The 56,751-nt window shown below is 62.8% G+C and carries 53 protein-coding genes; 20 read left to right on the top strand and 33 right to left on the bottom strand.

Translation table 11 applies throughout. The annotated features are described in order from the left end of the window. Window positions 1-122: 122 nt before the first annotated feature. Window positions 123-1,163 carry an NADP(H)-dependent aldo-keto reductase gene (locus tag AC788_RS10565; RefSeq protein ID WP_049860603.1) on the top strand — a complete coding sequence of 347 codons (1,041 nt, stop codon included), beginning with the start codon at window positions 123-125 and terminating at the stop codon, window positions 1,161-1,163. Between the two features lie 290 nt (window positions 1,164-1,453). After that, window positions 1,454-2,350 (top strand): GlxA family transcriptional regulator, encoded by an 897-nt coding sequence (locus AC788_RS10560; protein WP_177327963.1) that lies wholly within the window; start codon window positions 1,454-1,456, stop codon window positions 2,348-2,350. Window positions 2,351-2,476: 126 nt separating this feature from the next. Here AC788_RS10560 and zapE read toward each other — a convergent pair whose 3' ends face one another. The 3 genes from zapE to AC788_RS10545 form a co-directional block, all read right to left on the bottom strand. Further along, window positions 2,477-3,571, bottom strand: coding sequence for a cell division protein ZapE (zapE, locus tag AC788_RS10555; RefSeq protein WP_049860601.1), 1,095 nt, complete (start codon window positions 3,569-3,571; stop codon window positions 2,477-2,479). Window positions 3,572-3,656: 85 nt separating this feature from the next. Next, the gene (locus tag AC788_RS10550; RefSeq protein WP_049860600.1) at window positions 3,657-5,006 is read right to left on the bottom strand and encodes a tryptophan--tRNA ligase; all 1,350 of its coding nucleotides are present in this window, start codon (window positions 5,004-5,006) and stop codon (window positions 3,657-3,659) included. A 34-nt stretch (window positions 5,007-5,040) separates the two neighbouring features. Beyond that, window positions 5,041-5,670, bottom strand: a complete 630-nt coding sequence (locus AC788_RS10545) for an alpha/beta hydrolase (RefSeq protein WP_049860599.1) — start codon at window positions 5,668-5,670, stop codon at window positions 5,041-5,043. A gap of 139 nt (window positions 5,671-5,809) precedes the next feature. Here AC788_RS10545 and AC788_RS10540 point away from each other — a divergent pair, with 139 nt between their 5' ends. After that, window positions 5,810-6,247 carry a YhcB family protein gene (locus AC788_RS10540; protein WP_049860598.1) on the top strand — a complete coding sequence of 146 codons (438 nt, stop codon included), beginning with the start codon at window positions 5,810-5,812 and terminating at the stop codon, window positions 6,245-6,247. Window positions 6,248-6,356: 109 nt separating this feature from the next. Here the strand turns inward: AC788_RS10540 and AC788_RS10535 are convergent, their stop codons facing one another. The 4 genes from AC788_RS10535 to AC788_RS10520 form a co-directional block, all read right to left on the bottom strand. After that, on the bottom strand, window positions 6,357-10,961 hold the full coding sequence (locus AC788_RS10535) for a hypothetical protein (protein WP_049860597.1): 4,605 nt from the start codon (window positions 10,959-10,961) through the stop codon (window positions 6,357-6,359). Between the two features lie 130 nt (window positions 10,962-11,091). Continuing rightward, entirely contained in the window at window positions 11,092-12,990 is a 1,899-nt protein-coding gene (gene cysN, locus AC788_RS10530) for a sulfate adenylyltransferase subunit CysN (RefSeq protein ID WP_049860596.1), read from the bottom strand. Between the two features lie 14 nt (window positions 12,991-13,004). Continuing rightward, on the bottom strand, window positions 13,005-13,922 hold the full coding sequence (gene cysD, locus AC788_RS10525) for a sulfate adenylyltransferase subunit CysD (protein ID WP_049860595.1): 918 nt from the start codon (window positions 13,920-13,922) through the stop codon (window positions 13,005-13,007). 215 nt (window positions 13,923-14,137) lie between these two features. After that, a complete protein-coding gene (locus tag AC788_RS10520; RefSeq protein WP_049860594.1) occupies window positions 14,138-14,896 on the bottom strand; it encodes a Nif3-like dinuclear metal center hexameric protein in 759 nt (252 codons plus the stop codon). A gap of 114 nt (window positions 14,897-15,010) precedes the next feature. On the opposite strand from AC788_RS10520, the gene algW reads away from it, so the two are divergent. Continuing rightward, entirely contained in the window at window positions 15,011-16,174 is a 1,164-nt protein-coding gene (gene algW, locus AC788_RS10515; RefSeq protein ID WP_049860593.1) for a Do family serine endopeptidase AlgW, read from the top strand. Between the two features lie 74 nt (window positions 16,175-16,248). Here the strand turns inward: algW and hisC are convergent, their stop codons facing one another. From hisC to AC788_RS10465, 10 genes are all read right to left on the bottom strand, one after another. Then, on the bottom strand, window positions 16,249-17,292 hold the full coding sequence (hisC, locus tag AC788_RS10510) for a histidinol-phosphate transaminase (protein WP_049860592.1): 1,044 nt from the start codon (window positions 17,290-17,292) through the stop codon (window positions 16,249-16,251). Between the two features lie 2 nt (window positions 17,293-17,294). Then, window positions 17,295-18,623 carry a histidinol dehydrogenase gene (hisD, locus tag AC788_RS10505; protein WP_049860591.1) on the bottom strand — a complete coding sequence of 443 codons (1,329 nt, stop codon included), beginning with the start codon at window positions 18,621-18,623 and terminating at the stop codon, window positions 17,295-17,297. Window positions 18,624-18,748: 125 nt separating this feature from the next. Next, window positions 18,749-19,384 carry an ATP phosphoribosyltransferase gene (hisG, locus tag AC788_RS10500; protein ID WP_043186752.1) on the bottom strand — a complete coding sequence of 212 codons (636 nt, stop codon included), beginning with the start codon at window positions 19,382-19,384 and terminating at the stop codon, window positions 18,749-18,751. 69 nt (window positions 19,385-19,453) lie between these two features. Then, a complete protein-coding gene (gene murA, locus AC788_RS10495; protein ID WP_043186747.1) occupies window positions 19,454-20,719 on the bottom strand; it encodes a UDP-N-acetylglucosamine 1-carboxyvinyltransferase in 1,266 nt (421 codons plus the stop codon). Between the two features lie 22 nt (window positions 20,720-20,741). Beyond that, window positions 20,742-20,981 carry a BolA family protein gene (locus tag AC788_RS10490; protein WP_043186744.1) on the bottom strand — a complete coding sequence of 80 codons (240 nt, stop codon included), beginning with the start codon at window positions 20,979-20,981 and terminating at the stop codon, window positions 20,742-20,744. Window positions 20,982-21,094: 113 nt separating this feature from the next. After that, complete coding sequence (locus AC788_RS10485) at window positions 21,095-21,397, bottom strand: STAS domain-containing protein (protein ID WP_049860590.1); 303 nt, start codon at window positions 21,395-21,397, stop codon at window positions 21,095-21,097. Further along, window positions 21,397-22,050 carry an MlaC/ttg2D family ABC transporter substrate-binding protein gene (locus AC788_RS10480; RefSeq protein WP_049860589.1) on the bottom strand — a complete coding sequence of 218 codons (654 nt, stop codon included), beginning with the start codon at window positions 22,048-22,050 and terminating at the stop codon, window positions 21,397-21,399. The genes AC788_RS10485 and AC788_RS10480 overlap by 1 nt, the downstream gene beginning before the upstream one ends. 10 nt (window positions 22,051-22,060) lie before the next feature. Next, a complete protein-coding gene (gene mlaD, locus AC788_RS10475) occupies window positions 22,061-22,528 on the bottom strand; it encodes an outer membrane lipid asymmetry maintenance protein MlaD (RefSeq protein ID WP_049860588.1) in 468 nt (155 codons plus the stop codon). Further along, window positions 22,528-23,325: a lipid asymmetry maintenance ABC transporter permease subunit MlaE gene (gene mlaE, locus AC788_RS10470; RefSeq protein WP_049860587.1), complete on the bottom strand. Its 798-nt coding sequence runs from the start codon at window positions 23,323-23,325 to the stop codon at window positions 22,528-22,530. The genes mlaD and mlaE overlap by 1 nt, the downstream gene beginning before the upstream one ends. Next, window positions 23,325-24,134: an ATP-binding cassette domain-containing protein gene (locus AC788_RS10465; protein ID WP_049860586.1), complete on the bottom strand. Its 810-nt coding sequence runs from the start codon at window positions 24,132-24,134 to the stop codon at window positions 23,325-23,327. Before AC788_RS10465 ends, mlaE begins: the two co-directional genes overlap by 1 nt. 234 nt (window positions 24,135-24,368) lie before the next feature. On the opposite strand from AC788_RS10465, the gene AC788_RS10460 reads away from it, so the two are divergent. From AC788_RS10460 to AC788_RS10415, 10 genes are all read left to right on the top strand, one after another. Further along, window positions 24,369-25,343: a KpsF/GutQ family sugar-phosphate isomerase gene (locus tag AC788_RS10460; protein WP_049860585.1), complete on the top strand. Its 975-nt coding sequence runs from the start codon at window positions 24,369-24,371 to the stop codon at window positions 25,341-25,343. 17 nt (window positions 25,344-25,360) lie between these two features. Continuing rightward, on the top strand, window positions 25,361-25,897 hold the full coding sequence (locus AC788_RS10455) for a KdsC family phosphatase (protein ID WP_049860584.1): 537 nt from the start codon (window positions 25,361-25,363) through the stop codon (window positions 25,895-25,897). Between the two features lie 8 nt (window positions 25,898-25,905). Further along, a complete protein-coding gene (lptC, locus tag AC788_RS10450) occupies window positions 25,906-26,478 on the top strand; it encodes an LPS export ABC transporter periplasmic protein LptC (RefSeq protein ID WP_049860583.1) in 573 nt (190 codons plus the stop codon). Next, window positions 26,465-27,010, top strand: a complete 546-nt coding sequence (gene lptA, locus AC788_RS10445) for a lipopolysaccharide transport periplasmic protein LptA (protein ID WP_049860582.1) — start codon at window positions 26,465-26,467, stop codon at window positions 27,008-27,010. Before lptC ends, lptA begins: the two co-directional genes overlap by 14 nt. Beyond that, a complete protein-coding gene (gene lptB / locus AC788_RS10440) occupies window positions 27,010-27,735 on the top strand; it encodes an LPS export ABC transporter ATP-binding protein (protein ID WP_049860581.1) in 726 nt (241 codons plus the stop codon). Before lptA ends, lptB begins: the two co-directional genes overlap by 1 nt. 163 nt (window positions 27,736-27,898) lie before the next feature. Continuing rightward, window positions 27,899-29,392 carry an RNA polymerase factor sigma-54 gene (locus AC788_RS10435; protein ID WP_049860580.1) on the top strand — a complete coding sequence of 498 codons (1,494 nt, stop codon included), beginning with the start codon at window positions 27,899-27,901 and terminating at the stop codon, window positions 29,390-29,392. 78 nt (window positions 29,393-29,470) lie between these two features. Next, window positions 29,471-29,779 (top strand): ribosome hibernation-promoting factor, HPF/YfiA family, encoded by a 309-nt coding sequence (gene hpf, locus AC788_RS10430; protein ID WP_049860579.1) that lies wholly within the window; start codon window positions 29,471-29,473, stop codon window positions 29,777-29,779. Between the two features lie 12 nt (window positions 29,780-29,791). After that, complete coding sequence (ptsN, locus tag AC788_RS10425; RefSeq protein WP_049860578.1) at window positions 29,792-30,256, top strand: PTS IIA-like nitrogen regulatory protein PtsN; 465 nt, start codon at window positions 29,792-29,794, stop codon at window positions 30,254-30,256. 2 nt (window positions 30,257-30,258) lie between these two features. Continuing rightward, entirely contained in the window at window positions 30,259-31,116 is an 858-nt protein-coding gene (gene rapZ / locus AC788_RS10420; RefSeq protein WP_049860577.1) for an RNase adapter RapZ, read from the top strand. Window positions 31,117-31,132: 16 nt separating this feature from the next. After that, complete coding sequence (locus AC788_RS10415) at window positions 31,133-31,405, top strand: HPr family phosphocarrier protein (protein ID WP_049860576.1); 273 nt, start codon at window positions 31,133-31,135, stop codon at window positions 31,403-31,405. 70 nt (window positions 31,406-31,475) lie between these two features. On the opposite strand, the gene AC788_RS10410 is transcribed toward AC788_RS10415, so the two are convergent. The 6 genes from AC788_RS10410 to pmbA all read right to left on the bottom strand — a co-directional run bounded on the left by AC788_RS10410 (window position 31,476) and on the right by pmbA (window position 36,704). Then, the gene (locus AC788_RS10410) at window positions 31,476-32,369 is read right to left on the bottom strand and encodes a ZIP family metal transporter (RefSeq protein ID WP_049860575.1); all 894 of its coding nucleotides are present in this window, start codon (window positions 32,367-32,369) and stop codon (window positions 31,476-31,478) included. Window positions 32,370-32,377: 8 nt separating this feature from the next. Then, window positions 32,378-32,989, bottom strand: a complete 612-nt coding sequence (locus AC788_RS10405) for a superoxide dismutase (protein ID WP_049860574.1) — start codon at window positions 32,987-32,989, stop codon at window positions 32,378-32,380. Window positions 32,990-32,991: 2 nt separating this feature from the next. After that, window positions 32,992-33,444 (bottom strand): hypothetical protein, encoded by a 453-nt coding sequence (locus AC788_RS10400; RefSeq protein ID WP_049860573.1) that lies wholly within the window; start codon window positions 33,442-33,444, stop codon window positions 32,992-32,994. Between the two features lie 30 nt (window positions 33,445-33,474). Next, a complete protein-coding gene (locus AC788_RS10395; RefSeq protein ID WP_049860572.1) occupies window positions 33,475-34,851 on the bottom strand; it encodes a class II fumarate hydratase in 1,377 nt (458 codons plus the stop codon). Further along, window positions 34,844-35,239, bottom strand: a complete 396-nt coding sequence (locus AC788_RS10390) for a hypothetical protein (protein ID WP_049860571.1) — start codon at window positions 35,237-35,239, stop codon at window positions 34,844-34,846. The genes AC788_RS10395 and AC788_RS10390 overlap by 8 nt, the downstream gene beginning before the upstream one ends. Window positions 35,240-35,357: 118 nt before the next feature. After that, window positions 35,358-36,704, bottom strand: coding sequence for a metalloprotease PmbA (pmbA, locus tag AC788_RS10385; RefSeq protein ID WP_049860570.1), 1,347 nt, complete (start codon window positions 36,702-36,704; stop codon window positions 35,358-35,360). Window positions 36,705-36,812: 108 nt separating this feature from the next. Here pmbA and yjgA point away from each other — a divergent pair, with 108 nt between their 5' ends. Next, window positions 36,813-37,334, top strand: coding sequence for a ribosome biogenesis factor YjgA (gene yjgA / locus AC788_RS10380; RefSeq protein WP_049860569.1), 522 nt, complete (start codon window positions 36,813-36,815; stop codon window positions 37,332-37,334). Window positions 37,335-37,375: 41 nt separating this feature from the next. Here the strand turns inward: yjgA and tldD are convergent, their stop codons facing one another. The 7 genes from tldD to mreB form a co-directional block, all read right to left on the bottom strand. After that, entirely contained in the window at window positions 37,376-38,818 is a 1,443-nt protein-coding gene (tldD, locus tag AC788_RS10375; RefSeq protein ID WP_049860568.1) for a metalloprotease TldD, read from the bottom strand. A 254-nt stretch (window positions 38,819-39,072) separates the two neighbouring features. Next, window positions 39,073-42,888 (bottom strand): YhdP family protein, encoded by a 3,816-nt coding sequence (locus AC788_RS10370; RefSeq protein WP_049860567.1) that lies wholly within the window; start codon window positions 42,886-42,888, stop codon window positions 39,073-39,075. Between the two features lie 64 nt (window positions 42,889-42,952). After that, complete coding sequence (rng, locus tag AC788_RS10365; RefSeq protein ID WP_049860566.1) at window positions 42,953-44,410, bottom strand: ribonuclease G; 1,458 nt, start codon at window positions 44,408-44,410, stop codon at window positions 42,953-42,955. Window positions 44,411-44,471: 61 nt separating this feature from the next. Beyond that, window positions 44,472-45,059, bottom strand: a complete 588-nt coding sequence (locus AC788_RS10360) for a Maf family protein (protein WP_049860565.1) — start codon at window positions 45,057-45,059, stop codon at window positions 44,472-44,474. 36 nt (window positions 45,060-45,095) lie between these two features. Beyond that, window positions 45,096-45,584 (bottom strand): rod shape-determining protein MreD, encoded by a 489-nt coding sequence (gene mreD, locus AC788_RS10355; RefSeq protein WP_049860564.1) that lies wholly within the window; start codon window positions 45,582-45,584, stop codon window positions 45,096-45,098. After that, window positions 45,584-46,633, bottom strand: coding sequence for a rod shape-determining protein MreC (gene mreC, locus AC788_RS10350; RefSeq protein ID WP_082223639.1), 1,050 nt, complete (start codon window positions 46,631-46,633; stop codon window positions 45,584-45,586). The genes mreD and mreC overlap by 1 nt, the downstream gene beginning before the upstream one ends. Window positions 46,634-46,769: 136 nt before the next feature. Next, the gene (gene mreB, locus AC788_RS10345) at window positions 46,770-47,807 is read right to left on the bottom strand and encodes a rod shape-determining protein MreB (RefSeq protein WP_008371426.1); all 1,038 of its coding nucleotides are present in this window, start codon (window positions 47,805-47,807) and stop codon (window positions 46,770-46,772) included. A 205-nt stretch (window positions 47,808-48,012) separates the two neighbouring features. On the opposite strand from mreB, the gene gatC reads away from it, so the two are divergent. From gatC to AC788_RS10320, 5 genes are all read left to right on the top strand, one after another. Further along, window positions 48,013-48,300, top strand: coding sequence for an Asp-tRNA(Asn)/Glu-tRNA(Gln) amidotransferase subunit GatC (gatC, locus tag AC788_RS10340; RefSeq protein WP_043186652.1), 288 nt, complete (start codon window positions 48,013-48,015; stop codon window positions 48,298-48,300). Between the two features lie 17 nt (window positions 48,301-48,317). Continuing rightward, window positions 48,318-49,769 carry an Asp-tRNA(Asn)/Glu-tRNA(Gln) amidotransferase subunit GatA gene (gene gatA / locus AC788_RS10335; protein WP_049860562.1) on the top strand — a complete coding sequence of 484 codons (1,452 nt, stop codon included), beginning with the start codon at window positions 48,318-48,320 and terminating at the stop codon, window positions 49,767-49,769. An 11-nt stretch (window positions 49,770-49,780) separates the two neighbouring features. Then, entirely contained in the window at window positions 49,781-51,226 is a 1,446-nt protein-coding gene (gene gatB / locus AC788_RS10330) for an Asp-tRNA(Asn)/Glu-tRNA(Gln) amidotransferase subunit GatB (RefSeq protein WP_049860561.1), read from the top strand. 98 nt (window positions 51,227-51,324) lie between these two features. After that, window positions 51,325-51,723, top strand: coding sequence for a septal ring lytic transglycosylase RlpA family protein (locus AC788_RS10325; protein WP_244636424.1), 399 nt, complete (start codon window positions 51,325-51,327; stop codon window positions 51,721-51,723). 57 nt (window positions 51,724-51,780) lie between these two features. Further along, window positions 51,781-52,806, top strand: a complete 1,026-nt coding sequence (locus AC788_RS10320) for a calcium/sodium antiporter (protein ID WP_442965540.1) — start codon at window positions 51,781-51,783, stop codon at window positions 52,804-52,806. 10 nt (window positions 52,807-52,816) lie between these two features. Here AC788_RS10320 and AC788_RS10315 read toward each other — a convergent pair whose 3' ends face one another. From AC788_RS10315 to kdgD, 3 genes are all read right to left on the bottom strand, one after another. Further along, window positions 52,817-54,169 (bottom strand): amino acid permease, encoded by a 1,353-nt coding sequence (locus AC788_RS10315; protein ID WP_049860559.1) that lies wholly within the window; start codon window positions 54,167-54,169, stop codon window positions 52,817-52,819. Window positions 54,170-54,214: 45 nt separating this feature from the next. Then, a complete protein-coding gene (locus AC788_RS10310) occupies window positions 54,215-55,156 on the bottom strand; it encodes an AEC family transporter (RefSeq protein WP_049860558.1) in 942 nt (313 codons plus the stop codon). Window positions 55,157-55,353: 197 nt separating this feature from the next. Then, the gene (gene kdgD, locus AC788_RS10305; protein WP_049860557.1) at window positions 55,354-56,265 is read right to left on the bottom strand and encodes a 5-dehydro-4-deoxyglucarate dehydratase; all 912 of its coding nucleotides are present in this window, start codon (window positions 56,263-56,265) and stop codon (window positions 55,354-55,356) included. Window positions 56,266-56,751 lie beyond the last annotated feature (486 nt).

The raw sequence follows: 56,751 nt of genomic DNA, 5'->3' as shown, positions 1-56,751 counted from the left end.
CACGGCAAAATTCTTCCGGGAGGGGGGCATCACTTCCACTTCACAGAGAGGGGCCGAATTATCCAGATTGCGAAAAAAATATCAACCTGCTTTTATGATTCCTTTGCCAAGAGGAGTCACCGATGCACTATCGCAAGCTGGGACGTACCGATCTGAACGTGAGCGCGCTGTGCCTGGGCACCATGACCTGGGGCGAGCAGAACACCGAGGAGCAAGGCTTCGCGCAGATAGAAAGGGCCAAGGCGGCCGGCATCAATTTCCTCGACACGGCGGAAATGTACCCCGTGCCACCGCGTCCGGAAACCTATGCCGCCACCGAGCGGGTGATCGGCAACTGGTTCAAGCGCCAGGGCGACCGCGCCGACTGGATCCTGGCGAGCAAGATCGCCGGCCCCGGCAACGGCATCAGCCATATCCGCGATGGCCAGCTGAAATTCAACCGCAAGCACATCGTCGCGGCCCTGGATGCCAGCCTGCAGCGGTTGCAGACCGACTGGATCGACCTCTATCAGTTGCACTGGCCGGAACGCAGCACCAACTTCTTCGGCAAGCTGGGCTATCAGCACACCCAGGACCACCTCGACACACCGTTGCAGGAAACCCTGCAGGTGCTCGACGAACAGGTCAAGGCCGGCAAGATCCGGCATGTCGGGCTGTCCAACGAAACGCCGTGGGGCACGATGAAGTTCCTGGGTCTGGCCGACAGCGGCAACCTGCCCCGCCCGGTGTCCATCCAGAACCCGTACAACCTGCTCAACCGCACCTTCGAGGTCGGCCTGGCCGAAGTGGCCATCCGCGAGCAATGCGGGCTGCTGGCCTACTCGCCCCTGGCGTTCGGCATGCTCTCGGGCAAGTTCGAGAACGGCGCACGTCCGGCCGGTAGCCGTCTGGCGCTGTTCAGCCGTTTCACCCGCTACGCCAACGACCAGGCCATCGCTGCCACCAGCCGCTACGTGGCGCTGGCCCGCGAACACGGTCTGGACCCGGCGCAGATGGCCCTGGCCTTCGTGACCGCGCAGCCGTTCGTGACCAGCAACATCATCGGCGCGACCTCGCTGGAACAACTGGACAGCAACCTGGCGAGCATCGATCTGCAACTGTCTGAAGAGGTGCTGGCGGGTATCGAGGCGATCCACAAGGCGCAGCCGAATCCGGCGCCGTGACTTTCGATTGCTGCTGTTGCTGATGGCCTCTTCGCGGCCACTGGCCGCTCCTACAGGGATCTGAACATCTTTCGTAGGAGCGGTCAGCGGCCGCGAAGGGATCAATACCCTTCCCCTTCGCGACCTCGCTTGAATCCAGCGGCACTTCGGCCATATCCTGACCGCTTTCACCCCACAAGAATAAAATCATGATCTTCACGCCCCACACGCCTGCGCTGCGGCGCGTCTGCATTCTGGCCACCGATCAGGTCATGGCCTCGACCCTGATGCAGGCCAAGGACTTCTTCCACATGGCCAGCCTGCGCTACGGCAAGCAGCTGGGCCTGGACCGCCATGCGCTCTTCGAGACCCGCCTGGTCAGCCCGGACGGGCTGCCGGCGCGCAGCTTCAGCGAGGTCATGCTGCCGGTGGACGGTGCTCTGGAAGACGCCGACCTGATCATCCTGCCCGCCTGCTGGGGCGACTTCGACAGCGCTGCGGCGCGCTATCCGCAGGTGCTGCCCTGGTTGTGCGCTCAACACGCCCGCGGCGCGGTTCTGTGCGGTGAGGCCAGCGGCGTGTTCTGGCTGGCTGCCAGCGGCCTGCTGGACGGTAAGGAGGCGACCACCTACTGGCGCTTCTTCGAAGAATTCAAGCAACGCTTTCCCGGCGTGCGCCTGAATCAGGACAAGCACCTGACCGACGCGGACAACCTCTTCTGCGCCGGTGGGCCAGTGTCGGCCTGCGACCTGTACATTCACCTGATCGAGCGGTTCTGTGGCGCCCATGTAGCCCAGGCGGTTTCGCGCGACACCCTGTACGAAGTGCAGCGCAGCTATACCCCTGGACGCATTGGCTTCGGTGGCCAGAAGCTGCACCGAGACGTGCCGATCCTGCACATCCAGCAATGGCTCGAAGAGCATTTCGCCGAGAAATTTCGTTTCGAGGACGTAGCCCGCGAGCGCGGCATGAGCATCCGCAACTTCATGCGTCGTTTCCACGCCGCCACTGGCGACAAGCCGCTGCATTACCTGCAGCGGCTGCGCATCGAAACTGCCAAGGGCCTGTTGTCAGGTACCCGCAAGAGCGTCAAGACGATCAGCTATGAAGTGGGGTACGACGATGCGAGCTTCTTCGCCCGGTTGTTCCGCCAGCACACCGAACTGTCGCCCAATGGCTATCGGCAGCAGTTCATGCAGGCGGCTTGAGGAAGCATCGCGGTGCGCCCTTCGCGGCCACGGACCGCTCCTACGGGGAATTATTCACGGCCGCTGACCGCTCCCACGGACAATTGTAGGAGCGGTCAGCGGCCGCGAAACAGACCCTGCGGTCTGTCAGGGCTTGTGCGCCCGCGAGAGGAACTCGTGGGACTGCATTTCCAGCAGGCGGCTCAAGGTGCGCTGGAACTCGAAGTTCAGGCGACCACCGGTGTACAGATCCTTGAGCTCCACTTCAGCCGAGATGATCAGCTTCACGTTGCGATCGTAGAACTCGTCGACCATGTTGATGAAGCGGCGGGCGATGTCGTCGGTGGTCACGCTCATCTGCTCGACACCACTGAGCAGTACGGCATTGAAGATCTTGCCCAGCTCGATGTAGTCGTTCTGGCTGCGTGGGCCGTCGCACAGCTCGCGGAATTCGAACCAGGCCACATCATCACAGGTGCGCAGCGCGCGGATCTCGCGATTCTCGATCATCAGGGGGTCGTTCTCGACCACCTTGGTGCTGTTGTGGGTCAGCGCCTTGAAGCTTTCGCGCATGCTCGCCTGGGCGGCTTCGTTGAGCGGCGAGTGGAACAGCTCGGCCTGTTCCAGGTGACGCAGGCGATAGTCGACGCCGCTGTCGACGTTGACGATCTCGGTGTGCTCCTTGATCAGCGCGATCGCCGGCAGGAAGCGCGCTCGTTGCAGACCGTCCTTGTACAGGCCGTCGGGCACGATGTTGGAGGTCGCCACCAGCGTCACGCCGTTCTTGAACAGCTCTTCCATCAAGGTGCCCAGGATCATCGCGTCGGTGATGTCCGAAACGAAGAATTCGTCGAAGCAGATCACCCGCGCCTCGTCGGAGAACCGCTTGGCGATCACCGTCAGCGGGTTCTTCACGTCCTTGAGGGTTTTCAGTTCCTCGTGCACGCGCTTCATGAAACGGTGGAAGTGCGTACGCACTTTCTGCTCGAACGGCAAGGCGTCGAAGAAGGTGTCGACCAGGTAGGTCTTGCCGCGGCCGACGCCGCCCCAGAAGTAAATCCCCTTGACCAGCTTGGGTTCCTTCTTGCCGAACAGCTTGCCGAACACGCCAGGTTTGCTGTGCCCGGCGGCGACCAGATCGTCGTACAGACGCTGCAGGTGGCGGACGGCATTTTCCTGGGCGGCGTCGTGGAAGAATTCGGGACGTTTGAGATCGGCTTGGTATCGTTCTAGGGGCGTCATATTCGTTAGCAAGGCAACAAAAACGGGCCGTCACTGTAGCGACGGCCCAGGATAATGGCAATGAGCTTTGCGACAGGGTGTCGCATCACTCCCCTTGGGGCTGCAGTGCCTTGCGCAACGCCTGAATGGCGGTATCGCGGGCCTCTGTCGTGGTGAACGTCGGGCCATCGGCCACGCAGGTGTCGTCCAGCCACAGCGTGAAGCTTTCGGCATCGCTGCGGATGTCCAGTTCACCGCCCTGCTGCAATTGCTTGCTGACCTGCCCGGCCGCCTTGCCGTCGGCGAAGCTGCGCGACAGCAGCAGTTGCTCGCCGCTGGCGTCGAGCAGACGGAAGCGGAAGCTGCCGTCGTCGTCACGGAAGCTGACGAAGCGTGCAGCCTTGGCGGCTTTCTTCTTGCCTGCCGTGGTCACCTGCACCTGCTCGCGGAAGGAGCGCAGCCCTACCGCCTCGCGGAGCTCACCCAGGAACGGCGTGGCAACGGCTCGCGCTTTGGCGGCGCCGGCCAGAAGGATGTCTTCCAGTTCCGCCGGGCGCTCGATGAAGTGGTGATAACGCTCGCGGGCTTCACCCAGCTCGGCATCGAGCAGGTTGAACAGGCGCGCCTTGGCCTCGCCCCAACCCAGCCCCTCACGCAGTGCGGCATGGAACTCGGCACTCTGCTCAGGCGTGGCGAAGGCCTGGAACAAGGTGAACAGGTGCGAATTGTCCGGGTCCTTGGCTTCGCCCGGCGCGCGCGAGTCGGTGACGATGCGCGAGATGGCGTCTTTCATGTCCCTGGCGCTGGTGAACAACGGGATGGTGTTGTCGTAGCTCTTGGACATCTTGCGCCCATCCAGCCCGGGCAAAGTGGCGACGCTTTCCTCGATCAACGCCTCGGGCATGACGAAGAACTCGCGGCCCTTGCCGAACAGGTGGTTGAAGCGCTGGCCGATGTCGCGGGCCATTTCCACGTGCTGGATCTGGTCGCGGCCGACCGGGACCTTGTGCGCATTGAACATCAGGATGTCGGCGGCCATCAGCACCGGATAGCTGTACAAGCCCATGGAGATGCCGGCATCAGGGTCTTCACCGGTTTCCACGTTCTTGTCCACCGACGCCTTGTAGGCATGGGCGCGGTTGAGCAGGCCCTTAGCGGCCACGCAGGTCAGCAGCCAGGTCAGTTCCGGGATTTCCGGGATATCGGACTGCCGATAGAACGTCACCCGCTCCACATCCAGACCCGACGCCAGCCAGGTGGCCGCGATTTCCAGACGCGAGCGCTGGATACGCAGCGGGTCATCGCATTTGATCAGGGCATGGTAATCGGCCAGGAAATAGAACGAGTCAGCGTCACTCTGGCGACTGGCAACGATCGCCGGGCGGATGGCGCCGGCATAGTTGCCAAGGTGAGGCGTGCCAGTGGTGGTGATACCGGTCAGGATACGAGTGGTCATGGGTCGATTCTTGTTCAGGAGCCGTGGACGGGCATCAGTTCGAAAGACGCGGCAGCAGCAGATCCTTGAGGTCGGTCAGCTTGCCGTGGAAAAAGTGCCCGCATTCTGCCACTTTCAGCAGCTCGTGGGGGCGCTCGAGCTTGTCGGACCAGTCGTAGACGAGCTGTGGATCGACCACTTCGTCGGCATCCGGCTGGATCACGGTCAACGTGGCCTGCTGCGGCAAGCGCTCGGTTAGCCGCATCACCGCTGGAGCGACCATGAACAACTGCTGCACCGCCTCGCCTTCAGCCTCCAGGCGGCCGGCCAGGGTGGCTGCCACGAAACCGCCAAAGGAAAAGCCCAGAATCGTCAGCGGCAGTTCGGGGTGTTTCGCTCGAAGCCAGCGGGCCACGGCCCAGGCATCGTCGACTTCGCCGCTGCCCATGTCATGGCTTCCGGCGCTGGCGCCGACGCCGCGGTAGTTGAAGCGCAGCGTCAGCATGCCGGCATCGCGGGCAGTGCGCTGCAAGGTGGACACCACCTTGTTGAGCATAGTCCCGCCCTGTACCGGATTGGGGTGGCAGATCAAGGCGATGCCCGTAGCATCGGCGGTGTCGAGGTACAACGCTTCGAGTGGGCCCTGCGGGCCGTCGATGAAAACTGCGGTTTCGCGGATGAGCAAGGGGTGAACTCCGTGACCCCAACAGGGGTCGACTCGTCTAGCTGGAAGATTCTGGCCTGTGAAATTGCGCAAGTGCGCGGTATACAGCGCAGGTCCGAGCCGTTAACGTAAAGCAAAGCCGTTTATAGAGGAAGGACTCGTGGAACTCTCGCTCTTAGTTTGGTTGTTGCCAACCCTGGCCCTGGTGGTCGGTGTGGTCATCGGTTTTGCCGTCGCGCGCCTGGCACCCCGTGCCGTGCCCAATGGCACACAGCGTCAGCTCGATGATATCCAGGAACGTTTCGATACCTACCAGAACGAGGTGGTCACCCATTTCAACAGCACCGCGATCCTGGTCAAGAAACTGACCCAGAGCTATCAGGAAGTGCAGGACCACCTGGCCGAAGGCGCCGACCGTCTGGCCCTGGACGAACTCACTCGCCAGCGCCTGCTCGCCGCCCTGCATTCGGACGCGCCGCAGCCCCACCGCGAGCGCCTGACACCGCCGCGCGATGCCGAGCCACCTCGCGACTATGCGCCCAAGGCAGCGAACTCGCCTGGCATGCTGGACGAGCAATACGGCCTGAAGCGCAAGTAAGGCGGCCCGTTCGATCAGTGTGAAGAATGCGGCAAAAACAAAACGGGGCCTGAATCATCAGGCCCCGTTTTTTTTCATGCCCCGACCAACGATAGGCCGAGCGCCAGGCTCAGAGCGCCAGGTACACTTCATCGTAAGGCGGCGCGATTTCGCTGCGCAGTATCCCGATCCATTTGCCGTGGGTTGCTTCGTCGGTCTTTTGCTTCTCGAATCCGTCGAAGCGTTGATCCACGGTTTTCAAGTGTGCCGCGGTGTAGGCATCACGAGGGCCGCGTGGATGCGCGTAGTGAAAGTGGGCGTACCACAAGGGTTTTCCCGCCGTATCGGCCACCAGGTATTCCTCCAGATAGCCGGGCGAGCGCTTGAGCTTGCTGCGAGCCCCCACGCGGCTGATCCGTGCTGCACCCTGACGGTACAGATAGTCAACCCGGGCCGCCGCCGGGGGCTGCCACTTGACCATGTGGATGCGGATCAGACGTCCTTGCTCGATCAACTCGGCGGCCTTGTCACGAAACAGCTGCGCGCGACCATGGGCTGATGTCTGCTGGCTGGTGGCCTCGTCCACCTCATTGTCGCGGGTCAGTTGCTGTTCGACGGCATCGGCCGCGTCATTCAACTGCTGTGCATACAGCCGTAGCCGATCCTCGACCTCCACCGGCAGATAGGGCTTTTGCGCTTCCTTCCAGGCCGTACGGGTCTGCTGGTCGGCACCGTGCAACAGCTGGTTGCCACGCCGGATCGCCGCGTTCAGCGAGCGGCCTGCCGGTCGTGGACGCGCCACCTCGGGTGTTTTCAGCGCCTCCCAATCAGCCTGTGCCGGATCCTTGCCAAACGAGGCCAGAACTTTCTTTTCGATGGGGTCGATCACGTCGACGATGTCGCGATCGGTGACGGCAACCTTGGTCCGACGCTGCCCGACCACCAGCCCTCTGTGACGGGTCACGAAGATGTTCTTGTGACGCGCCTGCTGGCGCTGCTTGCGGGTCATCTTGAACTGTTCGCGGATCAGCGGCACCAGCGCGGCCTGGGCACTGTCGCGCAATTCCTGAATCAGGCCGGCCAGGCGCAGACGCGCAGGCTCGTGCAACTGCTCGCCATGCTCATTGGTATAGAACGCCAGGGATTGCTGGGCAGCCTCATATTGCAGGTCCAGACTGTTGAGCAATTCGACCCGATCGTTGAGGGAGTATTCGGCGGTTTCTTCCAGCGCGGCATGGGTCTGCGCCGCCAGGCGAACCGGCTCGGCCACCGAGTCCATCATCCGATCAGCCACTTGCGAGGTGGCGATATGGCGGATGCTGGTCAGCGCCAGGCCATCCACCAGCAGGCCGATCCAGCGTCGGATCGACAAGGCCTCGATCCAGTTTGCGGCCAGTTTCTCCAGTGCTGTCGCGCCTTCGATCGGCATGCGCCGCAGCTGCTCTTTCCACTGGGTGAGTTCTTTGCTCAGTTGAACCTGCTTGTCGAGGATATCGATACTGTCGCTGACATAATCGAAAAACAGTCGAGACTGCTGCTCGCTCATGTCTGAGCCGTCCAGAAGCGCACTGATGTCATCGGCCCTGTCGCGATAATCCAGACTTTTGTAGCGCAGGTTGATGACCTCTTCCTGGCCCACCTCACACAATTGGAACAGCAGGCTGGCCTGCTCCTTGGCACGGTTGCCGTAGGGCTCGAGCTGGTTGAGCTCCAGACTGACCGCAAGTACCTGGCGCAACGCGGCCAGATAATTGCCGGTCGCCTCGCTCAGGGCATTGCGCAGCCCTCTGAGGCGTTCGCTGTCCTTGGCCTCGAAGGCACGGTTGACCTTGCGCAATACCGCGTTGACCTGTTCGTGCAAAGACGAGCGCTTCTGATTGAATTCAATGATCTGCTGGTCACAGGCCTGCATCCGCTGTCGATTGGCTGCCCGCAGTGCCGCAATGCTGCGCTTGGGTCCACCGCCGCGCAGACGCAGGTGCAGATCCAGACGCCAGCGCCCGACTTCATCGCGCTCCACCCAGGGCCCCGGTGTCTGCGGGCGAGCGGCATCGATGATGCGCACCCGCCCATCATCGACCATGACCTGATAGAAATGCCCCTCCAGTGGCAACAGCCAGCGCTCGCCATCCAGGTACAAACCGCGCAACGCACCATGTGGCAGGGGCTCGGGCATCGGCTGCGGAGCAGCAACGCGGTAGCTGGCCAACGCCGTGGCATCCTCGGGGCTGAGCCGGTGCTGGGCACGCGCCCAGGAAAAACTCAGGTGCGCGTTGGCGTCGAAGGCCTGCACCGGTGTCAGTGATAACTGCGTCGTCACCACCGCCTTTGCAGGTACGGGCAGTACCGGCTGGCGAAACTCGCGGATCGCCATGGCCCGCTCGGAGGTATGAATCAGCAATACCAACGCAATGTTGAAGAGCAGGTCCACCAGTTGATCATCTGCCGCAGTCTTGTCGCCGCTGGCCTGCGCGACCAGCGTGACGTTGCTCGCGGCCATGGCCTGGATCAGCCAGCCGGCGGTGGCCAAGGGTCCCGGAAGAACGGGCAGGAGCGCGTTGAAAACCGTCCAGCCCAGCGCGCGATAACCGATCCAGCGGCTTTCCTCACTGGAAATCGACTGCCGATCAGCCACCGTGATCAGGGCATTCGCGCTGCCCTGGTACAGCTCGGCCAGTACATCGCCACCCAGGGCGATGCCCTTCAAGGTGGCTGCAACAGGAACGCTGAGCGGCGCATAGTCCGAACCTTGGCCGAACCGCACCAGGTGCGGCTGATGAAAGCCACCGTTGGCGTATCGGGCACGGGCCGGGGCATCGAGCCAGTCGAGCACGCTACGCTGCACCTCGCCCTCCTCGGCGATGGCCTCGAACAGAGCCGCGCGGTCCGAGTATTGGATCAACGTCGGCTGCATGAGCGGGCGGTACAGCACCTGCAGACCGGAACCGTCGGTGGCGGCGATGACATACATGTTGCAGACCCTGTCGACCTTCATGTCCGCCCCGGGCAGTATGCCGAGCGCCTGAATGCCCACACTGATGCCTTCGATTTCAGCGTTGCCTGCGGCTTCCATGACCCCTGCCACGTACTTCCAGCCCAGGCGGGTGAACCCGCACAGCTCGCGAATGCTGTTTTCCAACGCCAGCATGGGCAACTGACACTGCAACTGACTGGCGAACAAGCCCTGGCGCCGAGTGGACTCGACGGGGTCTTGCAGCAGTTTCTCCTTGAGCAACGCCAGGTAGCCGCCTGCGGCGTCGGTCCTGGTGACCAAGGCCTGGATACTGGTCTCGTCGACCCAGGCAGGCAGCGTGACACCCGCCTTGGGCTGGATCAGCAAGCGCCCCTGAGGTCTGCCCGAGAGGTTGTAAAGAGCAAGGTCCACAAGGCTGATGACATGATCCTCCAAGGTCATGTCACCGGCATTGACGATGCTCAACTGCGCGTTCGGCACCGTCAGGATATGCACTTCGATGTCATCGACAGTGCCGAGCATTGCATGCGGATGGTCCAGGGCGATCTGTCTGATCAGCGCTTGTTCGGCAAAGTCGGTGATGGTGGGGATGCCGTCCAGAAACGATGCCTGTTGCTGCTGTTCGCGCAAGGTGGCCAACGTTGCCAGGTACAACGAGAACTCTCGGCGTTGCGCGTCATCGGCCTTCGTCAGCCATGCTGGCAAACCCGCCTGCACGGCTTGCAGGCGGGCGCGCCCTTCAGCGCTGTCGATATCGAACAGGCATGTCACATGCTCGGTTCCCCGCTCCAGAGCCCCTGCCCCGAGGCCATTGGTTCGGCAATAAGTCCCCAGTGTCTGCACCGCTTCGAGTTGTTGCTCCAGAATGGCCTGGGCCTGCGCCTCGAAGATGTTGCCCGTGGGCGAATACAGCGCCAGCTCCAGCGCCGGGCCGGTGACCGCATGCCCCAGGTGCATGGCGAATGCATCGGCCATCGCCTGTAAGGTCGGGAAGCTCTCAAGCCCGTTGACCGGGGTGTACATCAGCAACACTTCGCCGCCCTGGCTGCCGACCCGCCGGCGGATGATCAAGGCGTGGGTGAGTTCGGCGCGGCGCTGCAACGGCACGCCCATGGCCTGGACACTGACCAGGCTCGCTTCGATGGTGTCTGCAGCGTACAGCGCGCGCTGACGGGCGCCTGGCATCGTGACCAGCAGCATGGCAGTAGCGCCTTGGTCGTTGCTCAGGCGACCTGCCGTCTGCTCGCGTTCGATGCTGTGCTGGAGCCTGGACTGCAGCGCGCTGCCCAGCCATTGCCAGCGATTGCCTCCCGCCGACTCGGTCGCGTCCCAGTAAGTACACAACGCTTCGCTGTAGGCTTGCAGTATCTGCGGGCCCCACTCGTTGACGATGCCCTGCACCTGAGTCATGTCCACGGCCAGCGCGCTCGGGTTTTCGGCGCCTGCCTGTGCAGTGAGAAAGTGGTAGCCCTGAACGAGAATGATGTTTTCATCATGCAGAAAGCGGTCGATCAGAGCATCGACCAGCAGCAGCTTGCGATACCCGGCGAACGATGCTGCGCTCGTGGTACTGATAGGCTCGAACAGATGAACGTGGGAAAAGTCCACATCCAGCTTGGGATACTGGACAGTGAACTGCGTCACCAGCACCTGCAATGCCACATCGCGCAACGAAGGGCGGCTGGCGAAATGCTTGCTGACACTGCTGGCCAGGGGGGCGGATCGAGCGACTTCACCGCTCAGGGAAAGAAGAGGGGTCATGGGAGCTGGCGCGTTCAAGAATGTATGAAAGCGCATCAGGCACCGTTCAGCGCCCTGCCCGGTGGTAGACAGTTAGTCACCGTAAACAAAAGACCCCGCCGAAGCAGGGTCCTTTGACGCTTCGCAACGCTTAGATCGCGCCGCGGCTGCGCAGCAGATCCAGGACTTGCTTGACGCCTTCCTCGACGGACGAGGCCTGGGTGTCGATCACCAGATCGGCATTCAACGGCACATCGTACGGGAAGGACTCGCCCGGGATGTTGTCCTGGTCCGCAGCGTACAGACCCTGAGGGTCGCGTTCGCGGCACACCAGCGGCGAGGCCTGGACGTAGACGGTCAGCAGCCGATCGGCGCCGATCAGGTCACGCGCCTGCTCACGGCCAGCTGCATCAGGCGCCACGAAGGCGGCCAGGGTCACCAGCCCCGCTTCGTTGAACTGACGCGCCACGTGAGCGGCACGACGCCAGTTTTCGGTACGTCCGGCGCGGTCCTGTGGCAGACCTTTGTTCAGGTCATGCCGCAGGTTCTGGCCATCGAGCACGAACACTGCGCGGCCCATGTCGAACAGCTTGCGCTCGACGGCGTAGGCCAGGGTGCTCTTGCCCGCGCCCGACAGACCGCTGAACAGCACGGTAGCCGGTTGCTGGCCGAAGCGCTGGGCGCGTTCCTCGGTGGTTACATGAGCGGAGCGACCGTGGGTCTTGCCGCCCTGAGTGGCGGCTGCCGGTGCGATGATCATGCCGGCACCGACGGTGCCGTTGGTCAGGCGGTCGATGATGATGAACGCGCCGGTGGTGCGGTTGCTGTCGTAACCGTCCAGAGCGATGGCGCTGTCCAGCGACACCTTGACCTTGCCGATCTCGTTGAGCTGCAGCGCACTGGCCGGGCCTTCGGCCAGGGTGTTGACATCGACCTTGTGCACGATGCTGGCGATCGAGCCCGGCACGTAGCTGGTGGCGCGCTTGATGTCGTATTTCTTGCCCGGCAGCATGGGCTCTTCGGCCATCCACACCAGCATGGCTTCGAAGCTGTCGGAGACGGTCGGCACGTTGGCGGCATGCACCAGCAGGTCGCCACGGGAGATGTCGATCTCGTCTTCCATGGTCAGGGTCACGGCTTGGCCGGGACCGGCGTGTTCCAGCTCACCCTCGAAGGTGACGATGGATTTGACCCGGCTGCTCTTGCCCGAAGGCAACACCACTACTTCGTCGCCCTTGTGCACGATACCGCTAGCCAGGGTGCCGGCGAAGCCGCGGAAGTTCAGGTTCGGTCGGTTGACGTACTGAACCGGGAAACGCAGGTCGTCGAAGTTGCGATCGGCCGCCACTTCCACGGTTTCCAGAATCTCCATCAGGGTCTGGCCGGTGTACCACGGCGATTGCTCGCTGCGGTTGACCACGTTGTCGCCCTTGAGCGCCGACATCGGCACGAAGGCCAAGGTGGTCGGTTGCAGGCCGATGGCTTCGGCGAACTTGAGGTAGTCGGCCTTGATCTGCTCGAACACGCCCTCATCGAAGCCCTTGAGGTCCATCTTGTTGATGGCCACAACGATGTGCTTGATGCCCAGCAGGGACGCGATGTAGCTGTGCCGGCGGGTCTGGGTCTGCACGCCGTAGCGGGCATCGACGAGGATGATCGCCAGGTCGCAGGTGGACGCGCCGGTGGCCATGTTGCGCGTGTACTGCTCATGGCCCGGGGTGTCGGCGATGATGAACTTGCGCTTGGCCGTGGAGAAATAGCGGTAGGCGACATCGATGGTGATGCCCTGCTCGCGCTCGGCCTGCAGGCCGTCGACCAGCAGCGCCAGGTCGACTTCTTCACCCGTGGTGCCGGATTTCTTCGAGTCGCGAGTGATGGCTTCCAGGTGATCTTCGTAGATCATCTTGGAATCGTGCAACAGGCGCCCGATCAGGGTGCTCTTGCCGTCGTCGACGTTGCCGCAGGTAAGGAAGCGCAGCAGTTCCTTGCGTTCGTGCTGGGCCAGGTAGGCGAGGATGTCCTCGCTGATCAATTCGGATTGGTGCGACATGTTCTGACCCTGCTTTAGAAGTAGCCCTGACGTTTCTTGTCTTCCATGGAACCGGCGCCATCGTGATCGATGACCCGGCCCTGGCGCTCGGACGTTCGCGTCAGGAGCATTTCCTGAATGATGTCGGTGAGGCTTTCGGCCTCGGACTCCACCGCGCCCGTCAACGGGTAGCAGCCAAGGGTACGGAAACGCACTTTCTTCTTGACGATGCTGGCCTTCTCTTCCTCGCTGAGGTGCTCGAGGATCCGGTCGTCATCGATCATGATCAGCGTGCCGTTCTTCTCGATCACTTCACGTTCGGCGGCGAAGTACAGCGGCACGATCGGGATGCCTTCCAGGTAGATGTACTGCCAGATGTCGAGCTCGGTCCAGTTCGACAGAGGGAACACACGGATCGATTCGCCCTTGTTGACCTTGCCGTTGTAGACGTTCCAAAGCTCTGGACGCTGGTTCTTCGGATCCCAGCGGTGCTTGCTGTCCCGGAACGAGTAGACCCGCTCCTTGGCCCGCGACTTCTCTTCGTCGCGGCGCGCGCCACCGAAGGCAGCGTCAAAGCCGTGCTTGTCCAGCGCCTGTTTCAGGCCCTGGGTCTTCATGATGTCGGTGTGCTTGGAACTGCCGTGGGTGAAGGGGTTGATGCCCTGCGTCACGCCTTCGGGATTGACGTGCACCAACAGGTCCAGGCCCAGTTCCTCGACCATGCGATCGCGGAACTTGTACATTTCCTGGAACTTCCACTGGGTGTCGACGTGCATCACCGGGAACGGCAGCTTGCCGGGGAAGAAGGCCTTGCGCGCCAGATGCAGCATCACGGCCGAGTCTTTGCCGATGGAGTACAACATCACCGGGTTATCGAACTCAGCGGCCACCTCACGAATGATGTGGATGCTTTCCGCCTCCAGCTGTTTCAGATGCGTCAGTTTGTCGACCATGGCTACTCACGGAATACAGTCTTTATGGACGGCCTGCGGGCCGTGTTCGAGCCGGGCACTTTAACACGGCGTATGGGTGGGTCGTGGGAGGTGGTTAGATCGAAGGGGTATATGAATATGCCTTGTGGTTTGGAGGTTCGGGCATGGCTTCCCCCCCTCGCGGTCACAATGTGGGAACGGGTCTCTGCCCGCGAATCGGCACTACGGTCCACCTATCAGATGGGATTGAGACAGTCGATGAACACATGCTCGAGCGCAAAGCGCCGTGCCAGGTAATCGCCCAGCGCCTGGACCCCATAGCGTTCGGTGGCATGATGCCCGGCGGCGATGAAGCTGATGTCGTTCTCGCGCGCGCTGTGAAAAGTCTGCTCGGACGCCTCGCCACTGATGTACAGGTCGACACCGGCCGCAATCGCACGGTCGATGTAGCCCTGCCCGCCACCGGTGCACCAGCCCACGCGCCGGATCTTTTCGCTGCCTTCGATCAGCAACGGCTCACGGCCCAGCACTTCCTGCACGCGGCGAGCGAAGTCGCGCGGGTGCATCGGTTCGGGCAATGAGCCGATCAGCCCCACCACGCGGCTGTCGGCCGGGTCCAGCGGACCTTCCACCGTGAGCTCCAGCTGCCGCGCCAGCTGCACGTTGTTGCCCACTTCGGCGTGCACATCCAACGGCAGGTGATAGGCCAACAGGCTGATGTCGTGCCTGAGCAACGTCTTCAGACGTCGCTGTTTCATGCCGACCACGCAGGGGTTCTCGCCCTTCCAGAAATAGCCATGATGCACCAGCACCAGATCGGCCTTGGCTTCCACCGCGGCATCGAGCAACGCCTGGCTTGCCGTGACCCCGCTGACGATACGCATGACCTGCGGGCGCCCTTCCACCTGCAAACCATTGGGGCAGTAATCCTGGATCTTCGCGCTGCCCAGATAACGGTCGGCTTCTTCGACCAACGTGTTCAGTGCCACAGCCATAAAAGTCTCCACAAAGGCAGTTCAGCGCGGCGCAAGCGCCCGTATAATGCCGGCCATTATGGCGCCGCTGCGCGTCGAAGAAACAGCCCCTCGCTCCCTTCCAGGATTGTCCCCATGTTCAAGGCCTTGCGCTTCTTTGGTTGGCCGCTGTTGACCGGCATATTGATTGCCCTGCTGGTTATCCTGCGTTTTCCGCAATGGGTGGGCCTGCCCAGCCAGGACGTCAACCTGCAGCAGGCGCCGCAAAGCGCCAGCGTCATCCAGGGCCCGGTGTCCTACGCCGACGCCGTGGCGATTGCCGCCCCCGCCGTGGCCAACCTGTACACCACCAAAGCGGTCAACAAGGGCGCTCACCCGCTGTTCGAAGATCCGCAGTTCCGCCGCTTCTTCGGCGACAACCTGCCCAAGCAGCGACGCTGGGAATCGAGCCTGGGCTCGGCGGTGATCATGAGCCCGGAAGGCTACCTGCTCACCAACAACCACGTGACCGCAGGTGCCGACCAGATCGTGGTGGCCCTCAAGGACGGACGCGAAACCCTCGCCCGGGTGATCGGCAGCGATCCGGAGACGGACCTGGCAGTGCTCAAGATCGACCTGAAGAACGTTCCGGCCATCACCATCGGGCGTTCCGACGGCATCCGCATCGGCGATGTCGCCCTGGCCATCGGTAACCCTTTCGGGGTAGGCCAGACGGTGACCATGGGTATCATCAGCGCCACCGGCCGCAACCAACTAGGTCTCAACACCTACGAAGATTTCATCCAGACCGATGCGGCGATCAACCCCGGCAACTCCGGCGGCGCCCTGGTGGATGCCAACGGCAACCTAACCGGCATCAACACGGCGATCTTCTCCAAGTCCGGCGGTTCGCAGGGCATCGGCTTCGCCATCCCGACCAAGCTGGCGCTGGAGGGGATGAAGTCGATCATCGAACATGGCCAGGTGATTCGTGGCTGGCTGGGCATCGAAGTGCAGCCGATGACCGAGGAGCTGGCCGAGTCGTTCGGCATCAAGGACCGGCCAGGCATCGTGGTTGCAGGGGTTTTCCAGGGCGGCCCGGCGCAGAAAGCCGGTTTGCAACTGGGCGATGTCATCCTCAGCATCAATGGCGAGGCGGCCGGCGATGGACGTCGGTCGATGAATCAGGTGGCCCGCACCAAACCAGGCGACCGGATCGCCATCCAGGTGATGCGCAAGGGCAAGGAGCTCACCTTGAACGCCGAGGTGGGCCTGCGCCCGCCACCGGCGCCGGCGGCGGTGAAGAAGGAGGAAAAGTAGGCCCTGCAACCGCAATGTGCAGCGGTCGCTCCGCTGCACCGCCCGATCAAGATGGATCAAGGTCTGCGTGAAACTTACAGCGCGTCCAGCAACGCCTGATTCTGCTCCGGCGTACCAATGCTGATGCGCAGAAACTGGGCAATGCGTTCCTGCTTGAAGTGCCGCACGATCACACCTTTCTCTCGCAGGCGAGCGGCGATGCTCGCCGCGTCCTGTTCGGGATGGCGAGCGAAGATGAAGTTGGCCGCCGAAGGCAGCACGTCGAACCCACGCTGACGCAGCCCTTCGACCAGTTTTTCCCGGCTCGCGATGACCTTGGCGCAGGTGTCTTCGAAATAGGCCGTGTCGGCGAACGCCGCAGCGGCGCCGGCGACGGCGATGCGGTCAATCGGATAGGAGTTGAAGCTGTTCTTGATACGCTCCAGCGCTTCGATCAGATCTGGGTGTCCCACCGCCAAGCCTACCCGCAGACCGGCCAACGAGCGTGATTTGGACACGGTCTGGGTAACCAGCAGGTTTGGATAGCGATCGACCAGCTTGATCGCCGTTTCGCCACCGAAGTCGACGTAGGCTTCGTCCACCACAACGACTGAGTCCGGGCTGGCCTTGACGATCTGCTCGACCGCCTCCAGCGGCAACAAGCAACCGGTCGGTGCGTTCGGGTTGGGGAAGATGATCCCGGCGTTGGGCTTGGCATAGTCTTGCGCACGGATCTGGAACTGGTCATCCAGCGGCACGGCCTCGAAGGGAATGCCATACAAACCGCAGTAGACCGGATAGAAGCTGTAGCTGATGTCCGGAAACAGCAGCGGTTGGTCATGCTGGAACAAGCCGTGGAAGATATGCGCCAGCACCTCGTCCGAACCATTGCCCAGAAACACCTGGTTGGTCTGCACACCGTAATAGTCCGCCACGGCCTGCTTGAGCAGATCGCTGTTGGGGTCCGGGTACAGGCGCAGGGCATCGCTCAACTCGGCGCGCATGGCCTCGATCGCCTTGGGCGATGGGCCGTAGGGGTTCTCGTTGGTGTTGAGCTTGACCAGGTTGGCGACCTTGGGTTGCTCGCCGGGCACGTAGGGCACCAGGTCCTTGACGAAAGGGCTCCAGAATTTGCTCATGCTCACTCCCCTTTTGCCAGATCGGGTTGAATACGGTATTCGGCGCTGCGGGCATGGGCGCTCAGGGATTCACCCCGGGCCAGTACCGAAGCGGTCTTGCCCAGTTCGGAAGCCCCCTGCTCGGAGCAGAAGATGATCGACGAACGCTTCTGGAAGTCATAGACCCCCAGCGGCGAGGAAAAGCGCGCCGTGCCGGACGTCGGCAGCACATGGTTGGGGCCTGCGCAGTAGTCGCCCAGCGCTTCACTGGTGTGACGACCCATGAAGATGGCACCGGCGTGACGGATCTGCGGCAGCCAGGCCTGAGGGTCTTCGACCGACAGCTCCAGGTGCTCCGGCGCGATGCGGTTGGCCACTTCGATGGCCTGCTGCATGTCGCGGACCTTGATCAACGCGCCACGGCCGTTGATCGAGGTATTGATGATCTCGGCACGCTCCATGGTCGGCAGCAGCTTGTCGATGCTGGCCGCGACCTTGTCGAGGAATTGCGCATCGGGGCTGACCAGAATCGCCTGGGCGTCTTCGTCGTGTTCGGCCTGGGAGAACAGATCCATGGCGATCCAGTCCGGATCGGTGCCGCCGTCGCAGACCACCAGAATCTCGGAGGGACCTGCGATCATGTCGATCCCGACCTGGCCGAACACATGGCGCTTGGCCGTCGCCACGTAGATGTTGCCAGGGCCGACGACCTTGTCCACCCGCGGCACGCTTTCAGTGCCGTAGGCCAGGGCCGCGACGGCCTGGGCGCCGCCGATGGTGAACACGCGGTCGACCCCGGCGATGCAGGCCGCTGCCAATACCAGTTCGTTGACCTCGCCTCGCGGCGTGGGCACGACCATGACCACTTCGGTCACGCCCGCCACCTTCGCTGGAATGGCGTTCATCAGCACTGACGAGGGGTACGACGCCTTGCCGCCAGGCACATACAGGCCGGCGCGATCCAGTGGCGTCACTTTCTGGCCGAGCACAGTCCCATCGGCTTCGGTATAGCTCCAGGAGTCCTGCTTCTGCTTTTCGTGATACAGGCGCACCCGCTCGGCGGCGGTTTCAAGCGCTTCGCGCTGGGCCTCGGTGATGCGCGTGAGCGCCAGTTCCAGGCGCTCGCGCGGCAGGATCAGGTCGGCCATCGACGCCACCTGCAGACCATCGAAGCGCTCGGTGAACTCGACCAGCGCAGCATCGCCACGCTCGCGCACGGCCTTGATGATGTCCAGCACCCGCTGATTGACCGAATCATCGGACACACTTTCCCAGCTCAACAGATGGTCCAGATGGCGGGCGAAGTCCGGATCAGTGGCATCGAGTCGGCGAATAGCAGTGGAAGCGGTCATGGCGGGCCTCAAATAATGGCAATTGCTCAAGCGCCGATAGATTACCAATCGATCCACATGGGCACTTGAGTTATTTGGCTATGATGCGGATAGACGGGCGCGGGTTGCGAACCCGCGCGGGAAAGTCAGCCGCGGTGTCGCGACTCCACTGCCTTGCGCAGGGTGTCGATCAACGCCTGGATGCGGGCGTGCTGCATTTTCATGGAGGCTTTGTTCACCACCAGCCGGGAGCTGATGTGGGCGATCAATTCCTGGGGTTCCAGGCCATTGGCGCGCAGGGTGTTGCCGGTGTCGACGACATCGATGATCTTGTCGGCCAGGCCCACCAGCGGTGCCAGCTCCATGGAGCCGTACAGCTTGATGATATCGACCTGACGACCCTGCTCGGCGTAGTAACGCTTGGCAACGTTGACGAACTTGGTGGCGACGCGCAGACGCCCCGTGGGCTCGGCAGCACCGATGGCGCCCGCAGTCATCAGCTTGCACTGGGCAATCTGCAGATCCAGCGGCTCGTACAGGCCCTGGCCGCTGTATTCGAGCAGGACGTCCTTGCCGGCAACGCCCAGGTCGGCAGCACCGTGTTCGACATAGGTCGGCACATCGGTGGCGCGCACGATCAGCAGGCGCACATCGTCCTGGGTCGTGGGAATGATCAGCTTGCGGCTCTTGTCCGGGTTTTCGGTGGGCACGATGCCCGCCTCGGCCAGGAGCGGCAATGTATCGTCAAGAATGCGGCCTTTGGACAACGCAATGGTCAACATGGGAAACGTCAGTCCTTACAGGAAAGTTTCTGGCAACGCCCGGGCGCATCCCTGCGCCCTGCACGCTCATCAGCCCGGTACGCGACGGATCTTGGCGCCCAGCATCTGCAGTTTTTCTTCGATGCACTCGTAGCCACGGTCGATGTGGTAGATGCGGTCGATCAGGGTGTCGCCTTCAGCCGTCAGCGCCGAGATCACCAGGCTGGCCGAAGCTCGCAGGTCGGTGGCCATGACGGGCGCGCCCTTGAGCTTTTCGGCACCGGTGACGATGGCCGTGTTGCCTTCCACCTGGATCTGCGCGCCCATGCGGTGCATTTCGTACACGTGCATGAAGCGGTTCTCGAAAATGGTCTCGATCACGGCGCCCGTGCCTTCGGCAATGGCATTGAGCGAGATGAACTGCGCCTGCATGTCGGTGGGGAACGCAGGGTATGGCGCGGTGCGGACGTTGACCGCCTTGGGCCGCTTGCCGTGCATGTTCAGTTCGATCCAGTCGGCGCCCGTGGTGATCTCGGCACCCGCTTCGCGCAGCTTTTCCAGCACCGCTTCGAGGATGGTCGGATCGGTGTCCTTGACCTTGACCCGGCCGCCGGTGCAGGCCGCAGCCACCAGGTAGGTGCCGGTCTCGATGCGATCGGGCATGACCTTGTAGGTCGCCGAGTGCAGACGCTTGACGCCATCGATGGTGATGGTGTCGGTGCCCGCGCCCTGGACATTGCCGCCCATGGCGTTGATGAAGTTGGCCAGGTCGACCACTTCCGGCTCGCGCGCAGCGTTCTGCAGCACGCTGCGGCCGTTGGCCAGCGCCGCGGCCATCATGATGTTCTCGGTACCGGTCACGCTGACGGTATCGAAGAAGAAGTTGGCACCGCGCAGACCGCCCTCGGGGGCCTTGGCCTTGATGTAGCCGGCTTCCACGTCGATCACGGCGCCCATGGCTTCCAGACCACGGATGTGCAGGTCGACCGGACGCGAACCGATCGCGCAGCCGCCGGGCAGCGCCACTTCGGCCTCACCGAAACGGGCGACCATCGGGCCCAGGACCAGGATCGAGGCGCGCATGGTCTTGACCAGCTCGTACGGCGCAACCAGGGTCTTGATGGTGCGCGGATCGATTTCCACCGCCAGCTTCTCGTCGATCACCGGCTCGATGCCCATGCGGCCGAACAGCTCGATCATGGTGGTGATGTCGTGCAGGTGCGGCAGGTTGGCGACCGTCACCGGCCCATCGGCCAGCAAGGTAGCGGCCAGGATCGGCAGGGCGGAGTTCTTCGCCCCGGAAATGCGGATTTCGCCATCAAGGCGAACGCCGCCAGTAATAATCAGTTTGTCCATTGGAGTCTCGACGCGGGGTGGCTCAGGAACGCTCAGCCCAGGCTGCGCTGCTGAAGAATTTCATGGTGATCGCATGGATGCTGCCATCGGCGATCCATGGGTTCAAATGAGCATAGATCTGTTGCTGGCGCTTGACCGGACTGAGCGCAGTCAGCTCGTCACTGATCACGTTCAACTGGAAATTGCAGCCTTCGCCTTCGACTTCCACCTGCACTCCGGGCAGTTTGGATTCAAGGAAACCCTTCACTTCTACAGCCTGCATGCTCAACCTCGATCGGCGCCCTGTGCGCGCGGGTCGGCCATCATACAAAAAAGCCCTCCGACTGCGAACCCCGGATTCACGGGATCAGGTCAGAGAGCTGTGCAGATGGCCAATCAATTCTGTGAAAAGAAGTCGCTCATGCCTGTGACCTGAGCGATCTGACGCATGTCGTGCGGCAATGCCTGAACTCGCACGCTCTTGCCAGCGGCCTGAGCATCGCGCATGAAGCCCAGCAGCAGGGACAGACCCACGCTGCTCGACTTTTCCACGCCGGTGCAGTCGATGACCAGCGCGGCGGCCTGACTGGATTGAATCAGTGCCTGCCCCTGCTTGCGCAGGGCCGCACCGCAGCGGTAATCCAGCACACCGGCCAAGCTCAGCTGATCGCCCGACAGTTCGACACGACCCTGTTCCATCACTGCGCGCTCGTCGGTGCAGCTTTGTCGGTCACTTCCTTGGCCTTGGCGACTTCGCCAGCCCAACCATCGATGGTCTTGTCCAGGTCGTTGCCGTTGCGCTGCATGCTGTCGGCGAACTGATCGCGGAACAGCTTGCCGATGTTGATGCCGTTGATGATGACGTTACGCACTTTCCATTCGTTGTTCAGGTTTTCCAGGGTGTAGGAAACCGGATACACCGCCCCACCCGTGCCCTTGACCTGCATGTCGACGCTGGTGCGTGTGCCGCTTTCGTCCTTGGCCGGACCCACGGTGATGCCCTGGTTGTTGTACTCGAGCAAGGCGTTACCGTAGAACTGCATCAAGCTGCGCTTGAAGTTTTCCTGGAACCGGGCCATCTGCGCGGGGGTAGCCTTGCGCGAATATTTCACGGTCATGATGCTGCGCGAAATGCCATCGGCGTCGACCACGGGACCGACGATGGTGTTGAGCGCGTCGTAGAACGCCTGCGGATTGCTACGGTAGGTGTCGCGGTTCTTTTCCAGATCCGACAGCAGTCGGTCGGTGACGCCCTGCACCACCTGATGTGCGGACACCGCAGGCGCTGCATTGGCCCACATCGGCAGCAGAGCCACCAGAACCAGCAGGCTGCGTCGCATGATCGAAAACATGGATAACTCCTTATTTGGCATCTTTGCTGACTGTATTGAGCAGGAACTTGCCGATCAGGTCTTCGAGCACCAGGGACGACTGGGTGTCATGGATGGTACCGCCGTCGGCGAGCAAGGCCTCCTCGCCACCCACGCTGATACCAATGTATTTCTCGCCCAGCAGACCCGCAGTCAGAATGGAAGCAGTGGAGTCGGTGGGCAGGTTGTCCACTTTCTTGTCCAGCTGCAGGGTCACCCTTCCGGTGAAGGTGTCGCGATCCAGATCGATGGCCGTGACCTTGCCGATGGTCACACCGGCCATGGTCACCTTGGCTCTGACAGTCAAACCGGCGATATTGTCGAAATAGGCATAAAGTTTGTAGCTCTCGGTGTTCGCGCTGGTGGACAGACCACTGACACGCAAGGCCAACAGCAGCAAAGCCAGGATACCGGCCAGAAGGAACAGGCCGACTCCGACTTCCATTGATCGGTTTTGCATCAGAAATCTCCAAACATCAGGGCGGTCAGAATAAAGTCCAGGCCCAGGACGGCCAGCGACGCATAGACCACGGTCTTGGTGGTGGCGCGGCTGATGCCCTCGGACGTGGGTTCACAGTCATACCCCTGGAACACAGCGATCCAGGTGACGACGAAAGCGAATACCAGGCTTTTGATCACACCGTTGAGCACGTCATCGGTGAAATTGACGCTGTTCTGCATGTTGGCCCAGAACGATCCCTCGTAAACCCCCAGCCAATCGACGGCCACCCAGGATCCACCCCAGATACCCACGACGCTGAAGATCATGGCCAGCAGCGGCAGGGAAATGAAACCGGCCCACAACCTTGGCGCAACGATGTACTTGAGCGGGTCGACGCCGATCATTTCCAGGCTCGACAACTGCTCGGTCGACTTCATGTTGCCGATCTCGGCGGTCAGTGCCGACCCTGCGCGACCGGCGAACAATAGAGCGGTCACCACCGGCCCGAGTTCACGCAGCAGCGTGAGCGCAACCATTTGCCCGACCGCCTGCTCGGAGCCGTACTTGGCCAGGATGCTGAAGCCCTGCAACGCCAGTACCATGCCGATGAACACACCGGACACGACAATGATCAGCAGCGACATCACACCCACGGAATACAGCTGCTTCATCAGCAGTTGAAAACCGCCACCGATACCGCCGCGGCCCACCAGCGCGTGCCCCAGGAACAGCCCGGAACGCCCCAGGATGCCGACCATGTCGATGGCCGATCGACCGAACAGGCGCACTCGCTCCATGATTGATTTCTTGCGCATCAACGCTTCCCCAGCAGATCGGCGCGGTAGTCGGGCGCGGAAAAATGAAAAGGCACGGGACCGTCGGGATCGCCCTTCATGAATTGACGGACGCGCGGGTTGTCCGACGCCATCAATGCCTCGGGCGTACCATGACCCAGCACCTGCCCGTCGCCGACCACATAGATGTAGTCGGCGATGCTCGCGGTTTCCGCCAGGTCGTGGGAGACCACGATACTGGTGATGCCCAGGGCATCGTTGAGCAGGCGGATCAGCCGCACCAACACGCCCATGGCGATCGGATCCTGGCCGACGAACGGTTCGTCGTACATCAGTATCTGCGGATCCATGGCGATGGCACGGGCCAATGCGACACGACGCTTCATGCCACCGGACAACTCGTCGGGCATCAGCTCGATGGCGCCGCGCAGGCCGACGGCCTGCAGCTTCATCAGCACGATGTCGCGGATCATGTCTTCGGGCAGGTCGGTATGCACCCGCAGCGGGAAGGCCACGTTCTCGAACACGTCCAGGTCGGTGAACAGCGCGCCGCTCTGGAACAGCACGCCCATGTGCTTGCGCGCATCGAACAGGTCGCTGCGCGACAGCTTGGGCAGGTTCTGGCCATTGACCCAGACCTCGCCGCCAGTGGGTCGCAGCTGCGCCCCCATCAGACGCAGGAGCGTGGTCTTGCCGCTACCTGAAGGCCCCATGATACCGGTGACCTTGCCGCGAGGAATGCGGATATCGACATCGTTGAAAATGCTCCGCGCACCGCGCTTGAAAGAAACCCCTTTCAGCTCGACCGCGTAGGCGCTATCGGCACTCATTTAAACTCCTTGCAGTGCAACCTTACCCTCGGACGCTCATCTTCTGACCGAAGACACTTGGCGCGGACAGGCCGAACAAGCGGCGAACTATAGCATTGCAGACAGGTGCCGCCCAAGATCGATCCATTGGCATGCCGTGTCGCTGATTTGTACAGGCCGCAAAATAGGCAGGTGAGTCGCTCGCCCATTCCCGCTATAATCGCCGCCTTTTCACCGGGCCTACCGATTTTCGCCATGAGCCAGACCAGCGACCTGATCCAATCCGCGCACCGCACCATCCGTCTCGAGATCGAAGCGGTAGAGGGCCTGCTCGCCCATATCGACGCCGATTTCGTGCGCGCCTGCGAACTGATCCTTAAAAGCGATGGCCGCGTGATCGTGCTGGGCATGGGCAAATCCGGACACATCGGCAACAAGATCGCCGCGACCCTGGCCAGCACCGGCACCCCGGCGTTTTTCGTGCATCCTGCCGAGGCCAGCCACGGCGACATGGGCATGATCACCCGCCAGGACGTCATCCTGGCCCTGTCCAACTCCGGTTCGACCGCAGAAATCGTCACATTGCTGCCTTTGATCAAGCGCATGGGCATTCCCATGATCAGCATGACCGGCAACCCCGACTCGCCCCTGGCCCAGGCCGCCGAGGTCAACCTCGACGCCCGTGTCGCCCAGGAAGCCTGCCCGTTGAACCTGGCACCGACCTCCTCCACCACGGCGACCCTGGTGCTGGGCGATGCCCTGGCCATCGCCCTGCTCGAGGCGCGAGGCTTCACCGCCGATGACTTCGCCTTCTCCCATCCCGGTGGTGCCCTGGGTCGTCGCCTGCTGCTCAAGGTCGAGCACGTCATGCACACCGGCACCGCGCTGCCACAGGTGCCGCGCGGCACGCTGCTGCGCGATGCGCTGATGGAAATGACCCGCAAGGGCCTGGGCATGACCGCCGTCCTGGAGGCCGATGGCCGCCTCGCCGGGATCTTCACCGACGGTGACCTGCGGCGCACATTGGATCGCACCATCGATGTCCACAACACTCGAATCGAAGACGTCATGACTTCCCACGGCAAGACCGCACGCGCCGACATGCTGGCCGCCGAGGCGCTGAAGATCATGGAAGACAACAAGATCAACTCACTGGTCGTGGTCGATGATCAGGACTGTCCGGTAGGCGCCTTCAACCTGGGCGACCTGCTGCGCGCGGGAGTCATGTAATGACCGGAAATGACGCAATGACCGATACTGGCAGCAGCGAGCTTCTGCAACGTGGCAAGGCCATCAAGCTGGCCGTATTCGACGTCGACGGCGTACTGACCGATGGCCGCCTGTATTTCCTGGCCGACGGCAGCGAGTTCAAGAGCTTCAGCACGCTGGATGGCCAAGGGATCAAGATGCTCATCAACAGCGGCGTGACCACTGCGATCATCACCGGCCGCAGCAGCCCGGTGGTGGAGCGGCGCGCCCGCAACCTGGGCATCGCCCACCTGTTCCAGGGCCGCGAAGACAAACTTGTGGTACTCGATGGTCTGCTCGCCGAACTGGGTCTGAGCTATGAGCAAGTGGCCTATCTGGGTGACGACCTGCCCGACTTGCCGGTGATTCGCCGGGTGGGGCTGGGCATGGCAGTGGCCAATGCCAATGCGTTCGTGCGCGAGCATGCCGACGGTGTGACCCAGGCCAGTGGTGGCATGGGCGCAGCGCGCGAGTTCTGCGAGCTGATCCTGGCTGCTCAAGGCAATCTCGAAGCGGCCCGCGCCGCCTACCTGTAGGGCCTGACATGCTGAACAAGAAAATCCGCAATATCGTGATCCTGGGTGTGCTGGGATTGCTGTTCGCCGCCATCGGCTACTGGGACATCAGTCCGGAGCGCTTCCTCGACCAACCTGCCGCGGCCGTCGACGAAAGCCAGATCGATTACTACGCTATCAACGCGAAGGCTCGCCAGTACCTGCCCGATGGTGGCGTGCAGTACGACATGACCGCCGACAAGGTCGAGCACGTCAAGACCTCGCAGGTGACCTTGCTGACCAAGCCCGACATGCAGCTGTACCGCGGCACTGTCTATCCATGGCACGTGACCAGCGACCGTGGCGAGGTCAATCCCGATGGCAGCCAGGTCGAGCTGATCGATTCGGTTCGCATCGCGCGCACCGACCAGAAAAGCCGCGCCACGCTGATCACCAGCTCGCGCATGACCGTTTTCCCACAGAAGCAATATGCGCAGACCGACCAAGACGTTAGAATCGACGGCGCCGGTGGCGTGTCGACGGCCAAGGGCATGAAAGCGTATCTGAATGACAGCAAGATCAACTTGCTGTCCAACGTAAGAGGACAGTATGAGGCTCGTTAAAACCCTCCCCTTTTTGCTCAGCCTGAGCGCAGCACTGGGAAGCGCGAGCGCCTGGGCACTGCCCACTGACCGCGATCAGCCCATTCATATCCAGTCCGACGATGCCCAGCTCGACGACAAACAGGGTGTGGCGACCTACAAGGGCAATGTGATCATTACCCAGGGGTCGATGAAGATCACCGGCAACACCGTGACCATCACTCGCAACGCCACCGGCGACGTGGACGTGTTCACTGCCGTCGGCAACCTGGCCTATTACGAGCAGAAACCTGCGGTGGACAAGCCCATCGTGCAGGCCTACGGCGTGACCATCCAGTACTTCGCGGCGCAGAACCGCATCGTGCTGATCGACAAGGCCAAGGTCATCAACGACGGCAACACCTCCGAAGGCGAGAAGATCGTCTATGACACGGTGCGCCAGGTGGTCAACGCCGGCCGTGCCACGGGCAGCAAGGTCACCACGCCTCGTCCGCGGATCGACATGGTGATCCAGCCCAAGAAGAAATCCGACGCACCGCAGAAGGCCCAGTGATGGCAGTCCTGAAAGCGCAGCACCTGGCCAAGAGCTACAAGAGCCGACAAGTCGTACGCGACGTGAGCCTGTCCATCGAAAGCGGACAGATCGTCGGCCTGCTGGGCCCCAACGGTGCCGGCAAGACCACCTGCTTTTACATGATCGTCGGCCTGGTGCAGGCCGACCAGGGTCGCGTCCTCATCGACGACCTGGATGTCAGCCACCAGCCAATGCACGGCCGCGCCCGTTCGGGTATCGGCTACCTGCCGCAGGAAGCCTCGATCTTCCGCAAGCTGTCGGTGGCCGACAACATCATGGCCATCCTGGAAACCCGCAAGGAACTCGACGCCGCGGCCCGTCTGGCCGAGCTCGAAGGCCTGCTGCAGGAGTTCCACATCACGCACATTCGCGACAACCTGGGCATGAGCCTCTCGGGTGGTGAACGCCGCCGCGTGGAGATCGCGCGGGCACTGGCCACCGCGCCCAAGTTCATCCTGCTGGACGAACCCTTTGCCGGTGTCGACCCGATTTCGGTCGGCGACATCAAGCAGATCATCCACCACCTCAAGACCAAGGGCATCGGCGTATTGATCACCGACCACAACGTCCGCGAGACCCTGGATATCTGTGAAACGGCCTATATCGTCAATGATGGCCAGTTGATCGCCGAAGGCGATGCCCAGACCATCCTGGCCAACGATCTGGTCCGCGAAGTCTACCTGGGCCACGAGTTTCGCTTGTAAAGTCCAAGGGCGCCATCGCCCTCCTGCGGGCATTAATTTTCATGGCACCCTAGGCAAACACTCAGGTTTCAGGCATATAATTTGCTTACGACATAAGCCGGGTACCTCGGTACCCGTAGTAGAAGGCGCTTCGCGCCGGCGACCAAGGTGTTAAGTTCCTGCCATGAAACCATCGCTCGTCCTACGTATGGGCCAGCAACTGACGATGACACCGCAGTTGCAACAGGCCATCCGCCTTCTCCAGCTATCGACCCTGGACCTCCAGCAGGAAATCCAGGAAGCGCTGGAATCCAATCCCATGCTCGAACGCCAGGAAGAAGGCGACGACTTCGACAACAGCGACCCGCTGGCCGACAACATCGAGCAAAAGCCGACCCAGGAGATCCAGGAACCGAGCTTCCAAGAGTCTGCGCCGACGGTGGACAACCTCGAGGAAGGCGACTGGAACGAGCGCATCCCCAACGAATTGCCCGTCGACACGGCCTGGGAAGACATCTACCAGACCAGTGCCAGCAGCCTGCCGAGCAACGATGACGACGAGTGGGACTTCACCACGCGCACGTCGGTCGGCGAGAGCCTACAGACGCACCTGCTGTGGCAGCTGAATCTGGCGCCCATGTCCGATACCGATCGGCTGATCGCCGTGACCATCATCGACTGCATCAACAATCAGGGTTATCTGGACGAGACGCTGCAGGAAATCTGCGATTCGTTCGACCCCGAGCTGGACATCGAACTGGACGAGATCGAAGCGGTGCTGCATCGCATCCAGCAGTTCGAACCGGCCGGCATCGCCGCCCGCGACCTGAGCGAATGCCTGACGCTGCAACTGCGCCAGCTACCGGCCAAGACCCGCTGGCTGGCCGAAGCACAGCGTCTGGTGAGCGATTTCATCGACATGCTGGGCTCGCGTGACTACAGCCAGTTGATGCGCCGCATGAAGCTCAAGGAAGACGAACTGCGCCAGGTCATCGAACTGGTGCAGAGCCTGAACCCGCGGCCTGGCTCGCAGATCGAATCCAGCGAACCCGAATACGTCGTGCCCGACGTCATCGTGCGCAAGGACAACGACCGCTGGCTGGTCGAGCTCAATCAAGAGTCGGTCCCGCGGCTGCGGGTCAATCCGCAGTACGCTGGCTTCGTGCGGCGCGCCGACACCAGCGCCGACAACACCTTCATGCGCAACCAGCTCCAGGAAGCGCGCTGGTTCATCAAGAGCCTGCAAAGCCGCAACGAAACCCTGATGAAAGTTGCCACCCAGATCGTCGAGCATCAGCGTGGCTTCCTCGATTACGGCGACGAGGCCATGAAGCCCCTGGTGCTGCACGACATCGCCGAGGCGGTGGGCATGCACGAGTCGACCATTTCTCGGGTGACCACGCAGAAATACATGCACACGCCGCGTGGCATATACGAGCTGAAATACTTTTTCTCCAGCCATGTCAGCACCTCCGAGGGGGGCGAATGCTCCTCCACCGCGATCCGCGCGATCATCAAGAAACTGGTCGCCGCCGAAAATCAGAAAAAGCCGTTGAGTGACAGCAAGATCGCTGGTTTACTGGAGGCACAAGGCATCCAGGTAGCCCGCCGAACGGTCGCCAAGTATCGCGAGTCCCTAGGGATTGCGCCGTCCAGCGAACGCAAGCGGTTGATGTAGCCCTGCGATGTGCCACAGCGTTCCAGTGGCAGGCACCCAAGCCTGCTTCTTTATGCAATGGCAATAAGGAGAAGCGGTATGCAAGTCAACATCAGTGGACACCAACTGGATGTGACCGAACCCCTGCGAACCTACATCGGGGAAAAACTCGAGCGTCTCGAACGCCACTTCGACAAGATCACCAACGTGCAGGTGATCATGGAGGTCGAGAAGCTCAAACAGAAAATCGAAGCCACCCTGCGCATACCCGGTGGCGAGGTGGTTGCCAACGCCGAACATGACGACATGTACGCGGCCATCGATCTGCTTACCGACAAGCTGGATCGCCAACTCAAAAAGCATAAGGAAAAACAGCAGAGTCTGTTGCAAGGCGCGACTGCTCGCTGACACTCCCCACCCATGATCCGATTAGAAACCATCCTGACCCCCGGCCGTTCACGTGTGAACGTGCCGGGCGGCAGCAAGAAGAAAGCACTCGAAGAGATCGCCAACCTGATCGGTCGTGAAGTGCCATCGCTAGACACCCAGACCGTGTTCGAAGCGCTGATTGCCCGTGAAAAACTGGGCTCCACCGGATTCGGTAACGGCATCGCCATACCGCATTGTCGGCTCAAGGGCTGCGATACGCCGGTCAGTGCCCTCGTTCACCTGAGCGCGCCGATCGACTACGACGCAATCGATGGCGCTCCCGTCGACCTGCTATTCGTGCTTCTGGTGCCCGAAGCGGCTACCGATGCGCACCTGGAATTGCTCCGCCAGATCGCCAGCATGCTCGATCGCAAGGAAGTGCGCGAAAGACTGCGTTCGGCGCCCAGCAATCAAGCCTTGTACCAAGTGGTACTGGACGAACAGAACGGTCGTTAACCATGCGTTTGATCATCGTCAGTGGTCGCTCAGGCTCAGGCAAGAGCACTGCCCTGGATGTTCTCGAAGACAACGGTTTCTATTGCATCGATAACTTGCCGGCTGGGCTGCTGCCGGAACTGGCCGAGCGTGCGTTGATCCACACCGAACTGGCGCAGCCCCAGGTGGCGGTATCGATCGATGCGCGTAATCTGCCCAGCCATCTGTCACGCTTTCCGCAGTTACTGGCTGAAATGCGCGCCAAGCACATCCAATGCGATGTTCTGTACCTGGACGCCGACGAAGAAACGCTGCTCAAGCGCTTCTCCGAGACCCGACGTCGACACCCTCTGAGCAACAGCAACCGCTCGCTGGCCGAAGCCATCCGGGTGGAAAGCGATTTGCTCGGGCCTATCGTCGACTTGGCCGATCTCAAGATCAACACCACCAGCCTTAACCTCTACCAGTTGCGTGACGCCATCAAGGTGCGGCTGCTGAACAAGCCGGAGCCGGGCACCGCGTTTCTGGTGGAATCGTTCGGCTTCAAGCGTGGCATGCCGATAGACGCCGACCTGGTGTTCGACGTGCGCTGCCTGCCCAACCCGTACTGGAAGCCGGAATTGCGCGAACAGTCCGGGCTCGATGCGCCGGTAGCCGAATACCTGGCAGCGCAGCCGGACGTCGAAGAGATGTATCAGGACATCTCCTCTTACCTGCTCAAATGGCTGCCCCGCTTTGCCGCCAGCAGCCGCGCCTACGTCACGATCGCCATTGGCTGTACAGGCGGGCATCATCGCTCGGTATACTTGACCGAGCGCCTGGGCCGATTGCTGCAGCAGTCGCTCAAGAACGTCCAGGTTCGCCATCGCGACCTCAGCTGAAAGGATCCCCCGCGCAATGCCCGCCCTCCAAGTAGAAATCATCAACAAGCTCGGCCTGCACGCCCGCGCTGCGGCAAAATTCGTCGGCGTCGCTGGGCGCTATCCCTGCCAGGTGCGTGTAGGTCGCACGCCAGAGTCACTGGTCGATGGCAAGAGCATCATGGGTGTGATGATGTTGGCAGCCGGCAAAGGCACCACCATTCACTTGCACACCGAAGGCGAGCAGGATCAGGAAGCGCTGGACGCCATCGTCAAGTTGATCAACGACAAGTTCGACGAAGGCGAGTAAGCCAGGCCAGCAGCCGAGAGGCGAGACCTGGGTGGCGGCCATCGAGCCCTCCGCCACCCAGGTACCAGAGTCAAGACAACGCTGTGTCCATGACCATCATCAGACAGAAACCGACACACAGGCCCAGGCTTGCCAGCTTGTGATGGCCGTTGCTGCGTGATTCGGGAATGATTTCGTGGGTCACGACCAGCAGCATGGCGCCGGCTGCAAAGGCAAGGCCCAGAGGTAGCAGCAGCTCGCCCATGCGTACCAGCCAGGCACACAGTACCGCAAACACAGGCTCTACCAGCCCGGATGCGGCACCAATCAGGAAAGCCTTGTAGCGCGCCATGCCGGCCCCGGCCAGAACCAGCGCGATCACCAGCCCTTCAGGCACATCCTGCAAGGCAATGCCCATCGCCAGGCTGTCGGCGTCGTGCATGCCGCCGCCTGCCGAAACGCCGATGGCCATGCCCTCCGGGATGTTGTGCGCGATGATGGCGATCACGAAGATCCAGATACGTGCCGGGATCACTGGCTGTTGCGTGGTGCCCACCAGGTAATCCGGGGTAACGCCGGATACTCTCCTGTCCACCAGGTACAGGCAGAAAGCTCCGGACATGATGCCCAGGCTCATCAGGGCGCCGGCACCCCAGCGCGAGAAGCCGATCGCCGCTGCCGCATCCAGGCCGGGGATGATCAGCGAGAAGGCGGTAGCGGCGAGCATCACGCCGGCACCGAAACCCAGCAATGTATCGGCCACCGCGACGGGCATGCTGCGGATGACCAATACCGGAACCGCGCCCAAGGCGGTGCCCAAGGCGCAGATGGCACCGCCCTCGAGTGCGCGCAGGATGCGCGGTTCGAGGTCGAGCCAGTCCAGCAGCTCGCCCACCAGCAGGGCTGCGCCGGCCAGCAGCAACACCGTGCCCAGTGCCAGACGAAAACGGCGAACACTGGCCAGCGCGAAGGTCTGTGATCCCATGGCCAGACTCAGCTCAACGCGGCTTGGTAGCGCTTCTCGACATTGGCCCAGTCGACCACGTTGTAGAACGCATTGATGTATTCCGGCCGACGGTTCTGATACTTGAGGTAGTAGGCATGCTCCCAGACATCGAGCCCCAGGATGGGCGTGTTGCCATTCATCAACGGGCTGTCCTGGTTACCGCTGCTCTCCACCACCAGCTTCTTCTCCGGCGTGACGCTGAGCCAGGCCCAGCCGCTGCCGAAGCGACTCAGGGCAGCTTTGGTGAACGCTTCCTTGAAGGCGTCGAACCCGCCCAGTTCGGCATCGATGGCCTGGGCAACGCTGCCTTGGGGCTGACCGCCGCCATTGGGCGACATGACTTCCCAGAACAGGCTGTGGTTGGCATGTCCGCCACCGTGATTGGTAACGGCGCCACGCAGGTTTTCCGGCAGCTGCTTGACCGAGGCCACCAGCTTTTCTACCGGCCATTCTGCGTACTCGGTACCTTCGATGGCGGCGTTGACGTTGGTGATGTAGGTCTGGTGATGCTTGGTGTGGTGGATCTCCATGGTCGCGGCATCGATGTGCGGCTCCAGGGCGTCATAGGCATACGACAGGGCGGGCAAGGTATAGGGCATTTTCAGTGAACTCCGTAGGGAAGGTGATCGGATTGCGTGACCGCTGGCGCGACGTCGATGTCGGCGGCGCCACACAGCAACCGGTGGGTACGGGGGTATTCGCCATGCTGGCGAGTGAAGCCGAGCAGCTCGGCGTAGGTCTTGCCGGCATGACGCAGCGCGGCCTCGCGCAACGCTGGCTGCAGCCGAGGGTCCTGCGTCGCACGCAACAAGCGTTCATGGATGGCGCACAGGTATTCGGCGCTTTCTTCGGGTTGATGCAGTTGCAGATGCAGGTCAGCCAGGTTGTGATGGGAAATGACGCACGCGGCCACCGCTTCGTCGACATCCGCCCAGCGTTCGAACAGCACCTGAGCCCAAGCGAGGGCTTGCAGGTAGTGTTCGCGCGCATCGATCAGCTCGCCCCGGACAAAGCAGGCGTTGGCCGTCTCCGTGATACGTTTCCAGTGCTGCATGGCGCAGGTCTCCCAGCAGTCGCCGAGCGGTCAGATACCGCCGGCTGTGAGCTTTTCCGGGTCGAGCAGGTCGCTGAGCTGCTCGCGGCTCAGGTCGGTGTGCTCCAGCGCGACGTCGATGATCGGCCGACCTTCCTTGTAGGCTAGCTTGGCAATCTGGGCAGCCTGCTGATATCCGATGATCGGATTGAGTGCCGTCACCAGAATCGGGTTGCGCCCGAGCGCTTCCTTGAGCTTGGCCTCGTTGACCTTGAACGTCGCGATCGCCTTGTCGCCCAGCAGACGACTGGCATTGGCCATCAGTTCGATGCTGGACAACAGGTTGTGGGCAATGATCGGCAGCATCACATTGAGCTCGAAATTGCCGGACTGACCGGCGATGGCGATCGCCGCGTCATTGCCTATGACCTGCGCCGCCACCATGGCGGTCGCCTCGGGAATCACCGGGTTGACCTTGCCCGGCATGATCGAGGAACCCGGTTGCAGGGCCTCGAGTTCGATTTCACCCAGGCCGGCCAGTGGCCCGGAGTTCATCCAGCGCAAGTCGTTGGCGATCTTCATCAGGGTGACGGCGGTGCCTTTGAGCTGGCCGGACACGGCCACTGCAGTGTCCTGGGAGCCGATCAGGGCGAACAGGTTCTCGCCTTGGGTGAACTCGACACCGGTCAGCTCGCCAAGGTGATGACAGAAACGCCGGGCGAACTCGGGATGCGCGTTGATCCCGGTGCCCACCGCCGTGCCGCCCTGTGCCAACGCCTGCAAGGCAGGCTGCAGCGCTTGCAGGTGGTCGATGTTGGCCTGGATCTGCGCAGCCCAGCCATGCAGCACCTGGCTCATGCGCACTGGCATGGCATCCATCAGGTGCGTGCGGCCGGTCTTGACGAAGACGTGAACCTGCTCGGCCTTGGTCTGGGTGACCTGCACCAGGTGCCGCAGCGCAGGCAGCAGTTGTTCATGCACGGCCAGCGCAGCGCTCACGTGAATGCTGGTGGGAATGATGTCGTTGCTGCTCTGGCCGCAGTTGACGTGGTCGTTGGGATTGACCGGCTCGTCGACAAGGCGGCCCGCCAGGGTCGCGATGACCTCGTTGGCGTTCATGTTGGAGCTGGTGCCAGAGCCGGTCTGATAGATGTCGACCGGAAAGTGCTGCATGAAGTCGTCGGCCAGCAGTTGTTCGCAGGCACGCACGATGGCATCGCCCTGGCCGGCGCTGATCTGCGCAAGCTCGACATTGGCCTTGGCGGCGGCGGCCTTGGCCAGGATCAGTGCGCGGATGAACTGGGTCGGCATGCGCTGCCGGCTGATCGGAAAGTTGTCGACGGCCCGCTGGGTCTGGGCGCCATACAAGGCGGCCTCCGGTACCTGCAGTTCGCCCATGCTGTCACGCTCGATACGGGTGTTACTCATCGCAATATCCTTGCAGCAGATCAGTGAGAGGAATCGAAGGCAGCAGCTCGCAGCGCGCCAGTTGGTGGGCGCAGTCCTGCCACCGGCGGACCTGGGCTGGCTGTGCCGCGCAATTGCGCAGGTCACGCAAAGGCCGCCAGGCCTGGTCCAGACACAGGCTGCGCCAGTGCCACGGCAGGGCTTGATCGAGGGCGGTAGCGAGCATCAGGCGAAAGGCGCCGTGAGCCACGGACCAAGAAGAAGTCGGGGTAAAGCGCGCCAGGTAGCGGCCTTGGGCGAGGTAGTGTTCGATGAGTCGCGGCTCGTCGGGCGCGAGCGCGCAGCGGATTTGCAGGCCGAGCCAATGCCAGTTTTCGAGATGGGCGAATTCGTGAACGGCAGAACTCATCGGCGCACCTTTTTGCCGGAATGAGTTTTATTATTGATTGATATTGAGAATCAACACAAGCGCCCATGTGGGCACCTGTGCTGCAAACCGTGCCGGCCGCGACGGACCGGCGGTAGGATCAGCTGCCGGCGACTGTCATGCGCTCGATCAGGACCGAGCCTGTGCGAATGTTGCTGCGCAGTTCGAGATCGTTGCCTACGGCGACGATCTGTTTGAACATGTCGCGCATATTGCCGGCAATGGTCACTTCCTGAACCGGAAACTGGATCTCGCCATTTTCGACCCAGAATCCGGCAGCACCGCGCGAGTAGTCGCCGGTGACCATGTTCAGGCCGTGGCCCATCAACTCGGTGACCAGCAAGCCACGCCCCATGCGCCGTAGCAGCGCTTTCTGGTCTTCGTCGCCGTGGGTCACGAACAGGTTGTGCACGCCACCGGAGTTGGCGGTGCTGGGCAGGCCCAGCTTGCGCCCCGAATAGGTACTGAGCACATAGGAGACCAGTTCACCGTTCTCCACGAACGGCTTGGCGTAGGTGGCCAGGCCATCGCCGTCGAACGCTGCGCTGCCCATGGCACGCATCAGGTGCGGACGCTCGTCCAGGGTCAGCCACTCGGGGAACAGGCGCTGCCCCATCGCCCCTTCCAGGAACGAGGACTTGCGATACAGGTTGCCCCCGGAAACGGCGGCCAGGAAATTGCCGAACAAGCCCCCAGCCAGCTCGGCCGAAAACAGCACCGGTACCTCGCAGGTCGGCACCGGACGTGCGCCCAATCGGGCCGCAGCCCGCTGTGCGGCGCGCTGGCCGATGGCAACGGGATCGGCGAGCAATTCGCCCTGACGATTGACGTCGTACCAGTAGTCACGCTGCATCTGCCCGTTGGCCTCGGCGATCATCACGCAGCTCAGGCTGTGCCGGGTCGACGCATAGCCGCCGATGAAACCATGGCTGTTGCCATACACGCGGCAGCCCTGGTGAGTGTTGAGCGTAGTGCCGTCGGCGTTCTTGATCAGGGGTTCGGCATCGAAGGCGGCCGCTTCGCAGGCCAGGGCCTTTTCGATGGCCTGCTCGGGCGTGATGTCCCAGGCGTGGTAAAGGTCGAAGTCCGGCTGCTCGCGCGCCATCAGGGCGGCGTCGGCCAGGCCCGAACTTTCATCTTCGGAGGTGTGCTTGGCGATCGCCAGCGCCGCGGCGACGGTTTCGCGAATGGCCTGTGGACCGCTGGCCGAAGTGCTGGCCGAGCCCTTGCGCTGGCCAACGTACAGCGTGATGCCAAAGCCCTGGTCGCGGTTGAACTCGACAGTTTCCACCTCGCGCTGACGCACCGACGTGGACAGGCCCTGTTCCAACGAAACCGCCACTTCACAGGCACTGGCGCCCTGGCGTTTGGCTTCGTCGATGATCTGCTGCACTTGCTCCTGCAGGACGGGCAGTGCCTGCGGGCCGACGCTCTGGGGTGCGTTCATGGTGTTCTCCACTCAAATTCGGGTTTCGGCGCGGGCCGATCTACGGTCGGGCCAGACAAGCGGCCCCCGACTGGTTATCATGGCGGCGTTTATTTGCGGACGGCCCCCATGGTTGATTCTTACGACGACTCCCTCGACGAGGGAAAAAGCAAAACTCAGGTCAAGCGCGAACTGCATGCGCTGACCGATCTGGGCGAGCGGCTCACCACGCTCAAGCCGGACATGCTCGATCGCCTGCCCCTGACCGACGCTCTGCGGCGGGCACTGGGCGACGCCTCCAAGCACACGGCGCACATCGCGCGCAAACGTCACATCCAGTTCATCGGCAAGCTGATGCGCGACCAGGACATCGAGGCGATTCTGGTGCTGCTCGATCAACTGGACGCCTCCACCCGGCAGTACAACGAACGTTTCCACAACCTGGAACGTTGGCGCGATCGATTGGTAGCAGGCCCGGACCAGGTGCTGGAGGCGTTCTTCGCCGAGTACCCGGAAACCGACCGCCAGCACCTGCGCAACCTGGTTCGCCAGGCCCAGCACGAGACGGCTCACAACAAGCCGCCCGCCACCACGCGCAAGATCTTCAAGTACATCCGCGAGCTGGACGAAACCCAACGCGGCCTGCGCTGACAGGCCCGCGGGCAGGCCGTCCGGCTTGCCCGTCACCCGCTTCAGGCGCCGGTACCGCCCACCGTGATCGCATCGATCTTCAAGGTGGGCTGACCGACACCGACCGGTACCGACTGGCCGTCCTTGCCACAGGTGCCCACGCCACTGTCCAGTGCCAGGTCGTTGCCGACCATCGACACCTTGCTCATCGCCTCCGGACCATTGCCGATCAACGTCGCGCCCTTGACTGGCGTGGTGATCTTGCCGTCTTCGATCAGGTAGGCTTCGCTGGTCGAGAAGACGAACTTGCCGCTGGTGATATCCACCTGTCCACCGCCAAGGTTGGCGCAGTAGATGCCTTTCTTCACCGAAGCGATGATCTCGGCCGGATCGCTCTCGCCCGCCAGCATGTAGGTGTTGGTCATGCGCGGCATGGGCAGGTGCGCATAGGATTCGCGACGACCGTTGCCGGTGGCGGCGACGCCCATCAGCCGCGCGTTGAGCTTGTCCTGCATGTAGCCCTTGAGCACGCCGTTTTCGATCAAGGTCGTGCACTGGGTCGGCGTACCTTCGTCATCGACGCTCAGCGAGCCGCGACGCCCGGCCAGCGTGCCATCGTCGACGATGGTGCACAGGCTCGATGCCACCTTCTCACCGACGCGACCGCTGTAGGCCGAACTGCCCTTGCGGTTGAAGTCGCCTTCCAGACCATGCCCGACCGCTTCGTGCAGCAACACGCCAGACCAGCCGGCGCCCATCACCACGGGCATGGTGCCCGCCGGTGCCGCCACCGCTTCGACGTTGACCAGAGCCTGGCGCAGCGCCTCGCGGGCATAGCCCATGGCGCGGTCTTCGGCGAGGAAATAACGGTAGTCGGTACGTCCACCGCCGCCATGGCCGCCGCGCTCGCGACGACCGTTGTGCTCGACGATGACACTGACGTTGAAACGCACAAGTGGTCGCACGTCCGCCGCCAGGCTGCCATCAGCGGCCGCGACCAGAATCCGTTCCCAGACCCCGGCCATGCTCACGGTGACTTGCTGAATACGGGGGTCCAGTGCGCGGGTGGCGGCATCGACACGCTTGAGCAGGTCGACTTTTTCAGCGCGGGTAAGCACTTCCAGTGGGTTGTCCGGACCGTACAGCTGGCTGACCACCGGACTGCTGAAGGCCTGCACACGGCCATTCTGGCCAGCGCGGGAGATCGAGCGCGCCGCGCGCGCGGCCTGGACCAGCGCATCCTGGGTGATCGCGTTGCTGTAGGCGAAGCCGGTCTTTTCCCCGGACTGGGCGCGTACGCCCACACCTTGGTCAAGGTTGAAACTGCCTTCCTTGACGATGCCGTCTTCCAGCGCCCAGGACTCGGAAATCTGACCCTGGAAATACAGGTCGGCCGCGTCGATGCCCGGGCCGGCCAACTCGCCCAGCACCGATTGCAGGCTGTCGAGCGTGAGGCCGCCGGGGGCCAGCAGGTGGTCGCTGACGGTGGATAACATCTGGCTCATATTTACTCCGCGCTGTTCGCAGGGCGCGTCGCGCGCTGCGGGATAGATGCTCGCAGTTCGCTTGGCGGCGCTGCGTCAATAGGTGCTCGCAGGCCGCGAGGCGGTCTGCGCAAATGGATGCTCGCGGGTCGCCTGAGGCGACGCGCGCAATGCCGGTGTCGGTGACGGATGAACACTACATGCGTCCGCCCCGACACGTTTTCAATACCCGGCCTGGCCCAGCCGTCCGATACACAGCCAAGGCAACCGCATTTTCAGCCACCGAAAGGCTTGACCAGGGTCATCTGCGGATCCTTCCACGAACCCTCGATGCGGTACTGCACACTGGCAAAACGCGCCACCCGGTCGCCGAGCAGCTTGTTCACCACGAACAGGGCGCCGCCGACCACCGGCGCGCCCACCAGGACCGCAGCCAGCGGCAGGCTGTTGGTGATCGGCAAGGCGACCTGCACCTTGGCGTTGACGCCGTCGCGGACCATGTCCAGGGTACCGTCCAGATCGATGTCGGTGCTGGGGCCGCGCAGGGTGATCGGGGTTCTCGTCACGTACACCCCTTCGCTAGCCACCAGCAGGCCCTTGACTCGATCGTAGCTCAAACCCTTGCCCAGCACATCGGAGAAATCCAGGCGCAGACGGCGACCGATCGCATTGAAGTTGAGCAGACCGAACACGCGCAGGGCCTGGGCACCGCCTTCGACTTCGACGAACTGGCCGTCACGCAGGGTCGCGTCCAGGTTGCCGGAAAAACGCTTGAGCCCCACCCAGGCCGGTGAACCGGGCCAGCGTCCGTCGGCATCCAGGTGGAACGATTCGCTAGTCACGGTGGGCGCGAATTTCCAGGCCTGGAGCACGTCGGCCAGGTTCTTGCCCTGCAGCCGTCCGCGGAACCAGGTGCTGGAAGCTCCCGGCGCGCCTTCCCAGGTTGCCGCACCTTGCAGCATCAAGCCCTTGAGCCCCAGGTCGAGGTCGTTGAGGGCGACACCCCGGGCGGTCGGGCGCAGCTTCAACGACCAACTGCCGACCAGTTCCGAACCCTGCAACAGCTGGCGAATCCTGACATTGACCGCCGGTATCTTGCGCGGATCGACATTGGCCAGGGGATCAGGCGACTCGACCGGATTGTCAGCCTTGACCGCGTTCGGATCGACCGGCGGCAAGCGCACGGTGTCGAGGTCGACATTGATCGGGGTCGCCTTGCCATCGGGTACATCGACCCTGCCAGTGATTTGCTGGCTGGCCACAGCGAGGTGCCAGGCGCCGGGGCTGCGGTTGAGCTGTACCCGCGCCTGATCGAGTTGCTGGCCGAACCCCTTGAGCGTGCCGATCTGCAAGTCGACGGCATTGATGACCTGGCTGGCGGTGCCACTCGGATTGCCGCCCGTGTAGTTCTCGGCCTGCTGCTGCCACGGCTCCAGGTCCAGGGTCGGCAACGCGCCACGCACCCGCAGGCCCTGGGTCGCAGGAAGCTGCGGCGTGCCGGCGCCGACCAGCAATTCGCCGCGGCCGCTGGCCAGGTCGTTGGGCGGCGCGGCGTAGGCGAAGCTGGCGATGTCGGCGTAGGTGACGTCGAAGCGACGCTCACGGCCTTGCAGGTTCATCACGAAGGCCGTGGGACGGGCCACGGAACGCGCTTTGCCAAAGGGTGCGGGCAAGTCGATGTCGACGCCCTTGAGGTCGGAGTCGACGCGAAGCTGGCTGTCGCTGCCCAGTTTGAGCTGCAGCTGGTAGGCGATATCGCCGGACGCCGGCACGGCCTGCTTGACCTGCAACCAGTCGACCAGGCGTTTCACCGGGATCTGGCTGTCGGCGACGATGCGCGTCAACGGCGCGCCGGGCTTGCCTTCGGCGAGGATCTGCGCCTTGACCGGCTGATCGAAGGCCTGGGCTGTGACGCCCTCGCCACTCAGGCCCTTGTCGAAGTCGAAACGGAATGTCCCGCCCAGTTGACTCAGCGCAAGCTCGGGCGACTTGATCTTCAGGCGCGCCGCACGGGTGCTGAAGTCGACCATCACCTTGGGCTCGTGCCCCTTGACCAGCGGAATGTCGAGTTCCAGCTTGCCCTTGAGCGGGCCCTCGCCTTGCCAGCCAGCGAAGATGTCGGCGGTACCGATCGGGGCGGTCTGCAGGATCTTCAACCCGTCGGCCAGACCGCCATCGAAGTTGCCGTTCACGAACAAGTGGCTGTCCTGACCGACCGGCACGTGGGGCACGCTGACCGCCACGTCGCTGACCTTGGTGTCGAGAATCTGCCCACGGTCAGCCAGGATGCGCACGTCGCCGTCCTGGATGTAGACATTGCCTGCGACCTTGCGCGCCTCCGGCCAGCCGGGCTGGAAGGCCAGGGTCACGTCATGGACCTTGAAAAACAGGGTGATGCTGCGCGAATGGGCCTCGGCTGCACTGGCCAGCGAGCCTTGGTACTGGAAGTAACCCTGGTCGACCGCGCCGCGTTTGATCGCCGTGCGCAGCCACTGGTCGACCGACGGGCTGAGCACCTTGGGCAGGTATTTGCTGGTGTAGGCGCCATCGCCGTCGACCAGGCCAACCCGCAGGTCCATGTAGGGCTCGGCCTCGTGATGCAACGGCAGGCGAATGAGGAAATCGGCCGCGATCTTGCCCTCCTCGCCCAGCACACGAATAGCCGGCGCGATCAAGGTGAAAGCGTGATCGTCGAGCTTGAAGTTCAGCCGGGCGTTAGCCTTGAGGTAATGCCAAGGTTTTTCGAAGATGGGACTCAGGTGCAGCATGAACTTGTCGCTGTCCAGGCGCAGTTCGCCTTGGCCGATGTCGCCAATCAAACTGCCACTGACATTGTCTGCTGCTGGAGCACCGTAGTAGGCATCGAAGCCGACATTCTCCAGATTGGCGGCGTAGCTCAGGCGCTCGGCACCCGTGGCCTTGGGACGAACGTCGAGGGAAAGGTTGCGCACCACGCCGGTGAAGTTCAGGCCGTTGACGATGGCCGCCACCTGTTTGGGCAGGGGTGCCAGCGCGTCGAGCAGTGGCGTGATCGGGGTCAGGTCGAGGCGATCGGCCTGCACACGCCACTGCTCCTGACTCGACGGCGTTGCCGCGCGCTGCTGCAGCGCCAGATGGCTTTGCCATGGCTTGCCGTCCAGCGTCATGGCGAGGGTTCCCAGGTTCACGTCGAAACCGTCGGTGTTGCGCTGCATCCACGCCTTCAGCGTGAGATCGGCGATGGTATACGGCTTGTGGTCGCCATAAGCGCCCTTGAACGCCGGCGCATCGAGTTGAACCACGGCTCGCTGGACATTGGCGTCTGCCCAGTCCACCCAAACCTCGCCCCCCGCCTTGAACTGGTCAAGCTGCCAACCCTGGGTATAGCGGCGTGGCAGCCACTTTGCCCAGTCGCTCTGCGGCAGATTCGCGTAGGCCTGGGCGCGGCCGTCGCGCCAGTGTTCGGCGCGCACCTGAGCCTCGACGTTCAGCGCCAGCGGCTGACCGTCGGGCAGGTGCAGGCGCAGGTCCAGACGCTGGCGCTCGTCAGCGGTGCGCAGACTCAGGCCGACATAGGTGAGGGTCAGTGGATCATGCTCGAAGGGTTGCAGGGTCAGTTGGCTGTCGAGCACCGACAACTGCTCGACCTGTTGCATCTGCTGCAACGTGCGCTGCACGTCGAAGGCCTGATCCGGTTGCTGGGGCACGCCCTTGACCGACCACTTGCCCGTGGCGTCCTCGACGGCGCTGAGCTGCACGCCGCCCAGCTCGAGATGGGCAATGCGCACCGCACGCGCCAACAGGCTGCCCCACAAGTCAGGCACCACCTTGACCTGATCCAGGCGCAGCGCGTTGCTGCCCTCGCCCACCTGCACATCATGAATCAGCAGCACTGGCGCCAGACGGTTCCAACGGCCTTCCAGGCTGCCGATGCGCACCGGCATGCCCAGCGCCTCGCTGGCACGCGCCTCGATCTGAGCATCGTACTCGGCCACCAACGGAATCAACTGCCGACCCAGGCTGACATAGAGCGCCAGCAACACCAGCAGCACGGCGCACAGTGCCAGGGCCCAACGGATCAAGCCCCCGAGCGCAGCACTCACACGGACCATGCAGGCACGCTCCGGCAATGTACCGCGTCAGCCCTACAGGTCGAGAATCGTTCCACTGGCCGTTTCAGAGCAGCACCACATCATATTGTTCCTGGGAATACATGGACTCGACCTGGAAGCGAATGGTTCGTCCGATGAACGCTTCCAGTTCGGCCACATTGCCGGATTCTTCGTCGAGCAGACGGTCGACCACTTTCTGATTGGCCAGCACACGATAGCCTTCGGCCTGATAGGCACGGGCCTCACGCAGGATCTCGCGAAAAATCTCGTAACACACTGTCTCGGGGGTTTTCAGCTTGCCGCGGCCCTGGCAGCAAATGCAGGGCTCGCACAGCACCTGCTCGAGGCTTTCCCGGGTGCGCTTGCGGGTCATCTGCACCAGACCCAGTTCGGTGATGCCAATGATGTTGGTCTTGGCGTGATCGCGCTCCAGCTGCTTCTCGAGGGTACGCAGAACCTGACGCTGATGCTCCTCATCTTCCATGTCGATGAAGTCGATGATGATGATCCCGCCGATGTTGCGCAGGCGCAGTTGCCGGGCAATGGCGGTGGCCGCTTCCAGATTGGTCTTGAAGATGGTTTCTTCGAGGTTGCGGTGACCGACGAAAGCGCCGGTGTTGACGTCGATGGTGGTCATCGCCTCGGCCGGGTCCACCACCAGATAGCCGCCGGACTTGAGCGGCACCTTGCGGTCCAGGGCACGCTGGATCTCGTCTTCCACACCGTACAGATCGAAGATCGGGCGCTCGCCGGGGTAATGCTCCAGGCGGTCGGCGATTTCGGGCATCAGCTCGGCAACGAACTGGGTGGTCTTCTGGAAGGTTTCCCGGGAGTCGATGCGGATCTTCTCGATCTTCGGGTTGACCAGGTCGCGCAGGGTGCGCAGTGCCAGGCCCAGGTCTTCGTAGATTTCAGTCGGGGCGCCGACGGTCTGGATCTGCGCATTGATCTGGTCCCACAGACGGCGCAGATAGCGGATGTCCATGAGGATTTCCTCGGCACCGGCGCCGTCGGCAGCGGTGCGCAGGATGAACCCGCCGACTTCCTGAATACCTTCTTTCTCGACGCAGTCGGCCACCACCTTCTTCAGGCGTTCGCGCTCGCTCTCGTCTTCGATCTTCAGGGAAATACCGACGTGCCGGGTGCGCGGCATGTACACCAGGTAGCGCGAAGGGATCGACAGCTGGGTGGTCAGGCGTGCGCCCTTGGAACCGATCGGGTCCTTGGTGACCTGCACCACCAGGCTTTGTCCTTCATGGACCAAGGCGCTGATGGTTTCCAGGCTCGAGCCTTCGCGCAGGGAGATTTCCGAGGCATGGATGAACGCGGCGCGGTCCAGGCCGATGTCGATGAAGGCGGCCTGCATGCCGGGCAGCACGCGCACGACCTTGCCCTTGTAGATATTGCCGACGATGCCGCGACGCTGGGTGCGCTCGACATGCACCTCTTGCAGGACACCGTTTTCCACCACGGCCACGCGCGATTCCATCGGCGTGATGTTGATCAGAATTTCTTCGCTCATGGCTGGGTCTCGTTCCTGGTGTCTTTATTGTAGTGGCGATGACGCGCCCGCAAGGCCCTTCTCAGGACGCTTGCCAGCAGGCGATGCCGTTGCGTTGCAGCAGCGCCGCGGTTTCGAACAAACCCAGACCGACGACGGCAGAATAACTGCCTTCGAGCTTTTCTACGAATATTGCACCCAGACCCTGAATGCCATAACCGCCCGCCTTGTCCGCTGGCTCGCCGCTGGCCCAATAGGCACGGGCCTCTGCCTCGTCAATAGGGCGGAAGGTGACCCGCGCCGACGCGGTGCAGGTGTCCATGCGCGCACCGTCGAACAGCGCCACAGTGGTGATCACCTCGTGAGTGCTGCCGGACAACAACGCCAGTATCGCCAAGGCATCGGCCTCGTCACGCGGCTTGCCGAGAATGCGGCCTTGAGCGATGACCGCCGTATCTGCGCCCAGCACATGACCGCTGCCTGGCTGCGGCAGCGACTCCCAGCCGGCGCGAGCCTTTTCTTCGGCCATGCGTTGTACGTAGGCAAAGCTGCCTTCACCGGCCTGCGGGGTTTCGTCGATGGGTGCCTTGACCACGGTGAACGGGACGCCGATCTGTGTCAGCAGTTCACGCCGTCGCGGCGAGCTGGAAGCCAGGTACAGGGTAGACATGCGAGGCGTCTCCGCGTCGGGCCGCGCACGGGCCCGTCAGTTGATGCCCAGGCGCTTGCGCAAGCCGCGCAGCAGATAGCTGACCCACGGCCAGAGCAAAGCGCTCATCAGCGCAGGCAGCAGCAGGGCCAAGGTAGGTTGACGGTTGCCGGTCAAGGCGCTCAGCCACAGCTGGACCAACTGCGCCAGGCCGAAGACCACGAGGATGACCAAGCTCTGCTGCCACATCGGGAAGATGCGCATGCGCTGGGCCAGGGACAGGATGAGAAAGGTGATGAGGCTGAGGATGAGCGCATTCTGCCCAAGCAGCGTGCCGAACAGCACGTCCTGCGCCAGCCCCAGGACCCAGGCGGTGGTCATGCCCACCTTGTGCGGTACCGAGAGCGTCCAGTAGGCCAGCAGCAGGGCCAGCCACAGCGGCCGCAATACTTCCATGAACTGCGGCATCGGCGACACGCAGAGCAACAGGCCGACAACGAAGGTCACCCAGATGACCCAGCCATTGCGCGAGCGAGTACCTACCATTATTGCCTCTCCCGTGTTGTAGCCGGCACGGACCGCGAAGGCGTCGCCGGGGTCGTGTGCGCGGGGGTGGCGGCCGGTGCTGTGCTGTGCGCGGGTGTGGCAGATGCGGGTGCAGCGGCAGCCGGCGCCGTGGTTGGCGTCGTCGGAGTGCTGGCTTCGGGTGCCGCGCCTTGGCGATCGGCGGCTTCCTGAGCCTGCGCGGCCTCGGTGGCGCGCTGCTCCGGTGACCGGCTGTCGCTGAACACCAGCAACAGATAGCGGCTGCGGTTCAGGGCGGCGGTCGGCACGGCGCGAACGATGGCGAACGGCTGGCCGGAATCGTGGATAACTTCCTTGACCGTGGCCACCGGATACCCGGCCGGGAAACGCTGCCCCAGGCCCGAGCTGACCAGCAGGTCGCCTTCCTTGATGTCGGCGGTATCGGCCACATGGCGCAGTTCCAGGCGTTCGGGATTCCCCGTGCCGCTGGCGATGGCGCGTAGGCCGTTGCGGTTGACCTGCACCGGGATGCTGTGGGTGGTGTCGGTGAGCAGCAGCACGCGCGAGGTGTAGGGCATCAGTTCGACCACCTGCCCCATCAGGCCGCGTGCGTCGAGCACCGGCTGGCCGAGCACCACGCCGTCGCGTTCGCCCTTGTTGATCAGGATGCGATGGGTGAACGGGTTCGGGTCCATGCCGATCAGTTCGGCGACCTCGACCTTTTCGTTCACCAGCGCCGAGGAGTTGAGCAACTCGCGCAGGCGCACGTTCTGTTCGGTCAGCGCCGCCAGCTTTTGCAGGCGACCCTGCAACAACAGGGCTTCGGTCTTGAGTTTCTCGTTTTCGGCCAGCAACTCGGTGCGGCTGCCAAACTGGCTGGCAACGCCTTCATAGAGCCGCTGGGGCAGATCGGTGACCCAATAGGCACGCATCAGCACCAGCGACATTTCGCTGCGCACGGGCTTGAGCACGGTGAAGCGCGCGTCGACCACCATCAGCGCGACCGACAGCACGACCAGCACCAAAAGGCGCACGCCCAGTGAGGGGCCCTTGGTGAAAAGCGGTTTAATAAGCCGCTCCTCCCAGGCAAATGTTCATGTGGTCATTCATGTGACGGCAAACCGGCCCGGATCGAAAGTACAGGACGCATACAGGTAGCATCGAAGACGCTACCTGTAAACGACCCCAGGAATCTTTCCCGCGAAGTTACTCGCTGGAGAGCAGATCCATGGTGTGCTTGTCCATCATTTCCAGGGCACGACCGCCACCACGAGCCACGCACGTGAGCGGGTCTTCGGCGACGATCACCGGCAGGCCGGTTTCCTGGGCCAGCAGCTTGTCGAGGTCGCGCAGCAGCGCGCCACCACCGGTCAGCACCAGGCCGCGCTCGGCGATGTCCGAGGCCAACTCCGGAGGCGACTGCTCCAGCGCGCTCTTGACCGCCTGCACGATCGTGGCCAGGGACTCCTGCAGAGCCTCCAGCACTTCGTTGGAGTTCAGGGTGAAGGCGCGTGGCACGCCCTCGGCCAGGTTGCGGCCGCGCACGTCGACTTCACGCACTTCGCCGCCCGGGTAGGCGGTGCCGATTTCCTGCTTGATGCGCTCGGCGGTGGATTCGCCGATCAGGCTGCCGTAGTTGCGACGCACGTAGGTGACGATGGCTTCGTCGAAGCGGTCGCCGCCCACGCGGACGGACTCGGCGTAGACCACGCCATTGAGCGAGATCAGGGCGATTTCGGTGGTACCACCGCCGATGTCGACGACCATCGAACCGCGTGCTTCCTCGACCGGCAAACCGGCACCGATGGCGGCTGCCATGGGCTCTTCGATCAGGAACACTTCGCGGGCACCGGCGCCGAGCGCCGATTCACGGATGGCACGACGCTCCACCTGGGTGGACTTGCAAGGCACACAGATCAGCACGCGCGGGCTGGGCTGCAGGAAGCTGTTTTCGTGCACCTTGTTGATGAAATATTGCAGCATCTTCTCGCAGACACTGAAGTCGGCGATGACGCCGTCCTTCATGGGGCGAATGGCGGCGATGTTGCCGGGTGTACGACCGAGCATGCGCTTGGCTTCGGTACCGACCGCAACGACACTTTTCTGATTACCGTGGGTCCGAATGGCCACAACCGATGGCTCATTCAGAACGATACCGCGCTCACGCACGTAAATAAGGGTGTTGGCAGTGCCCAGGTCGATGGAAAGATCGCTGGAAAACATGCCACGCAGTTTCTTGAACATGGGAAAAGGACCCTAGGCAACGCGTGGGTAAAAAAGTGCGGCAAACTCTAACAACGGCGGGGATTTTGGGCAAGGCGCCAATATGTTAAATTGGCTGTTTTTCCGGGCACGCCTGCACTCGATCGCGGCCATATGACCGCAAAAGTGCGATTGTGTTCCCCAAAACCACGGCCCTGCCGTATTTCATTTTCCACCGGAGACCCCCATGGCGCTTGAACGCTGCGACGTGGAAAAGATCGCTCACCTGGCCCGTCTGGGCCTGAATGACGCCGATCTGCCACGCACCATCGAAGCACTGAACAGCATTCTGGGCCTGGTCGACCAGATGCAAGCGGTCGACACCCGCGGCATCGAACCCCTGGCCCACCCACTGGAAGCCAGCCAGCGGCTGCGCGCCGACCAGGTGACCGAACGCAACCAGCGCGACGCCTACCAGGCCATTGCGCCGGCGGTCGAGAACGGCCTGTACCTGGTTCCGAAAGTCATCGAGTAAAGGGAAAAGAGCCTGCCATGCATCAACTGACACTGGCCGAGATCGCCCGCGGACTCGCCGACAAGAAATTTTCCGCCGAAGAGTTGACCCGCACCCTGCTGGCGCGCATCGCCCAGCTGGACCCGCAGCTCAACAGCTTCATCACCGTCACCCCCGAGCACGCCATTGCCCAGGCACAGGCCGCCGATGTGCGCCGCGCCAACGGTGAAAGCGGTGCCCTGCTGGGCGTGCCGCTGGCCCACAAGGATCTGTTCTGCACCCAAGGCATCCGCACCAGCTGCGGGTCCAGGATGCTGGACAACTTCGAGGCGCCCTACGACGCCACCGTGGTGGCCAAGCTCAATGCGGCCGGCGCGGTCACACTGGGCAAGCTGAACATGGACGAATTCGCCATGGGCTCCGCCAACGAGAACAGCCACTACGGCGCTGTGAAGAACCCCTGGAACCTGGCGCATGTGCCCGGCGGCTCGTCGGGCGGTTCGGCTGCGGCCGTGGCCGCGCGTCTGCTGCCAGTGGCCACAGGTACCGACACCGGCGGCTCGATTCGCCAACCCGCCGCCTTCACCAATCTCACCGGCATCAAACCGACCTACGGCCGGGTGTCGCGCTGGGGCATGATCGCCTACGCCTCCAGCCTCGATCAGGCCGGCGTGCTGGCGCGCAACGCCGAAGACTGCGCCCTGCTCCTGCAAGGCATAGCGGGCTTCGATCCGCAGGACTCCACCAGTATCGATGAGCCGGTTCCGGACTACAGCGCCACCTTGGGCGACTCCCTGCAGGGTCTGCGCATCGGCGTGCCGAAGGAATACTTCGGTGCCGGCCTCGACCCGCGCATCGCCGAACGGGTACAGGCCAGCATCCAGGCGCTGGAAAAACTCGGCGCGGTGATCAAGCACATCAGCCTGCCGAACATGCAGCAGGCGATCGCCGCCTACTACGTGATCGCGCCGGCCGAAGCGTCCTCGAACCTGTCGCGCTTCGATGGCGTGCGCTTCGGCTACCGCTGCGAGAACCCCAAGGATCTGACCGATCTGTACAAGCGCTCGCGCGCCGAAGGCTTCGGCGCGGAAGTGCAGCGTCGCATCATGGTCGGTGCCTATGCCCTGTCGGCCGGCTACTACGATGCCTATTACCTGCAGGCGCAGAAGATTCGCCGTCTGATCAAGAACGATTTCATGGCCGCCTTCGAAGACGTCGACATGATCCTCAGCCCGACCACGCCGAACCCGGCCTGGAAACTGGGGGCCAAGAACGCCGATCCGGTGGCCGCCTACCTGGAAGACATCTACACGATCACCGCCAACCTGGCCGGCCTGCCCGGCCTGTCGATGCCGGCCGGTTTCGTCGATGGTCTGCCGGTCGGCGTGCAACTGCTGGCCCCTTACTTCCAGGAAGGCCGCCTGCTCAACGTGGCGCACCAGTACCAGCAAGTCACCGACTGGCACACTCGCGCGCCTGAAGGCTTCTAAGGAGAAACATCATGCAATGGGAAGTCGTGATCGGGCTGGAGATTCATACCCAGCTCGCCACCCAGTCGAAGATTTTCTCCGGCAGTTCCACCACCTTCGGCTCCGAGCCGAACACCCAGGCCAGCCTGGTCGACCTGGGCATGCCCGGCGTGCTGCCGGTGCTCAACCAGGAAGCCGTGCGCATGGCCGTGATGTTCGGTCTGGCCATCGATGCCGAGATCGGCCAGCACAACGTGTTCGCGCGCAAGAACTACTTCTACCCCGACCTGCCCAAGGGCTACCAGATCAGCCAGATGGAGCTGCCGATCGTCGGCAAGGGCCACCTGGACATCACCTTGGAAGACGGCACGGTCAAGCGCATCGGCGTGACCCGCGCGCACCTGGAAGAAGACGCCGGCAAGAGCCTGCACGAGGACTTCAGCGGCAGCACGGGTATCGACCTCAACCGAGCTGGCACACCGCTGCTGGAAATCGTGTCCGAGCCCGACATGCGCAGCGCCAAGGAAGCCGTGGCCTACGTCAAGGCGATCCATGCGCTGGTCCGCTACCTGGGCATCTGTGACGGCAACATGGCCGAAGGCTCGCTGCGCTGCGACTGCAACGTCTCGATCCGGCCCAAGGGCCAGGTCGAGTTCGGCACACGCTGCGAGATCAAGAACGTCAACTCGTTCCGCTTCATCGAACGCGCCATCAACAGCGAGATCGCGCGCCAGATCGAGCTGATCGAGGACGGTGGCAAGGTCGTTCAGCAAACCCGCCTGTACGATCCGAACAAGGACGAGACACGGGCCATGCGCAGCAAGGAGGAAGCCAACGACTACCGTTACTTCCCCGATCCGGACCTGCTGCCGGTGGTGATCGAGGATTCGTTCCTGGAAACCACCCGGGCGACCCTGCCGGAGCTGCCGCCGGCCAAGCGTGAGCGCTTCCAGAACGAATTTGGTTTGTCCGCGTACGATGCCAGCGTATTGGCTTCGAGCCGCGAGCAGGCTGACTTCTTCGAGCAGGTCGTGGGCATCTGCGGCGATGCCAAGCTGGCCGCCAACTGGGTCATGGTCGAGCTGGGCAGCCTGCTGAACAAGCAGGGCGTGGAAATCGAGGAATCGCCGGTCAGCGCCGCGCAACTGGGTGGCATGCTGCAGCGCATCAAGGACAACACCATCTCCGGCAAGATCGCCAAGATGGTCTTCGAAGCCATGGCCAATGGTGAAGGCGATGCCGACCAGATCATCGAGGCGCGCGGCTTGAAACAGGTCACCGACAGCGGTGCCATCGAGAAGGTGCTGGACGAAGTGTTGGCCGCCAACGCCGAGCAGGTCGAACAGTACCGTGCGGCAGACGAGGCCAAACGCGGCAAGATGTTCGGCTTCTTCGTCGGTCAGGCCATGAAAGCGTCCAAGGGCAAGGCCAACCCGCAGCAGGTCAACGAGCTGCTCAAGAGCAAGCTGGCCGGCTGATGCAACAGCGCACCCCCTGTAGCCGCGGCGCAAGCCGCGTCCGGCCCCGAAGCAGTGAATCCTGTGGACCGTGGATACCGCCGACGCGGCTAGCGCCGCTGCTACGGGGGGTTTGTTCATTTGGGCGTCATGCCGTTTGTGCCGGCGCGATTGCGTTGTTGGCCGGTTGCGCCAGCCAGAACGGCATCATCGACCCTCGTGGTTACGACCGTGACGGGGTCGCCTCCTATTACGGCGCGCGCCATCATGGCGCTCGCACGGCCAGTGGCGAACGCTTCGATCAGCACGGCCTGACCGCGGCCCACCGCCAGCTACCATTCGGTACCCGGGTGGTGGTGACCAATCTGGCCAACCAGCGCAACGTCATCGTGCGGATCAACGACCGTGGTCCTCAATCACGCGGGCGCTTGATCGATGTGTCCAAGGGCGCGGCAGAAAAACTGGGCATGCTGCGCAGCGGCACCGCTCGCGTGCGCGTGCAAACCCTGCAAGACTGACTCGGAGCCGCCGTCATTTTCAATCTCGCCACCTTGCCTGGACCCACCTTGCTGCAATTGTTCGCAGGGCTGTTGCTGCTGATTGCCGGGGCCGAATGGCTGGTGCGCGGCGCCGTGCGCCTGGCGGCTGCGCTGAAGGTCAGGCCGCTGGTGGTGGGCCTGGGCGTCGTGGCCCTGGGCAGCAGTGTGCCGCAGCTGGCGGTCAGCCTGCAGGCGACGTTCGTTGGTACGCCCGACATCGCCGTGGGCAGCCTGGTGGGCAGCAACATCTTCAGCTTGCTGGTGACCCTGGGGTTGTCCGCGCTGATCATTCCGTTGCGGGTGTCCCGGCAACTGCTGCGGCTCGATATCCCGTTGCTGATCGGTGCCAGCGCGCTGGTGTTCGGACTGGCCTGGAACGAACAACTCGGGCGCCTGGAAGGTGGCATCCTGCTTCTGGGCCTGGTCGGCTACCTGGGCGTGCTATGGCGCCAGTCGCGGCATCCGGGCCGGGTGGCGACGCCACAGGGCACCGCCCCCTGGCTCAAGTGCCTGGGCATGATGCTCGGCGGTTTGCTGCTGCTGGTTGCCGGAAGCCACTGGTTGCTGGAAGCGGCGCTGGAACTGGCCACCGATTTCGGCCTGTCGGATCGGGTGATCGGATTGACCATCGTGGCCGTCGGCACCTCTCTTCCGGAATTGGCCACCTCGCTCGTGGCCGCGTTGCGCGGTCACCGTGAGATTGCGGTGGGTAACGTGATCGGCAGCAACCTGGTCAACCTGCTCGGCGTGCTTGGCCTGACCGCCGTGCTGGCGCCAGCGCCCTTGAGCGTTTCGCCCAATGCGCTGGATTTCGACCTGCCGGTCATGCTTGGCGTCACACTGCTGTGCCTGCCTCTGTTCTACTCCGGGTACCGCGTCACGCGGGTCGAGGGGCTGGTGCTACTCGGGCTGTACGCAGCCTATGGCCTGCATGTGGTGACCTTCACCACGGGCATGCCACTGGCGGCGAGACTGGAAGAGCTGATGCTGTTCTATGTACTGCCGGTGCTGGCGGCAGTGGTGCTCTGGGGCACCCTGCGCGCCTGGCGTCGACAGCACTGAACGACGCGACCTACCCCTGGCGCTTCTTGAACATCCAGGCCACGGCCAGCACCCCGAGCCATACGGGAATCAACAGCACCGAAATGCGGATGCCTGGGGTCATGTACATGATCACCAGAATCGCTGCCAGGAACGCCAGGCATACCCAGTTGGTGATCGGGTAACCCCAGCTCGGAAAGAACGTTGCATGACCGTTGGCGCGCATGGCCTTGCGGAACTTCAAGTGCGTGATACTGATGATGCCCCAGTTGATGACCAGCGCAGACACGGCCAGCGCCATCAGCAAGCCAAACGCCTCGCCCGGCATCAGGTAGTTGATGAGCACGCTCAAGCCGGTTGCCAGCGCAGAAATCCCCAGTGCTTTCATGGGCACGCCGCGGCGGTTGACCTTGAGCAAGGTCTTGGGTGCGTCACCCTGCACCGCCAGGCCGAACAACATGCGGCTGTTGCAGTAGACGCAGCTGTTGTAGACCGACAGCGCTGCGGTCAGCACCACCACATTGAGTACGGTGGCCACCACGTTGCTGTCCAGCGCGTGGAAGATCATCACGAACGGACTGCCGCCCTCGACTACTTTTTGCCACGGGTACAGCGACAGCAGGATGGTCAAGGCGCCCACGTAGAACAGCAGGATGCGGTAGATCACCTGGTTGGTGGCCTTGGGTATGCTGCGCTTGGGATCATCGGCTTCGGCGGCGGTGATGCCGACCAGTTCCAAGCCGCCGAAGGAGAACATGATCACGGCCATGGCCAAGGTCAGGCCCCCGATGCCGTTGGGGAAGAAGCCGCCGTATTGCCAGAGGTTGGCGACGCTGGCATCGGGCCCGCCATTGCCGGTGGCCAGCATCCAGGCGCCGAAGCCGATCATGCTGACGATGGCCGCCACCTTGATCAACGAGAACCAGAACTCCATCTCTCCATAGATCTTCACCTGGAACATGTTGATCGCGTTGATCAGCACGAAGAACACCGCGGCCGAGGCCCAGGTGGGCACGTCCGGCCACCAGTACTTGATGTAGATGCCCACGGCGGTCAGCTCGGCCATGCCCACCAGCACGTATAGCACCCAGTAGTTCCAGCCGGACATGAACCCGGCCAGGCCACTCCAGTAGCGGTTGGCGAAATGGCTGAAGGTCCCGGTAACCGGTTCCTCGACGACCATCTCGCCGAGTTGACGCATGATGAAGAAGGCGATCAGGCCGCCGATGGCGTAGCCCAGGATGACCGAAGGGCCGGCCATGCCGATGGTCTGGGCAATGCCCAGAAACAGGCCGGTGCCGATGGCGCCGCCCAGGGCAATGAGCTGGATATGCCTGTTTTTCAGACCCCGATGCAGACCTTCGGGGGTGGATTGATCATCCATTGCGGTTCCTTAGCGGGTAAATGCTTGCCGGTGGGCAAGCAGCGTCTAGATCCAGCCGCCCCACTGCAACAGGAAAATTCCGATATTGGTGGTGATGGCTGCCGCCAGGGTGGTGATCACGATGATGGCGGCGGCGAGCGAATAGTTGCCGCCGCTGGCCCGCACCATGACATAACCGACCGAGGCCGAAGGAGCGCCAATATACAGGAACAGAATGCCCAGTTCCGCCCCGCGAAAGCCCAACAGCCAGGCACCGAATGTACCGACGATCGGCAGCAGGATCATTTTCACCGCGCTGGCGCTCAAGGCCACCGAACCACTGCTGCGCAAGGCGGCCAGTGACAGGGTGCCGCCAATGCAGATCAGTGCCAGCGGCAGGCTCATCTGCGCGACGTAATCGGCAGAGGTCAGGATCCAGTTGGGGATGGGCACCTGCAGCCAGGCGAAGGGCACGGCCGTGACCACGCTGATGATCAGCGGGTTGACCAGGATGCTCTTGCAGATGCTCAAGGGGTCGGACTTGATGTTGGGGCTGTAGATCGCCAGCACCACGACGGACAAGGAGTTGTAGAGCACGATCACCAGGCCCGCGAGGATCGAGCCCAGAGAGATGCCGTAGTCACCATACATGCTGCCGGCCAGGGCCAGGCCAATGACGCCGTTGTTGCCGCGAAACGCGCCTTGGGTGAAGACGCCGCGATCAACCTCCGGACAACGCTTGGTGGCGATCCACCAGGCGATGGCGAAGCTGCCCACCGTGGCCACCACGAAATACACCAGCAAGCCGGGCTTGAGCGCCGAGCGCAGGTCGGCATGGTAGATGCCCAGGAACAGCAAGGACGGCATGCAGACGTTGAACACCAAGGCCGAGGCGGTCTTGATGAAGTTATCGTTGATCCACTCGATCCGCTTCAGCCCATAGCCCAAAAACAGCATGGCGAACACCGGAGCGGTCACGTTCAGGGTCTGCAGAAATAGGGCCAGCATGCCGGGGGAACCTGTTGCCTGGAGTCAGACGACAATGATAGCGAGGATAGGGGAATGAGGCGGGGAAATTCTGGTGAAGCGTGTGTTTGCAGCAGCCCCTTGGCAGGCCCGCCCCGCTCCCACAGAGATCCCCAGCACCTGCAAGATCCCCGTAGGAGCGGTCAGCGGCCGCGAAAGCCGCACCGCGGTTCCGAAGCTTACTGCGGACCCATCTTGTCCATCAGCGCAGCGAGCATTTCATACTCTTCACCGGTCAGGTCGGTCAGCGGGGTGCGCACCGGCCCTGCGTCGTAGCCTGCGATCTTGGCGCCAGCCTTGACGATACTGACGGCATAGCCCGACTTGCGGTTGCGGATGTCCAGGTAAGGCAGGAAGAAGTCGTCGATCAACTTGCCCACGGTGGCGTGATCGTCAGCGGCGATCGCGTGGTAGAAGTCCATCGCGGTCTTCGGAATGAAGTTGAACACGGCGGACGAATAGACCGGTACGCCCAGCGCCTTGTAGGCAGCAGCATAGACTTCGGCGGTCGGCAGGCCACCCAGGTAGCTGAAACGGTCACCCAGACGGCGACGGATCGACACCATCAGCTCGATATCACCCAGGCCGTCCTTGTAGCCGATCAGGTTCGGGCAGGTCTCGGCCAGACGCTCGAGCAGCGGTGCGTTCAGACGGCAGACGTTGCGGTTGTAGACGATGACGCCGATGTTGACCGATTTGCACACGGCTTCGACGTGGGCGGCAACGCCGTCCTGGCTGGCTTCGGTCAGGTAGTGCGGCAGCAGCAACAGACCCTTGGCACCCAGGCGCTCGGCTTCCTGTGCGTATTCGATGGCCTGGCGAGTGGAACCGCCAACTCCAGCGAGGATAGGCACGCTGGTGGCGCAGGTGTCGACCGCAGTCTTGATCACTTGCGAGTATTCGCTGGCAGCGAGGGAGAAGAACTCACCGGTACCGCCGGCAGCGAACAGCGCGCTGGCGCCATAAGGGGCAAGCCATTCCAGACGCTTGATATAGCCCTCGCGGTGGAAGTCGCCTTGGGCAGTGAAGTCGGTTACCGGGAAAGACAGCAAGCCGTGATTGAGGATGGACTTTAGTTCTTGTGGATTCATTGTTTGAACACCCTGGGTCGCATGGAAAATTGAACAACCAAGCAGCCATGGCTGGCTGATGTCGTACGTCATCGTACAACTACTTTCTGTGTTCCTCAATAGGAGGAAAGAAGTATTTTGGTTTGTCGCGATGTGCCTTGGGCCCTGCATGTTACGCAGACGAGGCTTGCGCCGCTGCTACGGGGGGGCGTTTCTTCTGTAGCGGGGGCGCGAGCCGCGTCAGGCTTCACCGCGGGGTATCAGACAGATCACCTTAGCCGCCGACGCGGCTTGCGCCGCGGCTACGGGGGTGGCGGTTCTCTGTAGCGGCGGCGCGAGCCGCGTCAGGCTTCACCGCGGGGTTATCAGACAGATCACCTTGCCCGCCGACGCGGCTTGCGCCGCTGCTACAGAGGGGCGTGGTGTTCCTGGAACAGCGGCGCGGGCGCGGGCAGGGCCGCCGGCGGGGGAGCCGAGCGGGCACAGGGGCCGCCGCCTCGGGTGGGG

The organism is Pseudomonas sp. RIT-PI-a (genome assembly GCF_001187875.1).
Taxonomy (GTDB): Bacteria; Pseudomonadota; Gammaproteobacteria; order Pseudomonadales; family Pseudomonadaceae; genus Aquipseudomonas; species Aquipseudomonas coleopterorum.
This window is presented reverse-complemented; position numbering and strand designations above follow the sequence as displayed.

Excerpts from the sequence above, each read along its gene's own strand:
- mreB (WP_008371426.1), bottom strand. The coding sequence starts at position 47,807 with ATGTTCAAGAAACTGCGTGGCATGTTTTCCAGCGATCTTTCCATCGAC.
- lptA (WP_049860582.1), top strand. The coding sequence starts at position 26,465 with ATGAGGCTCGTTAAAACCCTCCCCTTTTTGCTCAGCCTGAGCGCAGCA.
- AC788_RS10400 (WP_049860573.1), bottom strand. The coding sequence starts at position 33,444 with ATGCAGCACTGGAAACGTATCACGGAGACGGCCAACGCCTGCTTTGTC.
- AC788_RS10370 (WP_049860567.1), bottom strand. The coding sequence starts at position 42,888 with ATGGTCCGTGTGAGTGCTGCGCTCGGGGGCTTGATCCGTTGGGCCCTG.
- AC788_RS10535 (WP_049860597.1), bottom strand. The coding sequence starts at position 10,961 with ATGACCCCTCTTCTTTCCCTGAGCGGTGAAGTCGCTCGATCCGCCCCC.
- yjgA (WP_049860569.1), top strand. The coding sequence starts at position 36,813 with ATGGTTGATTCTTACGACGACTCCCTCGACGAGGGAAAAAGCAAAACT.
- AC788_RS10415 (WP_049860576.1), top strand. The coding sequence starts at position 31,133 with ATGCCCGCCCTCCAAGTAGAAATCATCAACAAGCTCGGCCTGCACGCC.
- cysN (WP_049860596.1), bottom strand. The coding sequence starts at position 12,990 with ATGTCGCACCAATCCGAATTGATCAGCGAGGACATCCTCGCCTACCTG.
- AC788_RS10435 (WP_049860580.1), top strand. The coding sequence starts at position 27,899 with ATGAAACCATCGCTCGTCCTACGTATGGGCCAGCAACTGACGATGACA.
- algW (WP_049860593.1), top strand. The coding sequence starts at position 15,011 with ATGTTCAAGGCCTTGCGCTTCTTTGGTTGGCCGCTGTTGACCGGCATA.
- rng (WP_049860566.1), bottom strand. The coding sequence starts at position 44,410 with ATGAGCGAAGAAATTCTGATCAACATCACGCCGATGGAATCGCGCGTG.
- murA (WP_043186747.1), bottom strand. The coding sequence starts at position 20,719 with ATGGACAAACTGATTATTACTGGCGGCGTTCGCCTTGATGGCGAAATC.
- AC788_RS10550 (WP_049860600.1), bottom strand. The coding sequence starts at position 5,006 with ATGACCACTCGTATCCTGACCGGTATCACCACCACTGGCACGCCTCAC.
- hisG (WP_043186752.1), bottom strand. The coding sequence starts at position 19,384 with ATGTTGACCATTGCGTTGTCCAAAGGCCGCATTCTTGACGATACATTG.
- AC788_RS10455 (WP_049860584.1), top strand. The coding sequence starts at position 25,361 with ATGACCGATACTGGCAGCAGCGAGCTTCTGCAACGTGGCAAGGCCATC.
- mlaD (WP_049860588.1), bottom strand. The coding sequence starts at position 22,528 with ATGCAAAACCGATCAATGGAAGTCGGAGTCGGCCTGTTCCTTCTGGCC.
- AC788_RS10390 (WP_049860571.1), bottom strand. The coding sequence starts at position 35,239 with ATGAGTTCTGCCGTTCACGAATTCGCCCATCTCGAAAACTGGCATTGG.
- AC788_RS10485 (WP_049860590.1), bottom strand. The coding sequence starts at position 21,397 with ATGGAACAGGGTCGTGTCGAACTGTCGGGCGATCAGCTGAGCTTGGCC.
- hisD (WP_049860591.1), bottom strand. The coding sequence starts at position 18,623 with ATGACCGCTTCCACTGCTATTCGCCGACTCGATGCCACTGATCCGGAC.
- cysD (WP_049860595.1), bottom strand. The coding sequence starts at position 13,922 with ATGGTCGACAAACTGACGCATCTGAAACAGCTGGAGGCGGAAAGCATC.
- hisC (WP_049860592.1), bottom strand. The coding sequence starts at position 17,292 with ATGAGCAAATTCTGGAGCCCTTTCGTCAAGGACCTGGTGCCCTACGTG.
- AC788_RS10490 (WP_043186744.1), bottom strand. The coding sequence starts at position 20,981 with ATGCAGGCTGTAGAAGTGAAGGGTTTCCTTGAATCCAAACTGCCCGGA.
- AC788_RS10395 (WP_049860572.1), bottom strand. The coding sequence starts at position 34,851 with ATGAGTAACACCCGTATCGAGCGTGACAGCATGGGCGAACTGCAGGTA.
- AC788_RS10560 (WP_177327963.1), top strand. The coding sequence starts at position 1,454 with ATGGCCAGCCTGCGCTACGGCAAGCAGCTGGGCCTGGACCGCCATGCG.
- kdgD (WP_049860557.1), bottom strand. The coding sequence starts at position 56,265 with ATGAATCCACAAGAACTAAAGTCCATCCTCAATCACGGCTTGCTGTCT.
- mreD (WP_049860564.1), bottom strand. The coding sequence starts at position 45,584 with ATGGTAGGTACTCGCTCGCGCAATGGCTGGGTCATCTGGGTGACCTTC.
- AC788_RS10565 (WP_049860603.1), top strand. The coding sequence starts at position 123 with ATGCACTATCGCAAGCTGGGACGTACCGATCTGAACGTGAGCGCGCTG.
- gatC (WP_043186652.1), top strand. The coding sequence starts at position 48,013 with ATGGCGCTTGAACGCTGCGACGTGGAAAAGATCGCTCACCTGGCCCGT.
- gatA (WP_049860562.1), top strand. The coding sequence starts at position 48,318 with ATGCATCAACTGACACTGGCCGAGATCGCCCGCGGACTCGCCGACAAG.
- pmbA (WP_049860570.1), bottom strand. The coding sequence starts at position 36,704 with ATGAACGCACCCCAGAGCGTCGGCCCGCAGGCACTGCCCGTCCTGCAG.
- AC788_RS10480 (WP_049860589.1), bottom strand. The coding sequence starts at position 22,050 with ATGTTTTCGATCATGCGACGCAGCCTGCTGGTTCTGGTGGCTCTGCTG.
- AC788_RS10310 (WP_049860558.1), bottom strand. The coding sequence starts at position 55,156 with ATGCTGGCCCTATTTCTGCAGACCCTGAACGTGACCGCTCCGGTGTTC.
- AC788_RS10460 (WP_049860585.1), top strand. The coding sequence starts at position 24,369 with ATGAGCCAGACCAGCGACCTGATCCAATCCGCGCACCGCACCATCCGT.
- mlaE (WP_049860587.1), bottom strand. The coding sequence starts at position 23,325 with ATGCGCAAGAAATCAATCATGGAGCGAGTGCGCCTGTTCGGTCGATCG.
- hpf (WP_049860579.1), top strand. The coding sequence starts at position 29,471 with ATGCAAGTCAACATCAGTGGACACCAACTGGATGTGACCGAACCCCTG.
- gatB (WP_049860561.1), top strand. The coding sequence starts at position 49,781 with ATGCAATGGGAAGTCGTGATCGGGCTGGAGATTCATACCCAGCTCGCC.
- rapZ (WP_049860577.1), top strand. The coding sequence starts at position 30,259 with ATGCGTTTGATCATCGTCAGTGGTCGCTCAGGCTCAGGCAAGAGCACT.
- AC788_RS10405 (WP_049860574.1), bottom strand. The coding sequence starts at position 32,989 with ATGCCCTATACCTTGCCCGCCCTGTCGTATGCCTATGACGCCCTGGAG.
- AC788_RS10465 (WP_049860586.1), bottom strand. The coding sequence starts at position 24,134 with ATGAGTGCCGATAGCGCCTACGCGGTCGAGCTGAAAGGGGTTTCTTTC.
- AC788_RS10410 (WP_049860575.1), bottom strand. The coding sequence starts at position 32,369 with ATGGGATCACAGACCTTCGCGCTGGCCAGTGTTCGCCGTTTTCGTCTG.
- AC788_RS10520 (WP_049860594.1), bottom strand. The coding sequence starts at position 14,896 with ATGGCTGTGGCACTGAACACGTTGGTCGAAGAAGCCGACCGTTATCTG.
- ptsN (WP_049860578.1), top strand. The coding sequence starts at position 29,792 with ATGATCCGATTAGAAACCATCCTGACCCCCGGCCGTTCACGTGTGAAC.
- zapE (WP_049860601.1), bottom strand. The coding sequence starts at position 3,571 with ATGACGCCCCTAGAACGATACCAAGCCGATCTCAAACGTCCCGAATTC.
- tldD (WP_049860568.1), bottom strand. The coding sequence starts at position 38,818 with ATGAGCCAGATGTTATCCACCGTCAGCGACCACCTGCTGGCCCCCGGC.
- lptC (WP_049860583.1), top strand. The coding sequence starts at position 25,906 with ATGCTGAACAAGAAAATCCGCAATATCGTGATCCTGGGTGTGCTGGGA.
- AC788_RS10360 (WP_049860565.1), bottom strand. The coding sequence starts at position 45,059 with ATGTCTACCCTGTACCTGGCTTCCAGCTCGCCGCGACGGCGTGAACTG.
- lptB (WP_049860581.1), top strand. The coding sequence starts at position 27,010 with ATGGCAGTCCTGAAAGCGCAGCACCTGGCCAAGAGCTACAAGAGCCGA.
- AC788_RS10315 (WP_049860559.1), bottom strand. The coding sequence starts at position 54,169 with ATGGATGATCAATCCACCCCCGAAGGTCTGCATCGGGGTCTGAAAAAC.